This window comes from Streptomyces olivaceus (assembly GCF_000721235.1).
In the GTDB taxonomy this organism is placed as follows: domain Bacteria; phylum Actinomycetota; class Actinomycetes; order Streptomycetales; family Streptomycetaceae; genus Streptomyces; species Streptomyces olivaceus.
Genome location: NZ_JOFH01000019.1, coordinates 171,445 through 228,385, shown reverse-complemented (window position 1 = coordinate 228,385; position 56,941 = coordinate 171,445). Strand labels below are relative to the sequence as shown.

48 protein-coding genes and 1 pseudogene (2 of these 49 running past the window's edge) are annotated in these 56,941 nt (G+C 72.2%); 29 read left to right on the top strand and 20 right to left on the bottom strand.

Annotated elements, in window-relative coordinates; all coding sequences use genetic code 11:
* The 4 genes from IG94_RS0122230 to IG94_RS0122215 form a co-directional block, all read left to right on the top strand.
* Positions 1 to 1,094, top strand: the 3' portion of a protein-coding gene (locus tag IG94_RS0122230; protein ID WP_031039791.1) for an extracellular solute-binding protein. Its footprint begins 181 nt before the window's first position; the window shows 1,094 of its 1,275 coding nt (coding positions 182-1,275); its start codon lies off the left edge, out of view; it ends in the stop codon at positions 1,092 to 1,094.
* Between the two features lie 98 nt (positions 1,095 to 1,192).
* A complete protein-coding gene (locus IG94_RS0122225; protein ID WP_031039789.1) occupies positions 1,193 to 2,179 on the top strand; it encodes a carbohydrate ABC transporter permease in 987 nt (328 codons plus the stop codon).
* Positions 2,176 to 3,006 (top strand): carbohydrate ABC transporter permease, encoded by an 831-nt coding sequence (locus IG94_RS0122220; RefSeq protein WP_031039788.1) that lies wholly within the window; start codon positions 2,176 to 2,178, stop codon positions 3,004 to 3,006. The genes IG94_RS0122225 and IG94_RS0122220 overlap by 4 nt, the downstream gene beginning before the upstream one ends.
* Before the next feature lie 7 nt (positions 3,007 to 3,013).
* Complete coding sequence (locus tag IG94_RS0122215) at positions 3,014 to 4,510, top strand: glycoside hydrolase family 3 protein (protein WP_031039786.1); 1,497 nt, start codon at positions 3,014 to 3,016, stop codon at positions 4,508 to 4,510.
* 157 nt (positions 4,511 to 4,667) lie between these two features.
* Here IG94_RS0122215 and nagB read toward each other — a convergent pair whose 3' ends face one another.
* Positions 4,668 to 5,453, bottom strand: a complete 786-nt coding sequence (gene nagB / locus IG94_RS0122210; protein WP_031039784.1) for a glucosamine-6-phosphate deaminase — start codon at positions 5,451 to 5,453, stop codon at positions 4,668 to 4,670.
* Between the two features lie 644 nt (positions 5,454 to 6,097).
* Between nagB and IG94_RS0122205 the strand changes: the two genes are divergently transcribed.
* Positions 6,098 to 7,564, top strand: coding sequence for a sensor histidine kinase (locus IG94_RS0122205; protein ID WP_194963140.1), 1,467 nt, complete (start codon positions 6,098 to 6,100; stop codon positions 7,562 to 7,564).
* 180 nt (positions 7,565 to 7,744) lie between these two features.
* On the opposite strand, the gene IG94_RS0122200 is transcribed toward IG94_RS0122205, so the two are convergent.
* Entirely contained in the window at positions 7,745 to 8,002 is a 258-nt protein-coding gene (locus IG94_RS0122200) for a WhiB family transcriptional regulator (RefSeq protein ID WP_003973730.1), read from the bottom strand.
* Between the two features lie 319 nt (positions 8,003 to 8,321).
* Positions 8,322 to 9,290, bottom strand: a complete 969-nt coding sequence (locus IG94_RS0122195) for a diacylglycerol/lipid kinase family protein (RefSeq protein WP_031039780.1) — start codon at positions 9,288 to 9,290, stop codon at positions 8,322 to 8,324.
* A 127-nt stretch (positions 9,291 to 9,417) separates the two neighbouring features.
* Here IG94_RS0122195 and IG94_RS0122190 point away from each other — a divergent pair, with 127 nt between their 5' ends.
* Positions 9,418 to 9,885, top strand: coding sequence for a hypothetical protein (locus tag IG94_RS0122190; RefSeq protein WP_031039778.1), 468 nt, complete (start codon positions 9,418 to 9,420; stop codon positions 9,883 to 9,885).
* 56 nt (positions 9,886 to 9,941) lie between these two features.
* Here the strand turns inward: IG94_RS0122190 and IG94_RS0122185 are convergent, their stop codons facing one another.
* The 3 genes from IG94_RS0122185 to IG94_RS0122175 all read right to left on the bottom strand — a co-directional run bounded on the left by IG94_RS0122185 (position 9,942) and on the right by IG94_RS0122175 (position 11,960).
* A complete protein-coding gene (locus tag IG94_RS0122185) occupies positions 9,942 to 11,027 on the bottom strand; it encodes an RNA polymerase sigma factor SigF (RefSeq protein ID WP_063763399.1) in 1,086 nt (361 codons plus the stop codon).
* Positions 11,024 to 11,437: an ATP-binding protein gene (locus IG94_RS0122180; protein ID WP_031039773.1), complete on the bottom strand. Its 414-nt coding sequence runs from the start codon at positions 11,435 to 11,437 to the stop codon at positions 11,024 to 11,026. Before IG94_RS0122180 ends, IG94_RS0122185 begins: the two co-directional genes overlap by 4 nt.
* A 262-nt stretch (positions 11,438 to 11,699) precedes the next feature.
* Positions 11,700 to 11,960 (bottom strand): UBP-type zinc finger domain-containing protein, encoded by a 261-nt coding sequence (locus IG94_RS0122175; protein ID WP_031039770.1) that lies wholly within the window; start codon positions 11,958 to 11,960, stop codon positions 11,700 to 11,702.
* A gap of 61 nt (positions 11,961 to 12,021) precedes the next feature.
* Between IG94_RS0122175 and IG94_RS0122170 the strand changes: the two genes are divergently transcribed.
* Positions 12,022 to 13,614: a Na+/H+ antiporter gene (locus IG94_RS0122170; RefSeq protein WP_031039767.1), complete on the top strand. Its 1,593-nt coding sequence runs from the start codon at positions 12,022 to 12,024 to the stop codon at positions 13,612 to 13,614.
* Between the two features lie 67 nt (positions 13,615 to 13,681).
* On the opposite strand, the gene IG94_RS0122165 is transcribed toward IG94_RS0122170, so the two are convergent.
* Positions 13,682 to 14,602, bottom strand: coding sequence for a 1-aminocyclopropane-1-carboxylate deaminase/D-cysteine desulfhydrase (locus IG94_RS0122165; protein WP_031039764.1), 921 nt, complete (start codon positions 14,600 to 14,602; stop codon positions 13,682 to 13,684).
* Between the two features lie 171 nt (positions 14,603 to 14,773).
* Complete coding sequence (locus IG94_RS0122160) at positions 14,774 to 15,364, bottom strand: N-acetylmuramoyl-L-alanine amidase (protein WP_031039760.1); 591 nt, start codon at positions 15,362 to 15,364, stop codon at positions 14,774 to 14,776.
* A gap of 320 nt (positions 15,365 to 15,684) precedes the next feature.
* Between IG94_RS0122160 and IG94_RS0122155 the strand changes: the two genes are divergently transcribed.
* From IG94_RS0122155 to IG94_RS44100, 6 genes are all read left to right on the top strand, one after another.
* Positions 15,685 to 17,091 (top strand): family 2B encapsulin nanocompartment shell protein, encoded by a 1,407-nt coding sequence (locus IG94_RS0122155; protein ID WP_031039758.1) that lies wholly within the window; start codon positions 15,685 to 15,687, stop codon positions 17,089 to 17,091.
* 85 nt (positions 17,092 to 17,176) lie between these two features.
* Positions 17,177 to 18,313 (top strand): family 2 encapsulin nanocompartment cargo protein polyprenyl transferase, encoded by a 1,137-nt coding sequence (locus IG94_RS0122150; RefSeq protein WP_031039755.1) that lies wholly within the window; start codon positions 17,177 to 17,179, stop codon positions 18,311 to 18,313.
* A gap of 274 nt (positions 18,314 to 18,587) precedes the next feature.
* A complete protein-coding gene (locus IG94_RS0122145; RefSeq protein WP_031039751.1) occupies positions 18,588 to 19,199 on the top strand; it encodes a GNAT family N-acetyltransferase in 612 nt (203 codons plus the stop codon).
* 109 nt (positions 19,200 to 19,308) lie between these two features.
* Positions 19,309 to 19,893 (top strand): dihydrofolate reductase family protein, encoded by a 585-nt coding sequence (locus IG94_RS0122140; protein ID WP_031039748.1) that lies wholly within the window; start codon positions 19,309 to 19,311, stop codon positions 19,891 to 19,893.
* 5 nt (positions 19,894 to 19,898) lie between these two features.
* Positions 19,899 to 20,525 (top strand): ABC transporter ATP-binding protein, encoded by a 627-nt coding sequence (locus tag IG94_RS0122135; RefSeq protein ID WP_051159382.1) that lies wholly within the window; start codon positions 19,899 to 19,901, stop codon positions 20,523 to 20,525.
* Between the two features lie 14 nt (positions 20,526 to 20,539).
* Complete coding sequence (locus IG94_RS44100) at positions 20,540 to 22,033, top strand: hypothetical protein (RefSeq protein ID WP_031039743.1); 1,494 nt, start codon at positions 20,540 to 20,542, stop codon at positions 22,031 to 22,033.
* A 166-nt stretch (positions 22,034 to 22,199) separates the two neighbouring features.
* Here IG94_RS44100 and sodN read toward each other — a convergent pair whose 3' ends face one another.
* Complete coding sequence (gene sodN, locus IG94_RS0122125) at positions 22,200 to 22,595, bottom strand: superoxide dismutase, Ni (protein ID WP_031039738.1); 396 nt, start codon at positions 22,593 to 22,595, stop codon at positions 22,200 to 22,202.
* 145 nt (positions 22,596 to 22,740) lie between these two features.
* On the opposite strand from sodN, the gene sodX reads away from it, so the two are divergent.
* Positions 22,741 to 23,175 (top strand): nickel-type superoxide dismutase maturation protease, encoded by a 435-nt coding sequence (gene sodX, locus IG94_RS0122120; RefSeq protein WP_031039736.1) that lies wholly within the window; start codon positions 22,741 to 22,743, stop codon positions 23,173 to 23,175.
* On the opposite strand, the gene IG94_RS0122115 is transcribed toward sodX, so the two are convergent.
* Positions 23,079 to 23,708, bottom strand: coding sequence for a CGNR zinc finger domain-containing protein (locus IG94_RS0122115; protein ID WP_031039734.1), 630 nt, complete (start codon positions 23,706 to 23,708; stop codon positions 23,079 to 23,081). The genes sodX and IG94_RS0122115 overlap by 97 nt on opposite strands.
* Positions 23,709 to 23,806: 98 nt before the next feature.
* Here IG94_RS0122115 and IG94_RS0122110 point away from each other — a divergent pair, with 98 nt between their 5' ends.
* Positions 23,807 to 24,586, top strand: coding sequence for a class I SAM-dependent methyltransferase (locus tag IG94_RS0122110; RefSeq protein ID WP_031039730.1), 780 nt, complete (start codon positions 23,807 to 23,809; stop codon positions 24,584 to 24,586).
* Positions 24,587 to 24,692: 106 nt separating this feature from the next.
* On the opposite strand, the gene IG94_RS0122105 is transcribed toward IG94_RS0122110, so the two are convergent.
* Genes IG94_RS0122105 through IG94_RS0122095 form a run of 3 tightly spaced genes read right to left on the bottom strand, consistent with a single transcriptional unit; the run spans position 24,693 to position 27,433 of the window.
* A complete protein-coding gene (locus IG94_RS0122105; RefSeq protein WP_031039728.1) occupies positions 24,693 to 25,445 on the bottom strand; it encodes an amino acid ABC transporter ATP-binding protein in 753 nt (250 codons plus the stop codon).
* Positions 25,446 to 25,498: 53 nt separating this feature from the next.
* Complete coding sequence (locus tag IG94_RS0122100) at positions 25,499 to 26,446, bottom strand: amino acid ABC transporter permease (RefSeq protein ID WP_031039725.1); 948 nt, start codon at positions 26,444 to 26,446, stop codon at positions 25,499 to 25,501.
* Positions 26,447 to 26,476: 30 nt separating this feature from the next.
* Positions 26,477 to 27,433 carry an ABC transporter substrate-binding protein gene (locus IG94_RS0122095; protein WP_031039723.1) on the bottom strand — a complete coding sequence of 319 codons (957 nt, stop codon included), beginning with the start codon at positions 27,431 to 27,433 and terminating at the stop codon, positions 26,477 to 26,479.
* A gap of 621 nt (positions 27,434 to 28,054) precedes the next feature.
* Between IG94_RS0122095 and IG94_RS0122090 the strand changes: the two genes are divergently transcribed.
* The 4 genes from IG94_RS0122090 (at position 28,055) to IG94_RS0122075 (ending at position 31,394) form a co-directional block, all read left to right on the top strand.
* A complete protein-coding gene (locus IG94_RS0122090) occupies positions 28,055 to 29,284 on the top strand; it encodes an NAD(P)-dependent malic enzyme (protein ID WP_031039720.1) in 1,230 nt (409 codons plus the stop codon).
* Positions 29,285 to 29,520: 236 nt separating this feature from the next.
* Positions 29,521 to 30,486, top strand: coding sequence for a zinc-binding dehydrogenase (locus IG94_RS0122085; RefSeq protein ID WP_031039717.1), 966 nt, complete (start codon positions 29,521 to 29,523; stop codon positions 30,484 to 30,486).
* A 132-nt stretch (positions 30,487 to 30,618) separates the two neighbouring features.
* On the top strand, positions 30,619 to 30,828 hold the full coding sequence (locus IG94_RS0122080; protein ID WP_031039713.1) for a helix-turn-helix domain-containing protein: 210 nt from the start codon (positions 30,619 to 30,621) through the stop codon (positions 30,826 to 30,828).
* Positions 30,828 to 31,394: a Clp protease N-terminal domain-containing protein gene (locus tag IG94_RS0122075; protein ID WP_031039709.1), complete on the top strand. Its 567-nt coding sequence runs from the start codon at positions 30,828 to 30,830 to the stop codon at positions 31,392 to 31,394. Before IG94_RS0122080 ends, IG94_RS0122075 begins: the two co-directional genes overlap by 1 nt.
* A gap of 70 nt (positions 31,395 to 31,464) precedes the next feature.
* On the opposite strand, the gene IG94_RS0122070 is transcribed toward IG94_RS0122075, so the two are convergent.
* On the bottom strand, positions 31,465 to 32,592 hold the full coding sequence (locus IG94_RS0122070; protein ID WP_031039705.1) for a helix-turn-helix transcriptional regulator: 1,128 nt from the start codon (positions 32,590 to 32,592) through the stop codon (positions 31,465 to 31,467).
* A 1-nt stretch (position 32,593) separates the two neighbouring features.
* Complete coding sequence (locus IG94_RS0122065) at positions 32,594 to 33,544, bottom strand: DUF4097 family beta strand repeat-containing protein (protein WP_157852295.1); 951 nt, start codon at positions 33,542 to 33,544, stop codon at positions 32,594 to 32,596.
* A 137-nt stretch (positions 33,545 to 33,681) separates the two neighbouring features.
* Between IG94_RS0122065 and IG94_RS0122060 the strand changes: the two genes are divergently transcribed.
* The gene (locus IG94_RS0122060; protein WP_031039698.1) at positions 33,682 to 34,503 is read left to right on the top strand and encodes a hypothetical protein; all 822 of its coding nucleotides are present in this window, start codon (positions 33,682 to 33,684) and stop codon (positions 34,501 to 34,503) included.
* Positions 34,504 to 34,562: 59 nt separating this feature from the next.
* Here the strand turns inward: IG94_RS0122060 and IG94_RS0122055 are convergent, their stop codons facing one another.
* Positions 34,563 to 34,745, bottom strand: coding sequence for a DUF6104 family protein (locus IG94_RS0122055; protein ID WP_003961784.1), 183 nt, complete (start codon positions 34,743 to 34,745; stop codon positions 34,563 to 34,565).
* Positions 34,746 to 34,925: 180 nt separating this feature from the next.
* Between IG94_RS0122055 and IG94_RS0122050 the strand changes: the two are divergent.
* The 8 genes and pseudogenes from IG94_RS0122050 to fxsT form a co-directional block, all read left to right on the top strand.
* Positions 34,926 to 35,453, top strand: a pseudogene (locus IG94_RS0122050) (CU044_2847 family protein); the annotation flags it as partial.
* 95 nt (positions 35,454 to 35,548) lie between these two features.
* A complete protein-coding gene (locus tag IG94_RS0122045) occupies positions 35,549 to 37,804 on the top strand; it encodes a VMAP-C domain-containing protein (protein ID WP_031039686.1) in 2,256 nt (751 codons plus the stop codon).
* 316 nt (positions 37,805 to 38,120) lie between these two features.
* Complete coding sequence (locus IG94_RS0122040) at positions 38,121 to 39,143, top strand: AAA family ATPase (protein ID WP_031039677.1); 1,023 nt, start codon at positions 38,121 to 38,123, stop codon at positions 39,141 to 39,143.
* Between the two features lie 7 nt (positions 39,144 to 39,150).
* Positions 39,151 to 42,735 carry an SAV_2336 N-terminal domain-related protein gene (locus IG94_RS0122035; protein ID WP_031039674.1) on the top strand — a complete coding sequence of 1,195 codons (3,585 nt, stop codon included), beginning with the start codon at positions 39,151 to 39,153 and terminating at the stop codon, positions 42,733 to 42,735.
* 62 nt (positions 42,736 to 42,797) lie between these two features.
* Positions 42,798 to 42,992 (top strand): FxSxx-COOH cyclophane-containing RiPP peptide, encoded by a 195-nt coding sequence (gene fxsA, locus IG94_RS0122030; RefSeq protein ID WP_031039672.1) that lies wholly within the window; start codon positions 42,798 to 42,800, stop codon positions 42,990 to 42,992.
* A 254-nt stretch (positions 42,993 to 43,246) separates the two neighbouring features.
* Positions 43,247 to 44,443: an FxsB family cyclophane-forming radical SAM/SPASM peptide maturase gene (locus tag IG94_RS0122025; protein WP_031039668.1), complete on the top strand. Its 1,197-nt coding sequence runs from the start codon at positions 43,247 to 43,249 to the stop codon at positions 44,441 to 44,443.
* Complete coding sequence (locus IG94_RS0122020; protein ID WP_031039666.1) at positions 44,443 to 46,026, top strand: aKG-HExxH-type peptide beta-hydroxylase; 1,584 nt, start codon at positions 44,443 to 44,445, stop codon at positions 46,024 to 46,026. The genes IG94_RS0122025 and IG94_RS0122020 overlap by 1 nt, the downstream gene beginning before the upstream one ends.
* Positions 46,027 to 46,156: 130 nt before the next feature.
* On the top strand, positions 46,157 to 49,180 hold the full coding sequence (fxsT, locus tag IG94_RS0122015) for an FxSxx-COOH system tetratricopeptide repeat protein (RefSeq protein WP_031039664.1): 3,024 nt from the start codon (positions 46,157 to 46,159) through the stop codon (positions 49,178 to 49,180).
* 90 nt (positions 49,181 to 49,270) lie between these two features.
* Here fxsT and IG94_RS0122010 read toward each other — a convergent pair whose 3' ends face one another.
* The 4 genes from IG94_RS0122010 to IG94_RS0121995 all read right to left on the bottom strand — a co-directional run bounded on the left by IG94_RS0122010 (position 49,271) and on the right by IG94_RS0121995 (position 56,058).
* Positions 49,271 to 53,086: a multifunctional oxoglutarate decarboxylase/oxoglutarate dehydrogenase thiamine pyrophosphate-binding subunit/dihydrolipoyllysine-residue succinyltransferase subunit gene (locus IG94_RS0122010; RefSeq protein WP_031039660.1), complete on the bottom strand. Its 3,816-nt coding sequence runs from the start codon at positions 53,084 to 53,086 to the stop codon at positions 49,271 to 49,273.
* 280 nt (positions 53,087 to 53,366) lie between these two features.
* A complete protein-coding gene (locus IG94_RS0122005; protein WP_031039656.1) occupies positions 53,367 to 54,491 on the bottom strand; it encodes a sensor histidine kinase in 1,125 nt (374 codons plus the stop codon).
* On the bottom strand, positions 54,488 to 55,228 hold the full coding sequence (locus IG94_RS0122000; RefSeq protein ID WP_031039652.1) for a response regulator transcription factor: 741 nt from the start codon (positions 55,226 to 55,228) through the stop codon (positions 54,488 to 54,490). The genes IG94_RS0122005 and IG94_RS0122000 overlap by 4 nt, the downstream gene beginning before the upstream one ends.
* Before the next feature lie 113 nt (positions 55,229 to 55,341).
* A complete protein-coding gene (locus IG94_RS0121995; protein WP_031039649.1) occupies positions 55,342 to 56,058 on the bottom strand; it encodes a spermidine synthase family protein in 717 nt (238 codons plus the stop codon).
* Between the two features lie 217 nt (positions 56,059 to 56,275).
* Between IG94_RS0121995 and lon the strand changes: the two genes are divergently transcribed.
* A protein-coding gene (gene lon / locus IG94_RS0121990) for an endopeptidase La (RefSeq protein WP_031039647.1) crosses the window boundary here: on the top strand, positions 56,276 to 56,941 show its 5' portion. Its footprint extends 1,758 nt past the window's final position; the window shows 666 of its 2,424 coding nt (coding positions 1-666); it begins with the start codon at positions 56,276 to 56,278; its stop codon lies beyond the right edge, outside the window.

Genomic DNA, 56,941 nt, shown 5'->3' with positions numbered 1-56,941 from the left:
AGTTCGAGACCAAGACCAAGGCCAAGGTCAAGTTCGAGGTCCAGCAGTGGAACGGCATCCAGCAGAAGCTGACCACCGCCCTGTCCGAGGAGAACCCGCCGGACGTCTTCGAGATCGGCAACACCCAGACGCCGGCCTACGCCAAGACCGGCGGCCTCGCCGAACTGGCCGATCTGAAGAGCTCGGTCGGCGCGGACTGGACCGAGTCCATCAACGAGTCCTCCGTGTTCGACGGCAAGCAGTACGCGGCCCCGTGGTTCGTCGCCAACCGTGTGGTCGTCTACAACAAGAAGATCTGGGCCGACGCGGGCATCAAGGAACTCCCCAAGACCCGCGACGAGTTCTACGACGCCCTCAAGACCGTCGGTGAGAAGACCGACGCCGAGCCGATCTACCTGCCGGGGCAGAACTGGTACCACTTCGTCGGCCTGGCCATCGGCGAGGGCGCCGAACTGGTCAAGAAGGACGGCGACAAGTACGTCTCCAACCTCGGCGACCCGAAGATCGCCGCCGCGACGGAGACCTACAAGAAGTTCCAGGCCCTCTCCCAGGCGCCCAAGGACAAGGACGAGGCCACCCCGCAGCAGGGTGAGGTCTTCGCCAAGGGCAAGACCGGCGCGTTCATCGGCATGGGCTGGGAGACCGGCATCGCGATCGAGGCCAACCCGGCCATCGAGAAGGACATCGGCTACTTCACCATCCCGGGTCCGAGCGCCGACAAGCCCGAGGGCGTCTTCCTCGGCGGCTCCAACCTCGCCGTCGCCGCGGGCAGCAAGAACCAGGACCTCGCCAAGGAGTTCCTGAAGATCGCGCTGTCCGACCAGAACGAGGGTGCGCTGGCCAAGGCCAACGGCGTCATCCCCAACAAGGACGCGCTGCAGACCAACCTCAAGGGCAACGCCGCCGCCGAGGCCGCCGCGCCGGCCGTCGCGGGCGGTGGCACCACGCCGCTGATCCCGGAGTGGGCCGCGGTCGAGAACGCGCCCAACCCGATCAAGACCTACCTGACCGCCGTGCTCAAGGGGAAGTCCCCGGCCGACGCGGCCAAGCAGGTCGAGGGCGAGTTCAACAAGCGCCTGGCGCAGGAGCAGTAGGACCGGATCGGCCGGGGCGGGAGCCGGATCACCACGGCTCCCGCCCCGGCCACCGCACGCGGGTCGACGTACACAGGTCGAGAAGAGAGAACGCGAGCATGACCGTGCAGACCGAACGGCCGCCCTCCGGCCCGGCCGACGTCCGCAAGGCGGACGGCGGCGGTACCGGCAGGCCGAGAACGAGAGCCGCGGCACGTGCCGGCGCGCTCGCCCCGTACCTGCTGCTGCTGCCCGCCTGCGCCGCCACCGTGCTGCTGCTCGGCTGGCCGCTGCTGAAGGACATCCTGCTGTCCTTCCAGAACCTCAACATGGGGCAGCTGATCCAGCATGTGACCGAGTGGAACGGGGTCGACAACTACAAGGAGACCCTCGGCAGCGAGGACTTCTGGCGGGTCACCCTCCGCTCGATCCTGTTCACGGCGGTCAACGTCGTCCTGATCATGCTCCTGGGCACCCTGGTCGGCCTGCTGCTGGCCCGCCTCGGCAAGCGGATGCGCTTCACCCTGCTGTTCGGCCTGGTGCTGGCCTGGGCCATGCCGATCGTGGCCGCCACCACCGTCTACAAGTGGCTGTTCGCCCAGCGCTTCGGCGTCGTCAACTGGGTCCTGGACAAGCTCGGCTGGCACTCCATGGCCGACTACAGCTGGACCAGCAGCCAGATGTCGACGTTCTTCGTCGTCACCCTGCTGATCGTGTGGATGTCCATCCCGTTCGTCGCCATCAACCTCTACGCGGCGACCACCACCATCTCCAAGGAGCTCTACGAGGCCGCGTCGCTCGACGGTGCCGGCGCCTGGCGGAGCTTCACCACGGTCACCATGCCGTTCCTGCGGCCCTTCCTCTACGCCACGACGTTCCTGGAGATCATCTGGGTCTTCAAGGCCTTCGTGCAGGTCTACCTCATCAACGAGGGCGGCCCGGACCGGCTCACCGAGATCCTGCCCGTCTACGCCTACGTCGAGGGCGTCGGGAACCAGCACTACGGCATGGGCGCGGCCATCGCCGCCCTGACCATCCTGCTCCTGATCGGCCTGACCGCGTACTACCTCAGGATCGTGCTCAAGCAAGAGGAGGACGAGCTGTGAAGCGCTCGCTCTTCGGCCGCCTGTGGCCCAACGCCACGGCCGTCGTCCTGTTCATCGGCTTCGTCTTCCCCGTGTACTGGATGTTCGCCACGGCCCTCAAGCCGACCGGCGACATCCTCTCGGAGGACCCGGTCTGGATCCCGACCAACATCACCTTCGAGCACTTCAGGACCGCGACCGACGTCGACCACTTCTGGACCTACGTCACCAACTCGCTGACCGTCACCATCCTCGCCGTGGTGTTCTCCCTGGTCATCGCGCTGGCCGGGTCCTTCGCCCTGGCGCGGATGCGGTTCAAGGGGCGGCGCGGCTTCATCATCGGCTTCATGCTGGCCCAGATGGCGCCCTGGGAAGTCATGATCATCGCGATGTACATGATCGTGCGGGACGCGTCGATGCTGAACAGCCTGGTGCCGCTGACGCTCTTCTACATGATGATGATCCTCCCCTTCACCATCCTGACGCTGCGCGGCTTCGTCGCCGCCGTGCCGAAGGAGCTGGAGGAGTCGGCGATGGTCGACGGCTGCACCCGCGCCGAGGCGTTCCGCCGCGTCATCCTGCCGCTGCTCGCGCCGGGCCTGATGTCCACCTCGCTGTTCGGCTTCATCACCGCCTGGAACGAGTTCGCCCTGGTCCTGGTGCTCAACAAGGACGCCGAGGCCCAGACGCTGCCGCTGTGGCTGTCCAGCTTCCAGACCCAGTTCGGCGACGACTGGGGCGCCACCATGGCCGCCTCGTCCCTCTTCGCCATCCCGATCCTCGTTCTCTTCGTCTTCCTGCAGCGCAAGGCCGTCAGCGGCCTGACCGCCGGCGCAGTGAAGGGATGACGCACCGATGACGACCCTCGCCAGGGCCACCGACGCCCTCACCCGCGACGCCCTCACCGTCCTGCAGCCCGGCTTCGCCGGCACCACCGCCCCCGACTGGCTGTTGCGCCGCCTCGGCGAGGGCCTGGCGTCCGTCGCCCTGTTCGGACGCAACGTCACCTCGCCCGAGCAGGTCGCGGCCCTCACCGCACAGCTGCGCGCCGAACGCGAGGACGTGCTGGTCGCCATCGACGAGGAGGGCGGCGACGTCACCCGCCTCGAAGTGCGCACCGGCTCCTCCTTCCCCGGCAACCACGCCCTCGGCGCCGTGGACGACGTGGGCCTCACCCGGGAGGTCGCCGCCGCGCTGGGCCGCCGGCTCGCGGACAGCGGCGTCAACTTCAACTGGGCCCCGTCCGCCGACGTGAACTCCAACCCGGACAACCCGGTCATCGGCGTACGCGCCTTCGGCGCCGACACCGACCTGGTCGCCCGGCACACCGCCGCCTACGTCACCGGCATGCAGTCCGCCGGCGTGGCCACCTGCACCAAGCACTTCCCGGGCCACGGCGACACCGGCATCGACTCCCACCACGCCGTGCCGCTCATCGACGTGGACGCCGACGTCCTCGCGGCACGCGACCTGGTCCCGTTCCGCGCGGCCGTCGCCGCCGGCAGCCGCGCGGTGATGAGCGCCCACATCCTGGTCCCCGCCCTGGACCCGGACCGCCCGGCGACGCTGTCCCGCCGCATCCTCACCGAGCTGCTCCGCGGCGAACTGGGCTACGACGGCCTCATCGTCACCGACGGCATCGAGATGCGGGCCATCGCGGGCACCTACGGCATCGAACGCGGCACCGCGCTGGCCATTGCGGCCGGCGCCGACGCGATCTGCGTGGGCGGCGGCCTGTCCGACGAGGACACCGTGCGGCGGCTGAGCGACGCCCTGGTGGAGGCCGTCCGCTCGGGCGAGCTGCCCGAGGAGCGGCTGGCCGACGCGGCGGAACGCGTCCGGTCCCTGTCCCGCTGGACGACGGCGAACCGGCCGGGCGCCCGGCCCGAGGACACCGCCGACGGCGACGTGGGCCTGCGGGCCGCCCGCCGCGCCCTGCGCGTCACCGCCGCCGCGGACTTCACCCCGCTCACCGGGGCGCCCTACGTCGCCGCCTTCACCCCCGTCGCCAACATCGCGGTCGGCGACGAGACGCCCTGGGGTGTCGCCGCCGAACTCCGCCGCCTGCTGCCGGGCACGGAGACGGACAGCTTCAACGGTCCCGACGCCGGGGCCGAGGCGCTGGCCGCGGCGGACGGGCGCCGCGTCGTCGCCGTGGTCCGCGACGAGCACCGTCACCCCTGGATGGCGGCGGCCCTCGACACGCTGCTCGCGGCCCGCCCCGACACGGTCGTCGTCGAGATGGGCGTGCCGCGCGCCGAACCCCGCGGCGCCCTGCACCTCGCCACGCACGGCGCGGCCCGCGTCTGCGGCCTCGCGGCGGCGGAGGCGGTCGTGGGCACGGGCCGCTGAGGGACCCGTCACCCGTCCCCGTCACCCGTCCTCGTGCCTGATGCCTGATGCCTGATGCCTGGCGCCTGGCGCCTGGTGTCTGGTGTCTGGCCCCGGAACGGCGCAGGCGCCGGTCCCCGTCACGGGGGCCGGCGCCTGCGCGTGCGTGCGGGACGGGTCAGATGCCCTGCCAGTCCGGCTTCTGGGCGTAGGTGTGCCGGAAGTAGTCGGCGAGCTTCAGCTTGGCGGCCGCGGCGTCGTCGACGACGACCGTGGCGTGCGGGTGCAGTTGCAGCGCGGAGGCCGGGCACACGGCCGCGACGGGGCCCTCGACGCTCGCGGCGACCGCGTCCGCCTTGCCCTCCCCGGTGGCGAGCAGCACCACGTGCCGGGCCTCCAGGATGGTGCCGATGCCCTGCGTGATCACGTGGTGCGGCACCTGCTCGATGTCACCGTCGAAGAAGCGCGCGTTGTCCACGCGGGTCTGCTCCGTGAGCGTCTTGATCCGGGTCCGCGAGGCGAGCGAGGAGCAGGGCTCGTTGAAGCCGATGTGCCCGTCGGTGCCGATGCCGAGGAGCTGGAGGTCCACCCCGCCGGTCCCGCCCAGCGCCTCGTCGTAGGCCTGGCACGCCGCCTGGATGTCCTCCGCCGTGCCGTCCGGGCCCATGAACGCGTCCATGCCGATGCCCAGCGGTTCGAGCACCTCGCGCCGCAGCACCGAGCGGTAGGACTCCGGGTGCTCCGCGGGAAGCCCCACGTACTCGTCGAGCTGGGCGATCCGCGCCCGCGCGGTGTCCACGGCGCCCGAGCGCACCTTGGCCGCCAGCGCCTCGTACACCGGCAGCGGCGTCGAGCCGGTGGCCACCCCGAGCAGGGCGCCGGGCTTGCGCCGGAGCAACTGCGCCATGGCCTCGGCTATGAGTTCGCCGCCCGCCCTGGCATCGGGAACGATGACAACTTCCACGCTGGCCTGCCGTTTCGAAGAGAGGACCCGTCCGGGGTCCGGGACTGACTGTGTGGCGGTTATGTGGTTTAGACCAATCTAACAGAGCGGGGTCCCGCGGTCGCGGGGAAAGGCCGGGCGCGCGCGGGCGGCCGGCGGCCGGCGGACGGGCTCACGGCACTGGCGAACGCCGTCACCGGGACCGGTGACGGCTCGCCGTCCGGCCCCGCGGGCGGGGCCGGACGGGCTAGGCTCAACAAACACGGTCCACCGCATGGACACGCTTAGTGGTCTAGTCCAGAATGGGCGCCAGGGCACTCGGCGGGTCGCTCGCGCGAGGTGGCCGCCGGACTTCCGCCTTCCCCGCACAGGAGGGCGGACCGAGGAACCGGAGCTCTCTGCCCTGACTGCCCCGGCTCCTCACCCTTCGGCCGAACGGGACCGCACACCCCACGGCCGATGTTGCTCCGGGCTGCGGTGCCGGGAGGGCTGAGGGTCCCTCCCAGGCGCCGCGGCCCGCGGGTGCCTCCGGTGGTCCTTGGCGTGTCGCAGCGCGTCGGGGCGTGTTGAGGTGTGTCGGGGCGTCTCCGGGCGGGGGAGCAGTGGCACGTGGCTGGTTTCGATCGTCGTCCGTACCGCCAGGTACGCTCAGCCCCGTGCCGTCCATGAACGAACTCGTACGCCAGCACACAGCGCTCGACGACTCCGCTCTCGAGTGGCTCCACCTGCTGGTCTCGGAGTGGCAGCTCCTCTCCGACCTCTCCTTCGCCGACCTGGTCCTGTGGGTCCCCACCCGGGACGGCACGCGGTACGTCTCCGTCGCCCAGATGCGGCCGAACACCGGCCCCACCTCGTACCAGGACGACATGGTCGGCCACCTGGTCCCGCGCGGCCGGCGCCCCATGCTGGACGCCGCGCTGGACGAGGGCCGCATCGTGCGCGAGGGCGACCCCGAGTGGCGCGAAGAGGTCCCGGTCCGCGTGGAGTCCATTCCCGTACGCCGCCAGGGACGCGTCCTGGGCGTCATCGCCCGCAACACCAACCTGCTCACCGTGCGGACACCGAGCCGCCTGGAGCTGACGTACCTCCAGAGCGCCTCCGACCTCGCACAGATGATCGCGGCCGGCGCCTTCCCGTTCGAGAACCAGCAGCTCGACATGGACGCCTCGCCCCGCGTCGGCGACGGCCTGATCCGGGTCGACGGGGACGGCATCGTGCAGTACGCCTCCCCGAACGCCCTGTCGGCCTACCACCGCATGGGCCTGGCCGCCGACCTGGTCGGCCACCACCTCGGCCGCACCACCGCCGAACTCGCCCCGTCCCGCGGCCCGGTGGACGAGGCGCTCGCCAAGGTGGCCAGCGGCTGGGCGCCGCGCGAGTTCGAGATCGAGGCGCACGACGGGGTGATCCAGTTCCGCGCCATTCCCCTCAAGCCCAAGGGCACGCGCATCGGTTCGCTGGTGCTCCTGCGGGACGTCACGGAACTGCGACGCCGCGAGCGCGAGTTGATCACCAAGGACGCCACCATCCGGGAGATCCACCACCGGGTGAAGAACAACCTGCAGACCGTGGCGGCCCTGCTGCGCCTCCAGGCCCGGCGCATCGAGTCCGACCGGGGCCGCGAGGCGCTGGAGGAGGCCGTGCGCAGGGTCGGTTCGATCGCGATCGTGCACGAGACGCTCTCCCAGAACCTGGACGAGCGCGTGGAGTTCGACGAGATCGCCGACCGCGTGCTGGCGATGGTGGCGGAGATCTCGCCGGGCCGGGTCACGGGCCGGCGCACCGGCCGCTTCGGCATCCTCGACGCCGAGGTCGCCACCCCGCTGTCCATGGTGCTGACCGAGGTCCTGCAGAACGCGCTGGAACACGGTTTCCGCGACAGCGACACCGGCACGGTGGAGGTCTCCGCGGTCCGCGGCGGCACGACGAAGGAGGCCCGGCTGCTGGTCACCGTCCAGGACGACGGCGTCGGCCTGCCCCAGGACTTCGACCCGCACCGCTCGGGGAACCTCGGGCTGCAGATCGTACGCACCCTGGTGGAGGGCGAGTTGGGCGGCACCTTCGACATGGTCCCGGCCCCCGACCGCGGCACGCGCGTGATCCTGGACATTCCGGTGCCCACGGAGAAGTAGTCGCGAAGCACCGGTCCGGGGCAGCAAAAAGCCCCGGACCGGTGAAGGTCCGAGGCCAGTGCTCGTGCGATGCATCGTCCCGATGCTCATCGGGGGGTACTGCGCGCTGCGGCTCGGGGGCGGGGGATGTGTACGCGCTGTACACGCCGCCAAGCTGAGGCTGTCAGTAGGGGCGGCTGGTCAGGCGGATGCCTGACGAGCCCGGTTGCGGGCGGCACGGCGCTTCATCGCGCGACGCTCGTCCTCGCTGAGACCACCCCAGACGCCGGAGTCCTGACCGGACTCGAGCGCCCACTGCAGGCACTGCTCCATGACAGGGCAGCGACGGCAGACGGCCTTGGCTTCCTCGATCTGCAGCAGCGCGGGACCGGTGTTGCCGATGGGGAAGAAGAGCTCGGGGTCTTCCTCGCGGCAAACGGCGCGGTGACGCCAGTCCATGGCTGCTACCTCTCCTTGGTATTACGTGCGGATTGCTTGTGAATGTGAACGCTTTCACGAATCCCTCAACAAGGGAAGGGCCTACAGCCAGGTTCCCTGGCGTGGTCCTGTGGTTTGAAGAGGGGTTCCGGTGATCTGTGGAGGCTGGTTCTGCGGGCCGTCCCGATCGCCAAGAAGAGACTCGCAAACCTCGGCGGCGGATACAACCCCTTCCGGAAAGTTTTTTTTGATTCTTCGGTGTCGACTAGGTCACAGCCGTACTTCCATGGGGTGGACCCTGGCCTAAACGTTCGAGTGAAAGGACTTTCGCCGCTTCTGCTCACACAATCACACGCAGTGCACGGCGTACGCCTGTGAACGTCACGCTGGTCCGCAGCCCGAGGTGGTCACCGTCCATCTGAAGGGGGAGAGGCACCTTCGAATGCAAGGTGAAGCCCGTCAGATCGTGCAGGGAGACGGCATGCCGTCCGCGCGGTCCGCGCTCGGGGGACGAAGTGAGCAACTGCGTGCCATACCGGGCGACCGCGCCCGCCGAGAGCCGGCTGAGACCGAACACGTCCAGGGCGGTGTCGAACGACGCCTCGGGGGACGCGTAGATCGGACGGTTGCCGAGGAACGTCCAGGGGCACGTGTTCGAGACTATGGACAGCACCAGGTCGGTGACCGGGTCCGCGCCCTCCCGCTCCAGGGTGATCGTCCCGTGGCGGCGGTGCGGCTCCCCGACCAGCGCGCGCATCACCTGGCGGACGTAGAGGGCGTGGGTCGACTTCTTGCCCCGCTCGCGGTGCTGCTCGACGCGGCCGACGACGCCGGCGTCGAAGCCCAGCCCGGCGTTGAAGGTGAACCAGCGCTCCGGGACCGCCTCGTCCTCCGTGCCCGGCGTGCCCGAGGCGAGCCCCAGGCCGACCGTCCGCTCGCGCCCCTCGCGCAGCGCGTCCAGCAGGGCGCCGGTGGCCTCCACCGCGTGGTTGGGCAAACCGAGGGCGCGGGCGAACACGTTGGTGGATCCACCGGGGACCACCGCGAGGCCGGGCAGGTGGTCCGGGTCGGGGCCGCCGTGCAGCAGGCCGTTGACGACCTCGTTCACCGTGCCGTCGCCGCCGAGGGCCACCACCAGCTCGATGTCGTCGCTCTGCGCGGCCTGTCTGCCGAGGTCCCGGGCGTGGCCGCGGTACTCGGTGGTGACCGCCTCCAGCTTCATCTCGCTGGCGAGAGCATGGATCAGCACGTCGCGCGTGCGCGCGCTCGTGGTGGTTGCCGCCGGATTGACCACGAGAAGTGCACGCATGGTCTGCAGGGTACCTACTGGGTGGTACTCGGCCCAGACCGAGGTGAAGAACCCCACGCACCCCCGGCGCGCGTGATAGGTCCGACACCGCCGCGGCCGCCCGTGCCCCGAGGGCTACCCTGCAGGGGTGAGTAGTGAGCAGACCCCAGCCCCCGAAGCCGCCGACGACGCGGAGCCCCGTCCCGGCCGGCTGACCGCCGCGGCCGCGCTGGCCGCGTTCGAGGGGGCGGCGCTCGTCGTGGGCGGCGCCTGGATGCTCGTGGGGGGTCTCACCGGCCACCCCGACGACCGGACCTCGGCGCTCACCGGCGGCGTGACCCTGATCGTCCTCGCGCTGCTGCCGCTGCTCGCCGCTCGCGGACTGCTGGCCATGAAGGGCTGGAGCCGGGGGCCGGCCGTCATCACGCAGCTCATGGCGCTGCCCGTGGCCTACAACATGCTGCGGGCCGACGGCCTGGCCGTCCCGGCGGGCGTCGTGCTCGGTGCGGCGGCCGTCACCGGTCTTGTGCTGCTCGTCAATCCCACGACCACCCTCGCCCTCGGCATCCGGGGGCCGGGCAACTCCGGCCGGCCGTCGGGGGACGCCGGGAAGTAACCGGGCCGACCGCTGCCCCGGTGGTCTGCGGCGCGACCACGAGCGGCGTCCGGCGGCTACTCCTCGACCAGCAGCTTCTCCCGCAGCTGCGCCAGCGTGCGGGCGAGCAGCCGTGACACGTGCATCTGCGAGATCCCGACCTCCTGCGCGATCTGGGACTGGGTCATGTTCCCGAAGAAGCGCAGCAGCAGGATCCGCTTCTCCCGCGGCGGCAGGTCCTCCAGGAGCGGCTTGAGGGACTCGCGGTACTCGACCCCCTCCAGCGCCTCGTCCTCGGCGCCGAGCGTGTCCGCCACCGCCGGGGACTCGTCGTCGGTGTCCGGGACGTCCAGGGACAGGGTGGAGTAGGCGTTGGCCGACTCCAGGCCCTCCAGGACCTCCTCCTCGGAGATCGACAGCTTCTGGGCGAGCTCGTGGACGGTGGGGGAGCGCCCGTGCAGCTGCGAGAGCTCCGCCGTCGCGGTCGTCAGGGCCAGCCGCAGCTCCTGCAGCCTGCGCGGGACCCGCACCGCCCAGCCCTTGTCCCGGAAGTGCCGCTTGATCTCGCCGACGACCGTGGGAGTCGCGTACGTCGAGAACTCCACCCCGCGGTCCGGGTCGAAGCGGTCGACCGACTTGATGAGTCCGATGGTGGCGACCTGGGTGAGGTCGTCCAGGGGCTCGCCGCGGTTGCGGAAACGGCGCGCGAGGTGCTCCACGAGGGGCAGGTGCATGCGGACCAGCCGGTTGCGCAGCTCCGCGTACTCGGGGCTGTCCTTCGCCAGGGTGCGCAACTCGGTGAACAGCAGACGCGCTCCGCTGCGGTCCTGCGGGTCGTGCCGCGTGCCCTGCGCGCCCCGTGCACCGGGCACGCCGTCTTCGGAGTGTCGCTCGTGCTCGCTCATCGTCCCGCCCGTCGCCCTTTCCCGAGCTCCCGCCTCCGCCGGGCCGGGGCGGGCCGGGGTGTCCCCGGCCCGCTGCCCTTCGCCCGGCGGAACGGCCTCGGGCGAGGTCTCGTCCACCGGATGCGGTCGGGCCTGCTCGGGGATGCCGTCGATGCCGTCCGCCGTACGCCGGGCCTCGCCCTCAGAACGTGCGCCCCCGGCCGACAGCTCCCGTGTGCCGCGCTCTTCGTCCCGCACCGGCCCGTCCCCGTTCGTCACGCCGGCCCGGGTCCCGCGCCGCGCTGTTTGTAGAGGCTGATCGAAACGGTCTTGTCCTCGTCCACGGCGGAGGAGACCTTGCCCGCGAGGGCGGACAGCACCGTCCACGCGAAGGTGTCCCGCGAGGGGGCGTGGCCGTCCGTGGTCGGCGCCGAGACGGTGACCTCGAGCGAGTCGTCGACAAGGCGGAAGACGCAGCTGAGCACCGAGCCCGGCACGGCCTGCTGAAGCAGGATCGCGCAGGCCTCGTCGACTGCGATACGCAGATCCTCGATCTCGTCGAGGGTGAAGTCCAAGCGGGCTGCGAGGCCGGCCGTCGCCGTACGCAGCACCGACAGGTAGGCACCCGCGGCCGGCAGCCGGACTTCCACGAAGTCCTGGGTCCCGGGCTCGCCTGCGATCTGGGACACCCTCACCTCCAAGGTGGTACAAGCGTCAAAGGGCCGAGGGTCGCCCCTCGGGGGTAACGCGATACGTGGTTCAGCGGTGACGTTATCGCGCTCCGAACTTTCCTGTCCCGCAACCCCAACCCCTTGCTGTCACTCATGGTAAACACACGAACACGCACAGTGGCTAGGGGTTGGGCGGGCCCAAATCGGAAGAGCGCGCGCCGGGTTGACGTACCCAGACGTCAGACGGTCGAACCGTCCCGGGACGAGGTCCCGCGGGGACTCACACGAGGACATGGTCGACGAAGCACCAGCGCCAGCTTTCCCCGGGTTCGAAGGTGCGCATCACCGGATGGCCCGTCTCCTTGTGGTGCGCCGTCGCATGCTGCCCGGGGGAGGAGTCGCAGCAGCCGACGTGACCGCAGTCGAGGCACAGTCTCAGCTGCACCGGGTCCGTGCCCTCGGCCAGACACTCCGGGCAGGTCTCGCCGCGCGGTTCCGGTTCCGGGTGCGGCAGCGCGTCGGCGTGCGTGCACTGTTTCATGATTGCCAGGTTACGACGGGCGTGCGGACCACCGCGCGGAAAAAGAGGGCGGGCGAGGACGATGCACGTGATGCCGCTGCTGTTGCTGGTGGCGGGCAGCGCCGCGGTCGCCGCGGCGGGGCGGCGGGTACCGGTACCGGGGCCGCTGCTGCTCGTCGCGGTGGGGCTGGCGGTGAGCTACGTCCCCGGTGTGCCCGACTACACCCTCGACCCGCACATCGTTCTGCCCCTCCTGCTGCCCCCGTTGCTCTACACGGCGGCCTCCGACAGCTCCTACCTGGACCTGCGGGCCCAGGTGCGGCCCGTGGCGCTGCTGTCCGTGGGCTACGTCCTCTTCGCCACGTTCGTCGTGGGCTGCGCCGCGTACCTGATCGTGCCGGGCCTGCCGCTGACCGCGGCCCTGGTGCTCGGCGCGGTCGTGGCGCCCCCGGACGCCGTCGCGGCCACCGCGGTCGCCCGCCGCGTGGGGCTGCCCTCCCGGATCACCACGATCCTCCAGGGCGAGTCCCTGGTGAACGACGCCACCGCCATCACCGCCTTCAAGGTGGCGCTGGCCGCGGCGGTCGGCGAGGGCGCGACCTGGGCCGGCGGGATCGGCGAGTTCCTGATCGCGGCGGTGGGCGGCGTCGGTGTCGGCCTGGTCCTGATGGTGCCGCTGCACTGGCTGCGCACCCACCTGACGGAGGCGCTGCTGCAGAACACGCTCTCCCTGCTGATCCCGTTCGCCGCGTACGCCGTCGCCGAGCAGGTGCACGCCTCCGGGGTCCTCGCGGTGGTCGTCGTGGCGCTCCATCTGGGCCACCGCGCGTGGGAGGTCGATTTCGCCACCCGGCTCCAGGAGGAGGCGGTGTGGAAGATGGTCGCCTTCGTCCTGGAGTCGGCCGTCTTCGCCCTCATCGGGCTGCAGTTGCCCGTCGTCCTCAAGGGGCTCGGGGACTACGCGGTCGCCGACGCCGCCCGGTACGCCCTCGCCGTCTTCCTCGTGGTCGCGGTGGCGAGGTTCGCGTGGGTGTACCCGGCGACCTTCCTGCCCCGGCTGTCGGCACGCGTCCGCGCGCGCGAGGGCGACCTCTCCTGGAAGGGGCCGTTCGTGATCGGCTGGGCCGGGATGCGCGGCGTGGTCTCGCTGGCCATCGCCTTCTCCATTCCGCTCACCGTGCACGGCGGCGAGCCCTTCCCCGAGCGCAACCTCGTCCTCTTCCTCACGTTCACCACCGTCATCGGCACGCTGGTCGTCCAGGGCGTCAGCCTGCCGCCGCTGATCCGCCTGCTGAAGTTCCCCGGGCACGACGTGCAGGCCGAGACACTGGCGGAGGCCAACGCCCAGGCACAGGCCTCCCGGGCCGCCGAGCAGCGCCTGGACGACCTGCTCGCCGACGAGCGCAACACCCTGCCGGGCCCGCTCGCCGACCGCCTCCGCACGGTCCTGGAGCGCCGCCGCAACGCGGTGTGGGAACGGCTCGGCCAGGTCAACTCCGCCACCGGGGAGACCGTCGACGACACCTACCGGCGGCTGTCCAGGGAGATGATCGGCGCCGAGCGCGAGGTGTTCGTGCGGCTGCGGGACGGCCGCTACATCGACGACGAGATGCTGCGGACCCTGCTGCGGCGGCTGGACCTGGAGGAGGCGGCGGCGTACCGGGAAACGACGTGAGCGCGGCAGGGCGGGCGTGGTGGGCACGGCGGGCGTGGTGGGGGCGGGTCCGGCGGCACGGTCCCGCTCAGGGCGGCGCCCCGGGGAAGGGGCGGCCGGTGACGACCGCCGCCAGGGTGGTCCCGCGCGGGAAGGCGCCCTCCCGGGCGAGGGCGCTGAGGGCGTACAGCATCTTGGCGACGTAGACGCGTTCCACGGGAAGGCCGTGCCGTGCCTCGAAGTCCGCGGCGAAGGAGTCCAGCTCCGGCGTCGTACGGGCGTAGCCGCCGTGGTGGAAGCGGTCGTCGAGGCTCCACGCGCCGCGCGGCCCGCCGAACGCGCGGTCCTGGAGCCGCCGTATGTCGCCGTCCAGGAATCCGCCCCTGAGTACGGGAACGCCCAGTGCGCGCCGCCCTCGGGGCAGCCCGGCCGCCAGCCCGGCGAGCGTGCCGCCGGTGCCGCAGGCGACGGCGACCACGTCCGCCTCTCCGGCCAGTTCCTCGCCCAGGGCCCGGCACCCGCGGACGGCCGCCGCGTTGCTGCCGCCCTCCGGGACGACGAACGCGCCCTCGGCGTCCACCGCGCGCAGGAGCGCCGCCAGCGTCTCGGCTTCGGTCTTGCGCCGGTAGACCGCGCGGTCGACGAAGTGGAGCCGCATGCCGTCGGCGGCGCACCGGGCCAGGGAGGGGTTGAGCGGCAGGCCGGCCAGCTCCTGGCCGCGCACGACACCCACCGTGGACAGTCCGAGCAGCCGGCCGGCGGCGGCCGTGGCGCGCAGGTGGTTGGAGTAGGCGCCGCCGAAGGTGACGACGGCCCGCCCGTCCGCCGCGGCGAGGTTCGGCGCGAGCTTGCGCCACTTGTTGCCGACGAGTTCCGGGTGGATCAGGTCGTCGCGCTTCAGCAGCAGTCGGACACCGTGCCGCTCGAACCGGTCGTCGACGACCTCCTGCGAGGGCGACGGCAGGCGCGGCGCCAGGGCGGCGGGGTCGGAGGTGTCGGTGCCGGTCACCCCGCCATTGTCGCGCGAACCGCCGGACAGCGCGGGCCGCCCGGGCGGCGCCGCCCGTCGGGTGGTGCGGCCCCCGCGCGGGTGGCGCGGCCCCCCCCCCGCGAGGGTGGTGCGGCCCGGCGGGTGGTGCGGGCCGCCCGGCGGTGCGGGCCGGTCACCCGGGGCGGCACGTCACTTCAACCGGTCGCGGACCCGCTCCCGCATCGAGTCCATCGTGAACCCCCGCGGGTCCACCTTGCCCGGCTGCCATTCGAGGTGGCCGACGACGGACCGCTCGTTCCAGCCGTGGTGGCGGCAGACGGCCGCGGCGGCCCGCTCGATCGCCTCCAGTTGCTCGTCCGGCCAGGGATCGTCGCCGTCGCCCAGGTTCTCGCACTCGAAGCCGTAGAAGTGCCGGTTGCCGTCGGTGTTCGTCTCGTTGTCCCCGGGCAGCCCCTTCTCCGCGATCACCGCGCGCAGGACGTCGTCGTCACCGAGGCCGGCGTGGTTGGCCCTGCCGTACCCGACCAGGTGGACCTTGCCGTCCTTGGTGATCACCCCGTGGCACAGCGGACCCGGCAGGTTCGCGTGGCCCTTGCGGCAGATGTCCACCGTCCGCTCGCTGCCGCTGGTGACCGTGTGGTGGATCATCACGCCGTGCACGGGACCCCAGTCGCCCTTGTCGTTGCGGTTGTGGTCCTGCCAGTCGCCGACTTCGACGACGGTGAGGCCCTCCTTCTTCAGGGCTTCGAGAAAACTGCTCGCGGACATGGGTGGGGCCATGGCCGGCTCCTTCGTAACTCAGTGCGACAGCCGCCCGGTGCGACCGCCTCGTACGGTGCTTGTACCGGAGCGGAGCCGTTTCTATTACTTGTTCGGCCCGTGTGCGAGCCGATTCGGACAACTTCGTTCCGGCCAACGGCGTTGACCAGCCCCGGACAAGACCGCCGAGGCCGCGAACAAGCCCTCATACCTGCCCCGGTCGTCCGAGATCCATTCCCCCTCGTTCGTGTAATAGCACCGGCACGCTCCGTGAGGAAGGCTGGTCCCTGCACATCGATGCCGGGCGCGTTCGCCCGGCATGACTGGGAGGGCAATTCCTTATGTCGGTAGGCGAAGAGGTCCGCATCGAGCAGACCAGGCCGCAGCAGAGCCTCGGCACGGCGGCCGCGCGGAACCTGGCCACCACCACCAAGTCCGTTCCTCAGATGCAGGAGATCAGCTCGCGCTGGCTGCTGCGCTCGCTCCCCTGGGTGGACATTCAAGGCGGCACGTACCGGGTGAACCGGCGTCTGACCTTCGCCGTCGGGGACGGCCGCGTGACCTTTGTGAAGACCGGCGACCGCGTCGAGGTAGTCCCCGCGGAGCTGGGCGAGCTGCCGGCCCTGCGTTCGTACGAGGACGACGAGGTCCTCTCGGAGCTCGCGCAGCGCTGCGAGCAGCGGGAGTTCGGCCCCGGCGAGGTGATCGCCTCGTTCGGCGGCCGCGCCGACGAGGTCTACCTGCTGGCCCACGGCAAGGTCGAGAAGATCGGTACCGGCCCCTACGGCGACGACGCGGTGCTCGGTGTCCTCGCCGACGGCGCCTATTTCGGTGACCAGGCACTGCTGGACGAGGACCCCATCTGGGAGTACACCGCCCGTACGGTCACCGCCTGCACGGTGCTCGTACTGCCGCGCACCGAGGTGGAGCAGGTCGCGGAGCGGTCGGACTCCCTGCGCGCGCAGTTGGACGAGCGGCGCTCGCAGCCGGAGCAGAACACCAACAAGCAGGGCGAGAAGGCGATCGACCTCTCCGCCGGTCACACCGGCGAGCCGGACATCGCGCACACCTTCGTCGACTACGAGGCACGGCCCCGTGAGTACGAACTGAGCGTCGCCCAGACCGTGCTGCGTATCCACTCGCGCGTGGCCGACCTCTACAACAAGCCGATGAACCAGACGGAGCAGCAGATCCGGCTGACCGTGGAGGCGCTGAAGGAGCGCCAGGAGCACGAGCTCATCAACAACCGCGAGTTCGGCCTGCTCCACAACTGCGAGTACGACCAGCGGATCCAGCCGCACGCCGGTGCGCCCGGCCCGGACGACCTGGACGAGCTGCTGAGCCGCCGACGGGGCACCAAGCTGCTCCTCGCCCACCCGCGGGCCATCGCGGCGATCGGCCGTGAGCTGAACCGGCGCGGGCTCGTACCGGAGACGATCGACGTCGCGGGCAACCGCATCCCCACCTGGCGGGGGGTGCCCATCTACCCGTGCAACAAGATTCCGGTCACCGAGGCGCGGACGTCCTCGATCATCGCGATGCGTACCGGTGAGCAGGACCAGGGCGTGATCGGTCTGCGGGCCACCGGCGTCCCGGACGAGATCGAGCCGAGCCTGTCGGTGCGCTTCATGGGCATCAACGAGCAGGCCGTCATCAAGTACCTGGTCACGGCCTACTACTCGGCAGCCGTCCTCGTACCGGACGCGCTCGGAGTCCTGGAGAACGTCGAGATCGGCCGCTGGCAGTGACATCGGTTTCCCCCACGCCGTGTCCCCGCCCGGCAGGGCGGGTACACCCCGGGGGTACGGACGGGCCGAGGGGGAGGGTGAGTCCATGACGGAGGCTCGGCGCGGCGCCACCGCGACGTGTCGTCCCACGGGAACGCCGGACAGGCAGTGGCCCATCGGCGCACGGCGGGACGGAGAGCCGGTGGCGGTCGAGGGCGGCTACGAGGCGGAGGCGCTCCTGCGGGAGTCGCGGGCGTCCGTGGATCCCGAACTGCGTTCCGCCATCGCGTCGTTGCCCGCCGGGATGCGCCGGGTCGCGCTCTACCACTTCGGCTGGCAGCACGCGGACGGCACACCCGCCGCCGGCAACGCGGGCAAGGCGATCCGCCCCGCGCTCGTCCTCACCGCGGCGGCCGCGCTCGGTGGTCCCGCGGCCCGGGCGGCGGCCGGCCGGGCCGCGGCGGCGGTGGAGCTGGTCCACAACTTCACGCTGCTGCACGACGACGTGATGGACCGGGACACCACCCGCCGTCACCGGCCGACCGCCTGGACCGTGTTCGGTGACGCCGACGCGATCCTCGTCGGGGACGCCCTGCAGGCACTGGCCCTGCGGCTGCTCGCCGCCGACCCGCACCCGGCGTCCGCGGCGGCGGCGGTCCGGCTCGCCGACTGCGTCATGGAGCTGTGCGAGGGCCAGCACACGGACACCTCGATGGAACGGCGCGCTCCGGGCGAGGTCACGCTCGACGAGACCCTCGTCATGGCCGAGGCCAAGACGGGAGCCCTGCTGGGCTGCGCCTGCGCCCTCGGCGGGCTGTACGCCGGCGCGGATGCGGCGCACGTGGACGCCCTGGACGCCTTCGGCCGCGAGGCCGGGCTCGCCTTCCAGCTCATCGACGACGTGATCGGCATATGGGGCGACCCCCGGCAGACCGGGAAGCCGGCCGGTGCGGACCTGGCCGCCCGCAAGAAGTCCCTGCCGGTGGTCGCCGCCCTCAACTCCGGCACCCCGGCCGCCGCGGAGCTGGCCGAGTTGTACGCGGCGCCGTACGAGGAGGGCAAGGAGGACCTGGACCGCACCGCCCTCGTGGTGGAGCGGGCCGGAGGCCGTGACTGGGCGCAGGCCCGGGCCGCCGACCGGATGGCGGGGGCGATGCAGGAACTGGCCCGCGCCGTGCCCGATCCGGAGGCGGCGGGCGGCCTGCTCGCGCTGGCCGAGTTCGTGACCCGTCGCAGCACCTGACGGCCGTCCCGTCCGCTCCGCCGGACCGGGACGACCTCGATCGCCCGGTCCGGGCCGCAGGACACCGGAGTCCGTAGAGGGCCGTACGGCACCTGACCGACGTACGGCCGCACCGCCGACGGCTCCGGCCGGCGGGCCCCGCACCACCTCACGGTGTGCGGGGCCCGCCCTCTGCTCTCCTGTCTCCCTGCGCGGACCCCGCCGGTGAGGACGCCACCGGTTAGGCTCAACCGCCTTACGTACGGGCGACGTTGGGCGAAGGGGCGGGCGGGGCATGAGTGTGGTGATCCGGACGGCGGGGGAGGACGACCGGGAGCGGGTCGTCCGGCTCCTTGACGAGGCGTTCCAGGACGATCCGGTGAGCAGCTGGGTCTTCCCCGGCGTGGAGTACCGCCGCCGCACCCACCACCTGCTGATGGCCGCCTTCGCCGACGCGGTGTTCGCCGACGGGCGCATCGATCTCACCGAGGACGCCTCGGCCTGCGCGCTGTGGCTGCCCTTCCCCGCGGAGGGGGACGTGGACGCCGGGGACCCGGGCGCCGGGGACGTCCCCGCCCGGGTCCGCGAGGCCGTCGACCCGGAGAACGAACGCGTCGAACTGATAGCCCGGCTGACGGAGGACATCCATCCCGCCGGGCGGGCCCACGCGTACCTGTGGATGATCGGCGTGGCCCCGGGCCGGCAGGGAGAGGGGCTCGGCACCGCGTTGATCGGGACGGTCCTCGACCGCTGCGACCGCGAGGGTCTGCCCGCCTACCTGGAGGCGAGCAGCGCCCGTAGCAAGGTGCTGTACGAACGCCTCGGCTTCGAGTTCACCGGCCGGGCCCTCGACCTCCCCGACGGCCCCCGGATGTGGCCGATGTGGCGAGAGCCCCGGACCCGGTAATCGACTGTCCGTATCCCTACGCGTTCCGTACTGTGCGCGTAGTGGTCAGATGGGTCGGGCCAGGTCGGGTGAGGTCCTGGCCGGCCGACCGGGGGAAGGGTTGCTGGTTTTGCGCAGACTCACATATTTCGTCGCCTGCTCGATCGACGGCTTCATCGGCGGTCCGGACGGCGACGCGTCGTTCATGACCCGCTTCGTCGACGAGGAGTACTTCGGGTTCCTGAAGTCGGAGTACCCGGAGACCCTGCCGACTCACGGCCGCCGCCACCTGGGGATCGACGACCTGCCCAACAAGCGGTTCGACACGATCGTCCAGGGCCGGGGCAGCTACGACCTGGCACTCAAGGAGGGCATCACCAGCCCCTACGCCCATCTGCGCGAATACGTCGCCTCGCGCACGCTCGCCGAGTCGCCCGACCCGAACGTCGAGATCGTCTCGACCGACCTGGCCGGCCGGGTCCGGGCGCTGAAGGCGGAGGAGGGCGCGTACGACGTCTACCTGTGCGGCGGTTCGGCCGTCGCCGGTGAACTGGTCGACGAGATCGACGAGTTGGTCATCAAGACCTACCCGATCGTGCTGGGCACCGGGATGCCGATGTTCGGCTCCGCGTTCGCCGTCTCCGAGTTCGTCACGCGGGACGTGCGGACCTTCGGCAACGGCGTCGTGGTGCGGACCTACGACAGGAAGCGCTGACGCGCGTGGTGCCTGTACTCGCGGCCGACGGCGCGGCGGTCGAGCTGGCCGACACGACGCTGCTGGCCCCCACGACGTTCGAGGTCGGGCCGGGCGAGCGCTGGTGCGTCACGGGCGGCAACGGCACGGGCAAGACCACCCTCCTGCGTGCCTTCGCGGGCACCCGCAGCCTGACGGCCGGCTCGGTCTCCGTGCGGGGCGAACCGGTGGCCATGACCGACCCCCGCCACCGGCGGCTGATGGCCTCGCTGGTCGAACCGGTGCCCGTCGCCCGCGACATGACGCTGCGCGAACAGGTGGCCCTCGTCGCCGCCTCCTGGTACGGCAACTCCACGGCCGCCGCCGAAGGCACCGGACGGGTCGTCGAGCGGCTGGGTCTGTCCGCACTGGGCGAGCGGTTCCCCCACCAGGTCTCGTCCGGGCAGTCCCAGCTCTTCAGCCTCGCGCTGACCCTGGTCCGGCCCGCCGACGTGGTACTGCTCGACGAGCCCGAGCGGCACCTCGACCGGCACCGCGTCGATCTGGTGGCCGGCCTCCTCGCCGAGCGGGCGGAGGCGGGTACCGCGTTCCTGGTCGCCACCCACGACCCGGCTCTCGTGGCCGCGTGCGACGGCCGCGTGGAGCTCGGGTGACGGGACAGGCCGCCGTGACAGCCGCCGAAGCCTACGCCGGGGACCGCGTCCGCGCGGTGTGGCACCGGTACAGCCGGCGCGGCGACCGCACCTCGGCGGGCAGCCGCGCGTACACGGCCTACCTCGTGGTCCTGTTCGGCGCCTTCTTCCTGGCGCCCGCCCTGCACGCGGCGGGCACGAGCCCCGCGCTCTTCTCCCTGTCCGCGCCGGGCGCCGCGACGTCCGTGTCCTGCGCCTTCACGGTGACGCTGTGCTGGAGCGCGCAGCTCGCGGGCCGGTTCTGGGGCCCGCTGGTGCTCCAGCCCTTCGTGCTGCACGTGTTCACGTCCACTGACCTGCCCCCGACGGCCTACCTCGGCGGGGCCGCCCGCCGCCGGCTGAGGTACGCGGGCACCGCGCTGCTGCTCGCCTCCTGTGCGGCGGCGTACCTCACGACCGACCTGTTCGACGACCTCGGCACCGTGCCACAGGCGGTCGCCGTCGCGGCCGGTGCCGGCGCCCTCGGCGCGGTGGCGTGGCTGTGGGGCCAGGTGCGGACGCCTCGGGACAATCTCGTTCTCGCTTCGGCCGCGGGCGCCACGGCCCTCCTCGTGACGCTGACGGGCCACCGGATCCCGGACGCCGGCACGGGTGGCCTCTGGCTGGTCGCGGTCGCCGCGGCGACCACTGCGGTGATCCTGGCCCGGGTAGCCTTCCGCTCCCTCCGCACGGTGGACCTGGCCCGCCTCGCCCGCGAGTCGTCACGAGCTTCCCAGGCTCAGACGTACGTACTCACGGGCACCCTCCACCACGCGCTCGACCTGTACCGGCCGGAGCCGCGCGGTTTCACCTCGGCCCTGTTCCGCCCCGACGGCCGCCTGCGCGGCCACCTCGCCCAGGGCGCCGTGCGGGCCCTGCGCACTCCCGGCCGCACCAGTGCGGCCGCGCTGCTCCTGCTGGCCGGCGGCGCCCTGCTGGCGGCCGGGACGGCCGGCGGCCCCGCCCTGCCGCTGTGGGCGGCCGGAGCGTGCTGCGTCTACCTGGGCTCGGGACGAGTGGGCGAGACCTGGCGCGGGCTGCGCGACGAGCTGACACTCCCCCCGCTGTTCGGCGGGCGGTGGCGCGGGACGCTCGCCCGGGGGCTTGCCTGGCCCGCCGCCGCCGTGACGGCCGGCACCCTGCTGGGCGGCGGAGCCGCTGCGGCGACCCGGTGGCCCCAGTACGACGCCCACCCGGCGGACACGGCACTGCTCGCCGCCGCCACGATCGTGCTGGTCCTCGGCGCCAGGTTCCTCCGCGAGATGAAGTCGAACCTCCCGCTCTCCCTCCTGCTCCCGGTCATGACCCCGTTCGGCGACCTCTCCGGGCTCCTGGTCGTGGCGTGGCAGTTCGACGGACTGGTGACAGTCGTGCTCGGCACCGCGCTGCTGCACGCGGCCCCGTCCGCCCCCGTGGCAGCGGCCCTCGCGGCCGCCATCGCCACCTGCTGCGCCTGGACCGGCCTGCGCAGAACGAGGTCGGTGTGGTGAAGGGCGTGCGGATCGTGGCCGGGGTCGGAGGGGCGGGTGCACGTGAGGCGGGTAAAAGACCGCACCCGGACCGCTGTGGACGCCGTGTTCGGCGGCCTGCGGGCCGGGTGCGGGACAGTCGACCGGACGACCGGAAAAGGACCGGACCGAGCGGCATGACCGAAGATCAGGCCTTCTTGGTCTCCCAGAAGATCTCGTCGATCCGGGCGATGTAGTCCAGGGCCTTCTGGCCGGTCGCCGGGTCCTTCGAGCCCTTGGCGGCCGACAGGGCCTTCAGGGTGTCGTTGACCAGCTGGTGCAGCTCCGGGTACTTCTCGAAGTGCGGGGGCTTGAAGTAGTCGCTCCACAGCACGGAGACGTGGTGCTTCGCGAGCTCGGCGCGCTGCTCCTTGATGACCGTGGCGCGCGTCTGGAAGTGCGGGTCGTCGTTGCCGGCCATCTTTTCCTGGACGGCCTTCACCGACTCCGCCTCGATGCGGGCCTGGGCCGGGTCGTACACGCCGCAGGGCAGGTCGCAGTGGGCGCTGACCGTGACCTTGGGGGCAAACAGGCGGGAAAGCATGAAGCGTTCCTTCCTCGTGATCGTCTTCTCAGGGGGGACATTACTCCCTGGGAGGCGCGATTTCGCGGGTGCCCCCGTGGGCTTAGGACAAAAGTCCGGGGTGAGACTGAGACTGGTGGAGGAAAGACCGGGGAGGTGCCGGGTGATGCCGGAGCAGCTGTCGCAGGAGACCGAGCGCGCGAGAGGGGCGCTGCCCTTCGGACCGGCCGAGGTGACCGGTCCGTCGATGGTGCCCACGCTGCACCACGGGGACGTACTGCTGGTGCACTGGGGGGCGCGGGTCAGGCCGGGAGACGTGGTCGTGCTGCGGCACCCCTTCCAGCAGGACCTGCTCGTGGTCAAGCGGGCCGCCGAGCGGCGCCGGGGCGGCTGGTGGGTGCTCGGGGACAACGCCTTCGCGGGGGGCGACAGCACCGACTACGGGGTCGTTCCCGAGGAGCTCGTGCTCGGGAAGGTGCGGTTGCGGTACCGGCCGCGAGCCGGTCAGCGCTCGCCGTTCACCGTGGTCCGCTGGGCGCTGTCGGCACTCCGGCCGGTACTGGCGGACCGGTCCGCCTCCAGGCGCTTGCGGGCGCGGTAGGCCGCCACGTTGGCGCGGGTGGCGCAGCGGTCGGAGCAGTAGCGCCGGGAACGGTTGGTCGAGGTGTCCAGGTAGGCGTTGCGGCAGGGGGGCGCCTCGCACAGTCCCAGCCGGTTCACGCCGTACTCCGTCAGGTGGAAGGCCAGGCCCATCGCCGCGATCGCCGCGAAACCGGCGGTCGCGTTGGAGGGGTGGTCGGCCAGGTGCATGTGCCACAGCGGGCTGCCGTCGTCGTCGCGGTGGTCGTGGCCGGAGATCTGCGGGCTCACCGGGAACTCCAGGAGCAGGGAGTTCAGCAGGTCCACGGCGAGGGTCTCGTCGCCCCCGTCGGCCGCCTCGAAGACCGCGCGCAGCCGGCCCCGCACCGAGCGGAACCGGGTCACGTCCGAGTCGGTGGCGCGGCGGGCCGCCGACTGGTTGGCGCCGAACAGCTCGCGGACGGCCTCCACCGAGGTCAGGGAGTCCTGTCCCCGCGACGGTTCCTCGGTGTTGACGAGACGCACGGCGTAATCCGAGTAATAGGCCAGTTCCACTTGTAGTCCTTACGGAGGGGCTTTAGGGTCGTGCCTGCGGTCAGGTAAGAGCTGATCGTGCTTCCAGGGTATTACGTCATGCAGTACGGAGGGGCTTGATGACGGACGCGGAGATCACCACCAACGCCACGGACGGCACCGACTGGCAGGCCTGGCAGCGGAGCTGGGACCGGCAGCAGGAGTGGTACATGCCGGACCGCGAGGAACGGTTCCGGATCATGCTCGACATGGTCGGCGCACTGGTCGGCCCCGCGCCCCGCGTGCTCGACCTGGCCTGTGGCACCGGCACCATCACGGCCCGGCTGCTCGACCGGTTCCCGGACGCCACCAGCACCGGCGTGGACCTCGACCCGGCGCTCCTCGCGATCGCCGAGGGCACCTTCGCGGGCGACGAGCGGGTCGGCCTCGTCACCGCCGACCTCAAGGACCCCGACTGGCCGGCCAGGCTGCCGTACGACGCCTACGACGCCGTCCTGACCGCCACGGCCCTGCACTGGCTGCACGCCGAACCCCTCGCGGATCTCTACGGCCGGGTCGCGGGACTCGTCCGCGACGGCGGTGTCTTCATGAACGCGGACCACATGATCGACGACACGACGCCCCGGATCAACGCGGCCGAACGCGCGCAGCGGCACGCGCAGATGGACGCGGCCAAGGACGGGGGCGCGCTCGACTGGTCCGAGTGGTGGCAGCTGGCCGCCAAGGACCCGGTGCTCGCCGGGCCCACCGCCCGTCGCTTCGAGATCTACGGCGAGCACGCGGACGGCGACATGCCCTCGGCGGCGTGGCACGCGCGGGTACTGCGCGAGAAGGGCTTCGGCGAGGCGCGGCCGGTCTGGTGCTCGCCCTCGGACACGCTGCTGCTCGCCGTGAAGTGAGCCCCCGGCGCGGGGGACGGGACGGTGAGGATCCGGCGGTGAGGGGGCGGCGGAACAGCGGGCAGGGGCGGTACGGGAAGTCCGTACCGCCCCTGCGGATGCCGTCTCAGAGGACCTTGGACAGGAACGCCTTGGTCCGTTCGTGCTGCGGGTCGGTCAGGACGTCGCGCGGGTTGCCCGACTCGACCACCACGCCGTCGTCCATGAAGACCAGGCTGTCGCCGACCTCGCGGGCGAAGCCCATCTCGTGGGTGACGACGACCATGGTCATGCCGGACTCGGCGAGGTCGCGCATGACGTCGAGTACGTCGCCGACCAGCTCCGGGTCCAGGGCCGAGGTCGGCTCGTCGAACAGCATCAGCTTCGGCTCCATGGCCAGGGCCCGCGCGATGGCGACGCGCTGCTGCTGGCCGCCGGAGAGCTGCGAGGGGTAGTTGCCCGCCTTGTCGCCGAGGCCGACCCGCTCCAGGAGACCGCGGGCACGCTCCCTGGCCTGCGCCTTGCTCACGCCCTTGACCTGGACCGGCGCCTCCATGACGTTCTCCAGCGCCGTCATGTGCGGGAACAGGTTGAAGCGTTGGAAGACCATGCCGATGTCACGGCGCTTGAGGGCGACCTCGCTGTCCTTCAGCTCGTAGAGCTTGTCACCCTTCTGGCGGTAGCCGACCAGCTCGCCGTCGACGTACAGACGCCCGGCGTTGATCTTTTCGAGGTGGTTGATACATCTGAGGAAGGTGGACTTGCCGGAGCCGGAGGGGCCGATGAGGCAGAAGACCTCGCCCTGGCGCACCTCCAGGTCGATGCCCTTGAGGACCTCCACCGGGCCGAAGGACTTGTGGACGCCCTCCGCCTTGACCATGGGGACGGCCGAGTCCCGCACGGGGGCGGTCTCCGTCCTGCTGAGCTTCCCGGTCATGCCGTGCCTCCCTTCGGGCGGCCGAGGGCGAACATGTTCGTCTTCACCTTCTGCCACGGCGTCGGCGGCAGCTGTCGGCTGGAGCCGCGGGCGTAGTGCCGCTCCAGGTAGTACTGGCCGATGCTGAAGACCGAGGTCAGCAGCAGGTACCAGGCGGCCGCGAGGAACAGCATCTCGGCCGGGGCGCCCGAGGTCTGGCCGATGTCCTGGGCGACCCGGAACAACTCGGCGTACTGGACGACCGACACCAGAGAGGTCGTCTTCAGCATGTTGATGACCTCGTTGCCCGTCGGCGGCACGATCACGCGCATCGCCTGCGGGACCACGATCCGGCGCAGCGTCTTCGCCTGGCTCATGCCGAGCGCGTGCGCCGCCTCGGTCTGCCCCTCGTCCACCGCGAGCAGGCCTGCACGGCAGATCTCGGCCATGTACGCGGCCTCGTTCAGGCCGAGGCCGAGCAGCGCCGTCAGGAACGGCGTCATGAAGTCCGACCACTCGTCGCGGTAGAACGGCCCGAGGTTGATGTACTCGAAGACCAGGCCGAGGTTGAACCAGACGACCAGCTGCACCAGGACCGGTGTGCCGCGGAAGAACCAGATGTAGAACCACGAGATGGACGAGGTCACCGGGTTCTTCGACAGCCGCATCACGGCGAGCACGATGCCGCCGACGACGCCGATCAGCATGGCCAGCACCGTGATCAGGAGGGTCTTGCCCATGCCGGTCAGGACGCGGTCGTCGAAGAAGTAGTCCGGGATCGCGCCCCAGTTGATCTTGCCCTGGGAGAACGCGAACACGACCGCCGCCAGCAGCGCGATCGCGACGGCCGCGGAGACGTAGCGCCCGTAGTGCCGGACCGGGATGGCCTTGATGGCCTCCGCCCCGGGTCCGGGCGGCGGGGTGCCGGCCGGGCCGCCCGCCGTCTTGTCGATGTCAACAGTCACGGATGTTGCCTTTCAGCGCCCGCCGCACGGTCACTTGCCGCCGTTGACGGCTGCCTTGGTGACGGCGCCTTCCGCCACGCCCCACTTGTCCATGATCTTCTTGTACTCGCCGTTCGCGATCACCGCGTCCAGCGCCGCCTGCAGGGCGTCCCGCAGCTGCGTGTTGTCCTTGGCGACCGCGATGCCGTACGGCGCGGCCTCGACCTGCTCGCCGACGAGCTCGAAGTCCTTGCCGCCGCCGGAGGTCTTCACCGCGTACGCCGCGACCGGGAAGTCGGAGGAGCCGGCGTTGGCGCCGCCCGCGCGCAGCCGGGTCTGGGCCTGCTGGTCGTTGTCGAAGGCCTCCATGGAGATCTTCTTGCCGGCCGGACACTTCTCGTTCTCGGCCTTGGCGAGGTCCTCGGAGACCGTGCCGCGCTGCAGCACGAGCTTCTTGCCGCACAGGTCGGACCAGGTCTTGATGCCCTGGTCGTCGCCCTTCTTGGTGTAGATCGAGACACCGGCGGTGAAGTAGTCGACGAAGTCGACGCCCTGGCCGACCTTCTTGCCGGTGTCGGCGTCGATGCCCTCCTGGCGGTTCTTGGTGTCGGTCATCGCGGACATGGCGATGTCGTACCGCTTGGAGCGCAGGCCGGTGATCAGCGTGTCGAAGGTGCCGTTCTCGAACTCGAACTTCACCCCGAGCTGCTTGCCCAGGGCATCCGCGAGGTCCGGGTCGATGCCGACCGTCCTGCCCGAGTCGTCCTTGAACTCGACCGGGGCGTACGCGATGTCGGAGCCGACCTTGACCGTGCCCTTGTCGCGCAGCGACTTGGGCAGCTTGTCGGCCAGTGGCGCGCCGCTCGAGGACTGGCTGTCGCCGGAGTCGCTCTTCTCGGTCTGGTCGCCGCATCCGGTGAGCAGCAGAGCGCCTGCGACCGCGATCGCACCGACCGCTGCTGTCCTGGAGTGCGCGGCGGTCGTACGACGGGTGGAGCGTGCGGTCATGGTGGTTCCTCCGGCGGATGAATGGAGTTGCCGATGGGACGGGACGCCGGCCGGGGGTCCGGCCGGTGCCGTGGGTCGACGAGAGCACACGTCTTCGAGTGCCGCGACCTCGTGCGATTACGGCATCTTGCCATTCGGACTCGGCCACTCAGGGGGGCCGTCATGTCAAAATCGGATAACGGGTCACCTCCCGAACCGCATCAGGTCGGTACATCACGACCGAACCTTTACGGGAATCTGCCCCTCCAGCCGAAAGATCTGCGGAATTTCTCGTTATCCAAACATGGATCACGGGTGGGGGCGGCCCTCCGCGACGCCTGTTCCGGCCCTGTCAAGGGATGCCGAGAAGTTGTCCGGATCCCCGGCTATGAGTCATGTCACCGACATGCGGAGCCGAGGGTCCGCCATGTGAGCTTGCGACGGTACGACTCGTCGGCGGGGGCGTCGGTCGGGTAAGAAGGTTCTTTACACCCCTCATCAGGGGCTCAGGGCGCGTGTGCGGCGCGCCCGTCGCGCGGGGGCCTCGTGGCCCAGACGGCCATCTTCCCGCGCGGTGCCCGCCCATTCCTCACCAGGAGTGGACAAACCCTCAATCCATGAACTCTTAAGGGGTAAGACAAAGTGGCAGCGGAGATCGTCAATCCTCGCAGCGACAACGACGCCGGTGCGGAGCAGGAGTCGGGCACGGAGCCGCTCGACTCCTTCGACCCCGCGTTCGCGCTGCACCGCGGCGGCAAGATGGCCGTGCAGGCCACCGTGCCGGTCCGCGACAAGGAAGACCTGTCCCTGGCGTACACGCCCGGCGTCGCGAAAGTGTGCAGCGCGATCGCCGAGCAGCCCGACCTCGTCCACGACTACACCTGGAAGTCCTCGGTCGTCGCGGTCGTGACGGACGGCACGGCCGTGCTGGGCCTCGGGGACATCGGCCCCGAGGCCTCCCTCCCGGTGATGGAGGGGAAGGCGATCCTCTTCAAGCAGTTCGGCGGTGTGGACGCCGTCCCGATCGCCCTGGACTGCACGGACGCCGACGAGATCGTCGAGACCGTGGTCCGCCTCGCCCCGTCCTTCGGCGGCGTCAACCTGGAGGACATCTCGGCGCCGCGGTGCTTCGAGATCGAGCGCAAGCTCCAGGAGCGACTGGACATCCCGGTCTTCCACGACGACCAGCACGGCACGGCGGTCGTGACGCTGGCGGCGCTGCGGAACGCGGCGCGGCTGAGCGGGCGGACGCTCGGTGAGCTGCGCGCGGTGATCTCGGGCGCGGGCGCGGCCGGGGTCGCCATCGCGAGGATGCTGGTCGAGGCCGGTATCGGGGACGTCGCGGTCGCCGACCGCAAGGGTGTCGTCTCGGCCGACCGGGACGACCTCACCCCCGTGAAGCAGGAAGTGGCCGGCTTCACCAACAAGGCCGGGCTGTCCGGCCCGCTGGAGGCGGCGCTCTCGGGTGCCGACGTCTTCATCGGCGTCTCCGGCGGTACGGTGCCGGAGCCGGCGGTCGCCTCGATGGCGGAGGGCGCGTTCGTCTTCGCGATGGCCAACCCGAATCCCGAGGTGCACCCGGAGGTCGCCCACAAGTACGCGGCGGTCGTCGCGACGGGGCGTTCGGACTTCCCGAACCAGATCAACAACGTGCTGGCGTTCCCGGGGATCTTCGCGGGGGCGCTGCAGGTGCGGGCGTCCCGGATCACCGAGGGCATGAAGCTGGCGGCGGCCGAGGCGCTGGCCTCCGTGGTGGGGGACGATCTCGCCGCGGACTACGTCATCCCGTCGCCGTTCGACGAGCGGGTGGCGCCGGCGGTCACGGCCGCGGTGGCGGCGGCGGCCCGGGCGGAAGGTGTCGCGCGCCGGTGACGGTGTGATGTGCGGTGTGGTGAGCGGCCTCGTCCCTGGTGTGGGGCGGGGTCGTTTGCCGTTGGGGGGCGAGCGGGGTCGGGGGTGGGTGCGCGGCCCGGCGCTTGCGGGGTGCCCACCGCCCATCCGTGCCGCCCCAGCGGCCCGACTGCCCGCAGCGGGGGGTGCTGGCAAGAGGGGGTGTGTCACAGGGGTGAGTGGTTTCGGTTGGGGGACGGGGGATCTATGGTCGGGGCATGTTCGCTGTGTACGCCGCCCGTATCGACCGCGATCAGCCGCTGACCGGCCTGGAGTTGGGGGAGCGTCCGGCTCCCGAGGCACGGTCCGGCTGGAGTGTGGTGGATGTCAGGGCCGCCTCCCTCAACCACCACGACCTGTGGTCCCTGCGCGGCGTCGGCCTGCCGGAGGACCGGCTGCCGATGATCCTCGGCTGCGACGCGGCCGGCGTCGACGCGGACGGCAACGAGGTCGTCCTGCACTCCGTGATCGGCCAGACCGGCCACGGGGTCGGCCCCCGGGAGCCCCGCTCCATCCTCACCGAGCGCTACCAGGGGACGTTCGCCGAGCAGGTCGCCGTGCCGACCTGGAACATCCTGCCCAAGCCGCAGGGGCTCTCCTTCGAGGAGGCCGCGTGTCTGCCGACGGCCTGGCTGACGGCGTACCGGATGCTCTTCACCAACGCCGGGGTGCGTCCCGGTGACTCGGTGCTGGTGCAGGGCGCTGGCGGCGGGGTTGCCACGGCCGCGATCGTGCTCGGCAAGGCGGCCGGGCTGCGGGTCTTCGCCACCAGCCGGGACGAGGCCAAGCGCAGGAGGGCCCTGGAGCTCGGCGCCGTGGAGGCGGTCGAGACGGGCGCCCGGCTGCCGCAGCGGGTCGACGCGGTGATCGAGACGGTGGGCGCGGCCACCTGGTCGCACTCCATCAAGTCGCTGCGGCCGGGCGGCACCCTGGTCATCTCCGGCGCCACCAGCGGCGACCGGCCCTCGCACGCCGAGCTGACCCGGATCTTCTTCCTGGAGCTCAAGGTCGTCGGCTCCACCATGGGCACCAAGGACGAACTGGAGGACCTGCTGTCCTTCTGTGCCGCCACCGGGGTGCGTCCCGTCGTCGACGAGGTGCTCCCGATGGACCGGGCCCGCGAGGGCTTCGAGCTGATGGCGTCCGGGGGGCAGTTCGGCAAGATCGTGCTCACCAACTCCTGAACCTCTGACACATCGTCCTGCATGTCCTCTCGCGAACGGCGGGTCCGGTCGGCCGGGCCCGCCGTTCGTTGTGCCGCGGGCCTGGCGTCAATTGAGGTTGACAGTTGGGGGCTGTCAACCTAAGTTGACGGTATGAGCGAAGCAACGGATCTCGCCACGCGTGCGGGTGACCGTGATCCCCGGGTCGGGCTGCGGGCCGTCGCCGCACTGCGCAGGCTGCTGGAGCAGTTGGAGGCGGTGCAGGTGCGCAGTGCGCGCCATCAGGGGTGGTCGTGGCAGGAGATCGCCACGGAACTGGGAGTCAGCAGGCAGGCCGTGCACAAGAAATACGGGAGGCGTTGATGTTCGAGCGATTCACGAAGGACGCCCGAGCGGTGGTGCTGGGAGCTGTCGAGCACGCCGAGGAGGCGCAGGCGCATCTGGTCGACGCCGAGCATCTGCTGCTCGCCCTGCTGGACGGGGAGGGCACCCGGGGCTCCTTTGCGCTGGCCGCGCTGGGGCTCGGCGGACGCCGGGACGCGGTGCGACGGGACCTGGCGGACGCGCGGCGCCGTGCCGGTCTGTCGCGGGCCGAGACCGACGCCCTCGCCGGCCTGGGCATCGACGTCCTGGACGTCGTCGCCCGGGTGGAGGAGGCGCACGGCGTCGGAGCCATGTCCGGCGACCGCCGGGGTGGGCGCCGGTGGTCGGGGCGGCGCGGCTTCAGCCGGGGCGCCAAGGGGGTCCTGGAGAAGGCGCTGCGGATCGCCGTCGCCCGGTGTGACCGGCGCATCGGGGACGAGCACCTCCTCCTTGCCCTGACCCTCGACCCGGGCGGGCCGGCCGAGGTGCTGGCCGACCACGGCGTGACGCACGAGTCGCTGACCCGTGTGCTGGGCGAGGGCACGGGCGAGGCGGCGTGCGCCTGACCTCCGGTGCACCCGGTGCCGTGCGGCACCCCGCCCGGTGACCCGGAGCGCCGTACGTGAGGTGCCGGGGTCAGGGCTTGGGCGCCCGCAGTGCCGCGCCGATGTGCGCGGCGGCCGCGGACAGGTGGCGGCGGGCGTCGCGGAGCTGATCGGACGTGACGCCGTGGTCCCGGGCGGCGTCGCGGATGTCGTCCCGGAAGCGGTCGAGCAGCCGGTCCAGGTCGCGCGCCGGGTCACCGGTGGACTCCGACGCGTCCTCATGCGCCCAGTCCGGGGCGTACCGAGCGGGGAAGTCCTCCGGTGTGACGGAGTACTCCGGCGCGGGGGAGTGCTCGGAACGGGAGTGCTCGGAGCGGGGCGAGTGCTCGGGGCGCGCGGTGGTCCCACCGTTGCCGGTGCGGCCGAAGCCCCAGTCCTTGCCGAGGTCCTTCCCGAAGTCCTTGCCGAAGTCCCCGACCTCCCTCGCCAGTTCGCTCAGGCCCTCGCGCAGTCCCGTCGGCCAGTCACCGCGCGAGAAGTGGTCCTGCACCTGGTCCTGGACCCGCTGGGCGATGCGCTGCACCTCCTCCTGGGCCTGTGCCCGGGCCCGCTCCTGGGCCTCCTTGGCCTGGCGCCGGGCGCGCTGGGCCTCCTCGCGGGCGCGGCGGCTCTCGTCCTTGGCCCGGCGGGCCTGCTCCTTCCACTCCTGCTTGACCCGGCGCATCTCCTCCTTCGCGACCCGCCAGGCCTCCTTGTCGTCGCTCTCGTGGGCACCGGCGAATCCGCCGCCCTCCTCGTGCGCACCGGAACCGGAACCGCTGCCGGTGTCGAGGCGGGCGGCGCTGGCGGCGGCCCGCATCTCGCGCCGCAGGTCCCCGGCCGCGCCCCGCACGTCGGCCCGGATCTCGGCGGCCAGCTCGGCGACCGACTCCCGGATCTCCAGCTCCAGGTCGGCCAGCTCGCCGCTGCGGTCGGACAGCTCAGCGCGGCCGGCGTCCGTGATGGCGTACACCTTGCGGCCGCCCTCGCTCGTGTGGGTGACCAGGCCCTCGGCCTCCAGCTTGGCCAGGCGCGGATAGACCGTGCCCGCCGAGGGCGCGTACAGCCCCTGGAAGCGTTCTTCGAGGAGGCGGATCACCTCGTAGCCGTGGCGGGGGGCCTCGTCCAGGAGCTTGAGGAGGTAGAGGCGGAGGCGGCCGTGGGCGAAGACGGGGGGCATGTCAGAGCACCTTCTTGTCGGTCGTGCCGTCGGAAGCGGCGGCGGCGGCGCCGTCCTCCGGGACGGAAGCGGAATTGTCCCCCGAGTCCTCGTGCCCGTCGTCCCCCGGGCCGGTGTTCCGTGACTCCCGCTCCCACGGTGAGTCCTCGGCCGCCGGACGGCGCAGCAGGGCGATGGAGCCGGAGACCGTCGTGGCCTTCAGCCGGCCGTTGCCCGCGCCGAGCCGCCCGGTGATCCGTTTGGTGCCCCACTGGCCGCCCACCCGCAGGTCCTCGAAGGCGCTGGAGACCGAGCCGCTGGCCGTGTTGGCCTCCACCCGGGCGTCGGCCGGCTGGGGAAGCCGGATGGCGATCTCGCCCGAGACGCTGGTCAGGCTGATGTCCGTCGGTCCACCCGCCGGGTCCAGGTCGACGATCATCGATCCGCTCACCGAGTCGGCCCGCACCGAGGAGCCCGCCTCCACCACCGTCAGGTCGCCGGAGACGGAGTTGAAGCGCAGGTCGCCGGTGAGGGCCTGGGCCTCCAGGTTCCCGGAGACGGTGTCGGCGCGGACCGGTCCCGCGAGGCTCACGAGTGTGGTGTCCCCAGAGACGCCCTTCACCTCGGTGCGCCCCTCAAGACCGGAGACCACGGCCGCCGCGCCGACCACGCCCACCTCCACACGGGTGCCGGTCGGCACGGCCAGCGTGACCACCGCGCTGCGGCGCCAGCCCTTGCGGTCGAGCCACTTGAGGAAGCCCTTCCAGGGAAGGTCCTCGTAGGCCACGGTGAGCGCGCCGTCCCGGTGGGTCACGACCAGGGGTGGCCCCTCGATCTCGGACACCTCCAGGCGGGCGGGACCCTCGTCCGTGCCCACGACGTTCACCGTTCCGTTGACTATGCGTACGTGGAGCTCGCTCACGGACTCGTCGAAGGTGAGTTTCTCGGGCTCAGCGACGGACCACTCGGACATGGTGCAGACCTCCTCGACCGAACGCGCCATATCGCGTCCTCCGTAATTCACGATATATCGCGCGCACGGAAAGTCAAGACACCCGTTCTGCTGATCAACGATCGGCCGGGAGGGCGGAATCGCTCTACTTTGTGGATATGTCGACCCGTGCCCCCGTCCCCGCCGCTGCTTCCGGTGCCGCTTCCGGCGCCCTGCTGCTGTGCCGCGCCGAACCGGACTCCGTCGCCGCCGTCGCACCGCTGCTCGGTGAGCGCATGGCCCTGGTCGCGGCCGGTGGCGAGTGGAGCGTCCTGGTCCCGGAGGGCGGGCCCTGGCGGTACGGCGGCGAACCGGTCGACCGCGTGGTCACCGGTTGGGCCGCGGCGCTCGCCGTCGGAGCCCCGTGGCCCGTGCTCGCCCTGTGGTGGGACGCCGACCGGTCCGGGTACACCCTCGCGTCCGGTTTCCGCCGCCCGGTCGGCTATGTGTGGCTCGCCGACGGTACCCCGGCCGGTGAGGACGAGGCGACGCGCACCTTCGCCGCCCGGCTCGGTCTGGACCCGGTCCTGGACGTTCAGGCGCTGGACCGCCTGACGCGCCCCGATCCGGGGGCCGACGCCCGCGCCAGGCTGCGCGGGCTGCTCGCCGTACTCACGCGCGCGGGTGTCACCCTTCCGGACGGGCTCGACCCGGGCGCGTCGGCCGACCGGCTGGGGGAGGCCGCCGGTGCCGTGCCGGGTGCCGCGCGGACCGCTGCCGCGGGCCGTCGCCCGACCGCCGGTGACGGCCGCCTCGCCGCCTGGATGCCCTGGGTGGGCGGCCCGGGTGCCCGCGCCCTGGCCCTGGCGCAGGTGGCGGCGGGCCTGCCGCTCACCGCGTGGGGGCTGCGGCGGCGCGGCGGGGGCTGGGCCGCGGCGGGGGCGCTGCTGGTGGCGCACGGTGCGGTGGGACTGGCGTACGGGCTGACACGGCGTCCGTGACCGGCCCCGGCGGCGGCGCGCCGGGACAGCCGACGGCGTACCTCGGTGCGACCGGCGGACTACTCGTCCTCGTCCTCGTCGTCCAGCCGCGCCAGCCACGTCGCCAGGCGCTCCACCGGTACCTCGAAGTCCGGGTTCAGGTCGACGAACGTGCGCAGCTGCTCGGCGAGCCACTCGAAGGTGACTTCCTCCTCGCCGCGCCGCTTCTCCAGCTCCTCGATGCCGCGGTCGGTGAAGTACATGGATCGTGCTCCGTCGGGTCTTTGCAGGGTTGGGAGCCCCCCGTGCGGGAAGAACCCTGTGCCTGCGGGATGGAGAGTTGAGGTCTTTCCGTCAGGTGGGGAGAAGACAGGACAAGGATAGGCGTGCAGCCGAGTGCGTCTCCTGGGGTCGTCGAGGGGGCGCGGGGACGGGGGAATCCCATGGGACAGGAAGTGACGCGCGTCGCGCGCGTCGTGCTGCCGGACGGGACGCCGGTGTGGGCCCGGATCTCCGGCGCGGCGGAGCTGCCGGCGCCGCGCGGGCAGCTGTCGTTCAGCGACACCGGTTTCGCCGAGCGGGTCGAGGCGGGCGTGGAGAGTCTGCACTCGCTCGTGACCGGTGTCGCGCGGTCGCTCGCCGAGCCGTTGCGCGCGGTGCGGCCGGACGAGGTCAGCGTCCAGTTCGGCATCGAGCTGACCGCGAAGGCGGGCAAGGTCGTCGGCCTCCTCGCCGACGGCGAGACCAAGGCCGGCATCACCGTCACCCTCACCTGGAACGGCGGCCCACCGGACCCGAACGCGCCGGATCCGAACGCGCCGGATCCGAACGCGCCGGATCCGAACGCGCCGGACCCCAGCCCATCGGATCCGAACGTGCCGGACGCGGATGAGTCTTCAGGTCCGAACACGCCTGCCCCCGGCGGGCCGGAGCCGGGCGGGGCCGGCCCCGACGCCGCCGGTCCGGGCGCCGCGGGCGGTGGAGGGCCTTCCGAGCCCCGCGCGGGTGCGTCCGCCCGCGCTCCGGGGCACGGCGGGACAGGCGGTGCCGGTTCCGGAGGCGCGGTATGACGGACGGGCGCGCCCCCGGCGCATCGGGCGCCCACGACGCGGCTCGCCGTGCGCTGCGTGGACTCGTCATGGCGGCGACCGTGCGCATTCATCGGCCGGACGCCGGGTATGCCCTGGACGAGCCAGGGACGTTCCTCGGCAGCGGCTACTTCGTGGCCCCGAGCTGGGTTCTGACCTGCGCACACGTGGCATGCGGAGGGGAGGGGGACGAGGTCGTGGTGATGTACGAGTCCGCGCCGGGAAGCGGCATGTCCGCGGTCCCCGGCCACGTGGCGGCTGCGCTCCCCGAGGGTGTCGGCTCCGTGCCCGGCGCCTGGCCGGCCCCCGACCTCGCGCTGGTGCGGCTGAGCGAACCGGTCGACCACGAGTGCGTGTACCTCTCGGAGCGCCCGGCGGCCTACTACGGCGAGGGCAAGGTCCTCTACGCGGGCTGGACGGTGGTCGACGGGCACCTGCGGATGCTGGACGGCACCCTCACGGTGGAGGGCACCATCGGCGGCTGGACCACGGACGTCCAGATGCGGTTGGGGGACAACGACCTGCCGGACGGCGTCTCCGGCGGCCCCGTGATCGATCCGGAGCGCGGTGAGGTGATCGGCGTACTGAAGGCGCGCTCCGACCACGCGCGCGGCGGCACCTCCACCGGACTCGAGCAGCTGCGGACGCTGCCCGTGCCCTCCGGGGAGCTGACGACCGAGCACGACGACCTGTACCAGACGGTCGTCCACGCCCACGACCGCTACCACCGGGACCGGCAGCGCCATCCCAGCGCGCGCAGGAACACCTGGGCCGACGTGCAGAGCCAACTCGGGGCCCGGCCCGGACGCACCCTGAGCCCGGACGAACGCGTCCAGCTGCTCGGCCGCCTCGCGGACCTGCCACCGCCGGCCAGCACAAGTTCCCTGCTGGACCTCCTCGGTTCCCTGCCGGACTTCGAGACCCCGCTGCCGCTGCCCGCTCCGCGCGGGTGGCGCGACGGGCTCGGCGCCCTGTACGAGTGCGCGCGCGACGACGGCGCCCTCTACCTGGTGCTCGACTACGCGGTGCACGTCATGACCGCCGAGCGCCCGTTCATCGCGGCCAGTACGCCGGCCGCCGAGGGTGCCCTGTGGGCAGGGGTGTGGCAGGCCGCCCAGCGGCTCGGTCCCGGCCGCCGGAGCGCCCTCGTCGAGCGGCGGATCAACAGGATGGAGGCTCGCCGCCCGGTGCCGGCCGGCCCCCCGCAGCCGACGACGAGGGCGGCGCAGTCCTCCGTCCTGGTCGAGATCGTGCGGCGGGGCTGGGAGCCGGACCGCTGCGACTGGTCGGTCTTCGTCGTGCGGGACGGCGGCGGCACCGAACGCCTCAGGGAGGTCCGGCGCGCGCCGCTGGCCGAACTCGCCACGGTCATGGCGGCACCGCTCAAAGAGGCGTTCCGCCAGTGCGACACACCGGGACGGCCGGCGGTCCTGCAAGTCGCGACGGAGCACTCGCTGCTGGCGCTCGAAGTGGACGACTGGCGGCTCGGCCCGGAGGACGAGCCGCTCGGCACCCAGCGCCCGGTCGTCCTGCGCTGCTCCGACCGCGACCAGTTGACCGACGACGACGGGGACGACGGCTACGGCTACGGCGGCTACGTCGGCGACGGCAGAAACGACGGGCACGACGGGCACGGCAGGGCCGACGGCAGCGACGCGCACGACGGCGAGAACAATGACAGCAGCGTGAACGGCTCGTCCGGCGCGGGCACCGCGGTCGGCGCGGGCGGCGGGCATCCCGGGGCGGCACCCGACGGTGACTACCGGATGGACCTCGACGAGGAGCGCAGGGCCCGTTGGCGCTGGCTGCACGCGCATCCGGTGACGGCCACCGTCCTCGACTGCGACGACGGGCTGCGCAAACCGGTGCCGCCCGTGGAGGAACTGCGCGGTCTGGCGCACGGCACGGTCCCGGTGCTGTGCCGTTTCGACAGCCACCGACGCGGCGACGACGCGGCGGCGTTCGCGAGTCTCGTACGCGGCGGCTTCGGCGTGGCCCTGTGGCGCCGGCGGCGCGGACTGCCGGACGCGGTCTGCGGCGAGTTCCACCGCGGCACGCTCGACGAGATAGGGGGACCGGCGAACGCGCACCGTCTGCCGGAGGCCGTGCGTGATCTGCGCGCCCGGCTCCGCTCGGGACGGCCGGAGACCTTCTGGGCCGACGGAATAGCCCTAATGTATGACAATCCACACCAACCTCTGCCCGGTACGGGCGACCCGGTGGAGGCCCCTTGACTGCGGTCCGCCCGCGTCTTCGCCGGCTCCCCACCGGACCCGCAGGGACGCGCCCGTCGCTCTGGCCGTCGCCCCGCCCGGCACCCCGCCTCTCACCCTGCTCGTCGCCGTGCCGCACGAGAATCGGCCCTGCGGCAGGGGCCGTTGCCGATAAGTCTCTTACCAGGCCCGTTGAGGATCGATACCGTGAGGGACGCTCGCACAGCCGCCCGAGGGCGTCGCCGTCACCTGCGCCCGCGCGCCGCCCCTCGGGGCGGACGCCGGGTCGCGTGGCGACGGCAGGGCCCCGCAGACGAGTGACGACGAGGACCGGATCATGACCGAATCCAGCGAGTGGCTCATCTACCGGGGCGCGGGTGAACCCCACGACGGCATCGACCGGCTGCCCGGCCCGCCCCCCTGGCGGGACTTCACCAGCCGGGACGAGGCGGGCGCAGGCGACGGTTCCGAGGACCGCAGGCTCGGTTCCCACCGACACCTGGCCGAACTGCACCGGCCGGGCGCCGAGGAACTCGAGATGATCAACGCCGCCCTGTACCTGCGCCGGCCGCTCCTCGTCACCGGCAGCCCCGGTGCGGGCAAGAGCACCCTGGCCCACTCGGTGGCGTACGAACTGGGCCTGGGCAACGTACTGCGCTGGTCCATCGTCAGCCGCTCCGCGCTCCAGGACGGCCTCTACCACTACGACGCCATCGCCCGGCTGCAGGACGTGCAGATCGCCGCGCAGGGCGGATTCGGGGCGTCGGCCGGGACTCCGGGCGCGGTCGAGGGCATCGGCAGCTACATCAGGCTCGGCCCGCTCGGCACCGCCCTGCTGCCCTCCGACACGCCGCGGGTGCTGCTCATCGACGAGCTGGACAAAAGCGACATCGACCTGCCCAACGACCTGCTGAACGTGCTGGAGGAAGGCGAGTTCGCCATCCCCGAACTGGAGCGCGTCGCCGACCGGCTGCCCGACGGGGAGGCCGAGGTGCTCACCGCGGACGGCGTGAAGGTGCCGGTGCGCGACGGCCGCGTGCGCTGCCGGGCCTTCCCCTTCGTGGTCCTCACCAGCAACGGCGAACGCGACTTCCCGGCTCCGCTGATGCGGCGCTGCATCCACCTGGAGCTCGGCCGCCCCGATCACAACCGGCTCGCCACCTTCGTACGGGCCCACCTGGGCGACGAGGCGGCCCGGGCCGGCGACGACCTCGTCACCCGGTTCCTGGAGCGGTCCCGCAGCGAACTGCTGGCGGCGGACCAGCTGCTCAACGCGATCTACCTCACCGACGCGGCCGCCACGCCCGGCCGCGACCGCCTGGCCGACCTGCTCATCCAGCGGCTCGACCGCCCGAGGTGACGCGCTGATGCCCGACGCGACGGCGCGGCACGGTCCTTCGGCCGCCGGTGACGACGGGGGCGGGGCCGGGCACACCGCCCTGCCCGGCGGCGACCCGCTCGCCGAACTCGTCCTCCGGCTGCGCGGAGCCGGCCTGGACCCGGACGCCGAGCAGCTGTGCGACGCCCTGTGGCTGGCCCGGTGGACCCGGCCCGCCGACGCCGCGGACGGCGGCCCGCCCGTGACGGCCGGTCCCGCCGCTCGGCCGGGGTCCCGGCCGTCCGGCCTGCCCCTGGTGCCGCCGCCGGAGGAGACCGGGCGATCCGTGCACGAGCCGGAGCCGTCCGGCGATCCGGCCGCCCGGCGCGTCGCCCTCTATCCGATGCCGCCCGGCGCCCGACGGGACGGGCGGGACGACCGGGACGGGCAGGAGGAGCAGGAGGGCCGGCACGGGCGAGGGGGGCGCGGAGTGCGCGGGGCGGGCCGGGCCCGTGCGCTGCCGGTGGGGGTGCCCGCCGCCCCCGTGCTGCCCGCGCCACTTGAACTCCAGCGCGCATTACGTCCGTTGCAGGGCTACCGCAGCCCCGCACCGCCCCTGCGGGCCGAGCTCGACGAGGTCGCGACCGCCGAGGTGAGCGCCCGGGCCGGCGGACTGATCCTGCCCGTCCACCGGAGCGTGACCCGCCGCGACGCCCGGCTGCAACTGGTGCTGGACACGTCCTCCTCGATGCACGTGTGGGGTCGCCTGTTCGACGAACTGGCCCAGATCTTCGGCCAGCTGGGTGCCTTCTCGGACATCCAGGTCAGTCACCTGCACCAGGGGCCGGACGGCGGCCCCGCCGTCAGCCGCAGCCCCGACGCGCGCGGCGCGCCGCTGCACTCCGCCGACCGGCTCAGCGATCCGACCGGACGCCGCATCGTCGTCCTGGTCAGCGACTGCGCCGGCCCACTGTGGCACAGCGGCCACGCCCACCGGCTGCTCCACCACCTGACCCGGCAGGGACCCGTCGCCGTGCTCCAGCCGCTGCCGCAGCGCATGTGGAACCGCACCCGGTTCCCCGTCACCTTCGGCGGCCTGTCGCGCGGCGACACCCTGGGCGGCGGCGCCGTGCTGCGGCTCCGTACCACCTCAGGCACGCCCGCCGAGGCTCGCAGGGGCGCGCTGGCCGTCCCCGTGCTGCCGCCCGAGGCCGTGGCCCTCGGATCCTGGGCGCGGCTGCTGTCCGGTGCCGGTCCGGTCCCGGGCGCCGTGGGCTGGGTGCGCGCCGACCAGCCGGCCGGCCCGACGGCCCGCCCGGACCGCCGCCGGACGCCGTTGGAGCGGGTCAGCCGGTTCAGCGCCGCAGCCTCCCCGGCCGCCGCGCGCCTCGCCGTCTACCTCGCGGCGACGCCGCTCTGCCTGCCGGTGATGCAGCTGGTGCAGCGGACCATGCTGCCCGGCTCCGGCCCGTCCGAACTCGCCGAGGTGCTGGTCGGCGGCCTGGTTTCCCGGGCCCGGGGGGACCACGGCGGCGACGGCGCCCAGTGGTACGACATCGAACCGGACGTGCGCGAGGCACTGCTGTCCCGGCTCGGGCGGGACGAGGCCATGCTGGTCCTCAAACACTGCTCGGAGTACATCGAGCAGCACTTCGGCAAGGGCGGGCCCAACTTCCCCGCCCTCGCCCTGGCCCAGCTCGGCGACGGAGGCCCCGGGCCCGCCCGCCCGCACGGCACGGGCACCGGCGCGGACCGCCCCGGCGACAACGGCAGCGACGGCGGTGACGGCAGCGACGGCGGTGACGGCAGCGACGGCGGTGACGGCAGCGACGGCGACGGCGATGCCGACAACGGGGGCCGTGCCGCCAAGGGCGACAACGGCAGCCGTAACGGAAATGGCGGCAACGGCGGCAACGGCGGAGCCGACCCCGTGCCGCAGCCCTTCGCCGAGATCGCGGCCCGGATCCTGGAACGGTTCATGCCGCTGCCCGAGCAGTTCGCGACGTACGACAGCCGGACCGACCCGAGGCCGGCCGCGGACCGCCCGACGCACCAGGCGGTGGTCCGGGCCCGCACGCTGCTCGCCCGGTTCGACACCGAGGGCATGGTCCAGGACGTCATCGACGCCGTGCAGTTGCTGCGCGGAGCCACCGAGCACGAACGGCCGGCCGGCGCCGACCCCGAGCTGTGGGGCGAGTACGCGCGCTGCACCCTGCGGCTGTGGGAGGTGCAGGGCGGCGCCGCGCTGCTGCACGAGGCCGAGCGGGCCGCCGAACGGGCCGCGGCCCACCCGCACGGCCTGAGGGAACGCGCGGTCCTCGCACGCGTCCTGCACGCCGCCGCCACCGATGCCCGGCGGCGCGGAGACCGCTCCGGTGCCTTGGAACTCCTGCGCCGCGCCGACCGCGAGTACGCGGTGGCCTGCGCGGCGCCCGGCCTGGACGAGGAGGAGGCGCTGCGCCTCACGCTGGACCGGGTCGGCTCCCTGGAGACCCAGTGGCGCCTGGGCGGCGACAGCGCCCTGCTGCAGGGCGCCGTCGGCATGCTGGAGGCGTTCGCCGACACCTGGCCCGACCGTCCCGAGCGCCCCTCCGAACTCCTGCTGGCCCACGGCCGTACGCTCCTGCGGCTGTCGGAGGTCACGGCGGATCCGGACCAGGTCCGGCTGTACGCGGAGCAGTCGGCGCAGTCGTTGCGCCGTGCGCTGGAGTCCGGTCGCCCTCCGGACACCGCGGGGTCCGTCCGCGTCCGGGTCCGGATCCTGACGGACCTGGTCGACGCGCTGTTGCGGGCGGGCGGCCCGCTCGACGAGGCCCAGGTGCGGACCGACGAGGCGCTCGGACGGGTGCGGGAGCAGACACAGCGCGCGGCGCTGCTGGTGCGCGCCGGGCGCGTGGCCGTCGCCCGCTACGCCGAGTCGGGGGAACCGCCCGAACTCCACGGGGCCGCCGACCGTTTCGCCCAGGCGGCGCGCTGGATGCCGAGGGACGCGCCCGCGCACGCCGACGTACTCGCGGAGTGGGGAACGGTGCTGCTCCGGCTCGCGGCGCTGGAGGACGGCCGGGGGCGCCAGGAGCTGCTGTCCCGGGCGATCCGGGTGCTGCGGGACTGCCGGATGGAGACCCCGGCGGGGAGCCGGCAGGTCTCCCACCGGCTGCTGCTTCTCGGACGGGGGCTCATGCTCCGGTACCAGGCGCGCGGCGACCGGATCGACCTCAGGGAGGCCGCTCACCTCTTCGGGCTGGCGGCGGCGGACGCGAGGGACCCGCTGCTCGCGGCGCACTGCCGGCTGGAGCTCGGGCAGGCCCAGTTCGAGGCGTTCCAGAGCCTGAGCCGCGCGACCCGCCTGGACGTGGCGGTCGACGCCTTCCGGGCGGCCGCCGAGTCGGCGCGCCGGGCGGAGGAGGAGGCCGAAACACAGCGCAGGCGCCACGACGCGGTCCAACTCGCCGCGCAGGCACACCACTGGCGGGGTATGACCTTCGAGGCGGCGGCCCGTCCCCGTGCGGCCCACGACGCCTACCGGGCGGCACGGGCGGAGTGGGCACGGCTGCCGGACGACCGCCTGGTCACGGGCGAGCCCACCGCACAGCAGACGGCCCAGCGGCTCGCCGACCTGGAAGGGGACCGGTAGGGGCGCAGACGTGAGACCGGCGCCCCGCCCACGGGGCGGAGCGGCACGGGAGAGGAACGGGGATGGGCATACGGAACGGGACCGGCGCGGCACCGGCACCGCCGGGCGACGAACAACCGCTGCCGGACCTGCTGGAGCTGGACCTGGCGGAGCTGGGGACCATCGAGCATCCGGTGCTGCGGGAGGTGCTGGGGGAGCTGCGGGCGCGGGCCGCGGAGCCGAGCGAGACACTGTGGGACTTCGACAACTCCTTCTAACACCTTCCGCGTTGACCGCCTTTCGGGACGGAAGCGAGGTCGTGTCGTAGGGATCGCGCCATTCTTCCGAGCGCAGGAGGGTGCTTACGGTCATCCTGACGCGCCGAGATGCGTGAATAGGACAACTGTTGTAGAGCCAAGTTTCGGACCGGCGCCTCGCCGGGCATGCCGCTCGGTGTGGCAGGGGGCCGGGGTACGGGCCCGTGACGGCGCGGCACGGCCGTACGGCATGGGGGGCTGGAGTGTCGGGACAGATCACCACCGATCCGGCTGCCGCAGTCCCGGAGCGAGCGGCCGATTCCGGACGTCCCACGCCCTTCAAGCAGTTCATCGTGAAGGTGCACAGCCGCTGCAACCTCGCCTGCACCTACTGCTACCTGTACGAGGGCCCCGACAGCGGCTGGCGCGACCGCCCCGCCGCCACTCCGGCCGCCGTCCTCGACGCCACCGCCGTCCGCATCGCCGAGCACGCCACCCGGCACGCCCTGCGCGACCTGGCCCTCGTGCTGCACGGCGGCGAACCCCTGCTCGCGGGCGCCAGCACGCTCGCCGCGTTCGTCGCCCGGGTCCGTGAGCGCGTCCCGGCAGGCTCTCAGGTCCACGCCACCGTGCAGACCAACGCCACCCTGCTCACCCCGGAACGCCTCGCCGTACTGGCCGACGGCGGCATCCGGGTCGGCATCAGCCTCGACGGCGGCACCGCCGCCCACAACCGGCGTCGCGTGGACCACGCGGGCCGCCCGTCCTGGCCCGCGGCGGCACGCGGGGCCCGCCTGGTCGCCGATCGCTTCCCGGCGTCGTACGCGGGCGTCCTCGCCGTCGTCGACCCGGCGCTGGACCCGGTCGAGACGTACGAGTCGCTCCTCGCCCTGCGCCCGCCCGTACTGGACCTGCTGCTGCCACACGGAAACTGGTCCGTGCGCCCACCCGGACTGAGCGGCGTCCGCTACGGCGACTGGCTGTGCGCGGTCTTCGACCGCTGGTGGGCGGCCGGACAGCGCGAAACCCGGGTACGGCTCTTCGAAGAGTGCCTGGCCCTCCTGCTGGGCCTGCCCGCCGCCACCGAGGCGCTGGGGCTCGCTCCCTTCGGCGCGGTCGTCGTGGAGACCGACGGGTCGATCGAGCAGGTCGACTCCCTCAAGTCGGCGTACCCCGGCGCCGCCCGGACCGGCCTCGACGTGTTCGGCAACACCTTCGACGAGGCACTGCGGCACCCGGGCGTCGCCGCCCGGCAGGCCGGAGCGGAGTCGCTCGCGGAGCAGTGCCGCGCCTGCCCGCTGCTGCGGGTCTGCGGCGGCGGGCACTACGCGCACCGCTACCGCGCCGGGCACGGTTTCCAGAACCCTTCCGTGTACTGCGCCGACCTCCAGCGCTTCATCCGGCACGTGGCCGCACGGCTGGCAGCGGCCGCCGTACCTGGACCGTCCTCGCCCCGAGGGGGTGCCGCGTGATGTTTCCGGTGGTCTCGGACAGGGCCCTGCTCGAACTCGCCCGGACCGAGGGCGGCCCCGACACCCTGGCGCTCCTCACGAGGGACCAGGACACGCGGCGACTGCTCCTGCTGCGGGCCGTGCTCGATGCGGCCGAGGCAGCCGACCCGTCCGTCTGCACCCCGGGGCAGAAGGCGCGGCTGCGCGCCGACTGGGCGCTGCTGACCGAGGCGGACCGGGCTGCGGCGGTGGGCGCGCGGACGGCGGAACGCCGGCCGGGCGACCTCGACCGTGCGGGGAGCCGGGTCGTCGCACCGTCCGGTGCGCAGATCCGCCACGTAGACCGGTACGGAGCCCCCCGCCCCCCTGCCGTCGCCGTCCCGACCACCGACCCTGCCGCCGCGGCGATGCCGGGCAACCCCGTCCGTGCCCGACTCTTCCACCCGCTGACCGGCCCCTGGGCACGCTCCTGCCTGCGGGGCCTCGACGCCCGGCCGGGGCAGGCGAGTGGGGAACGGGCCCGCAGGTTGCGGCGCGACCTCGCCCACTTCGGTGCCGTAGCCGCGGTCGGCGCCGCCGCTTCGGGCGTCCCGTTCATCACCCGGCTGACGGCCCGCGCCGGGATTCTCGTCCTCCCCTCCCTCGGCGCCCTGCACACGGTGCGGCCCGGGGACGTGCCCGTCGACGTCACGTGCACCGCGGGGCGGCTGGTGCTGCGCCAGACGGACGCTCCCGATGTGACAGTCCACCTGGAGAGCGGATTCGGCGCCTGGTCCGGGGCCCTGGCCTGGACCCCCGCACACGCGCTCCCCCCACTCGTGCCGGGCGCACCGCACCTGCCGTTCGACGACCTAGACCCGTACCGCGAGCCGCCCGGCGACTCACGCCACGGCAACTTGCGCACACCACTGGCCCTGGACGACGCGGAGTACAAGCGGTGGTTGCAGGTCTGGTCCGGAATGGCCGGGGCCCTGCGTTCGGGAGGTGCGCAGCGCCTCGCCGAAGCGGCCACGCTCCTGCGCTGCCTGATCCCCCTGCGAACACCGTCGAGCGCCGGTGCCGGACGGGGCAGTGGCAGTGCCACCCGCCGCGAGGCGTTCGGCGCCCTCCTCAGCAGCACGCCGCCCGACGCCCCGGCCCTGGCCGCGACCCTCGTCCACGAGCTGCAGCACGCCAAACTCACGGCCCTGAGCGACCTGGTGACGCTGCACCGGGCCGGACCCGAGGCACGGTACTTCGCGCCCTGGCGCCCCGACCCCAGGCCCTACGACGGCCTGCTCCAGGGCACGTACGCCCATCTCGCGCTGGCCGCCTACTTCCAGCGCAGGGCGCTGCGCACCGCGTCCTGCGACCGAGACCGGGCGTGGGCCCAGCACGCGCGCTACCGCGCTCAGGTCCAGGCAGCCCTGCCCGCCCTCGTCGGCTCGCCCGACCTCACCGTGCGAGGCCGCCGCTTCGTCGACGAGATGACCGCCTGCCACGAACGGATGGCCGAGCCCTCCGCGCCCAGGGGCCACACCGCACGCGCGCAGGCGTACGTGCAATCCGCGCGCGCACTGTGGACCCGCAGGCACGCCTCCGCGCTCCCGCCGCCGAATGAGTGAGGATGCCCGCACGCGGCGGCCGGGTACGGAAAGATCGCCGGGACAGGGTGTGTTGCCGTCGGTCGGCGGACTTACGCGTGACGCTCCAAGGTCCTAGGATTTTGTGGTACTACGCGCTGGAGGCCACTGCATGTCTGGAGCTCGTAAGCCGGTCGAGGCGACCGGGAGGGGGACCGCCAGGCAGACGGTCACGATCCACTTCGCGGGGTTCAACCGGGCCTGGTCCGCCTGGATCGCCGACCGGCTGGAGCGGCGCGGCGTGCGGGTGGTGCCGCTGCGCTGGGACTCCCCGGCGGACGTGCCGCTGGTGGACCTGCTGCGCGACCTGACGCTTGCCGAGGGCCGGGTCCTCATCGTGGTCAGTGAGTGGTATTTCCAGCTCGGCCCCCGCACCCACGAGGAGTGGAACGCGGCCCTGCGCGAGATCGTCGCCCCCGACCCGTCCCGGTTCGCCGCCGTCTCCGTCACCACGGCCACGGTTCCGTCGGCGGCGGCCGTGCTGGCGCCGGTCGCCCTGACCAACATGGGCGCCGAGGAGGCCGAGCGGCGCCTGCTCGACCGGCTCGACCTGCCGACCGAGCCGCTGCCCCAGACGACGGCGGAGTCGCGCCGCGGGCCCCGGTTCCCGGCGGCGATGCCGGACGTGTGGGGTGTGGTGCCGCGCCGCAACACGCGCTTCACCGGCCGGGAGCCGCTGTTCAACGAGGCCTACCAACTGCTCCAGGGTGCCGAGCCCGGCGCCGGTGTGGTGACACTGCACGGCATGTCCGGAGTGGGGAAGACCCAGTTCGCTGCCGAGTACGCGCACCGGTTCGGCTCGGAGTACGACGTGGTCTGGTGGGTCAACGCGGAGAACCGCGTCACCTACCGTCGCCAACTGGCCGAGCTGGCGCCCAAACTGGAGCTGCGCACCGGCCAGGAGTACGGCGAGCGGCTGCGCGCGGTGCGTGACGCGCTGCGCCGCGGGGAGCCGTATTCGAGGTGGCTGCTGATCCTGGACGGGGCGGACGAGCCGGACCAGATCTGGGACCTGCTGCCGACCGGCCCCGGACACGTCCTCGTCACGTCGCGGAACCCGGAGTGGAGCGAGCACAACAGCAAGCTGCTCGAAGTCCACATCTACCCGCGCGACGAGTCGGTGGCGTTCATCCGCCGCCGCGCGCCCCGGCTGACGGAGGCGGACGCCGACCAGCTGGCGGAGGCGCTGGGCGACCTGCCGCTGCTGCTCGACCAGACGGCGGGCTGGCTGAACGACTCCGACCTGTCGGTGGAGCAGTACATCGCTCTGTTGGAGGGCGGCATCGACAGCGACGTGGTGAAGGTGTCGGCGGACTTCCCGCTGGCCTTCCAGACCGCCTGGTCGATACTGCTGAACAAACTCCGCGAGACCGTCCCGGAGTCCGTCGCCCTCCTGCGGCTGTGCACCTTCTTCGCACCGGGGTTCATCCCCGTACGCCTGCTCAAGGAGATGCCCGGCGACGAACTGCCCGAGCAGCTCGCCGGGCTGCTCAACGACCCGCTGCTGTGGAACAAGGCGGTCAACCAGCTGCGCGCCTACTCGGTGGTCCGCCTGGAGTCCCACGAGGCGTCCGTCGACGAGACCGTTTCCGCCGGGGAGTCGCTGTACCTGCACCGCATGGTCCACCAGATCGTCCACAAGGACATGCCGGACCCCGACCGCGGCGAGTTCATCGAGGTCGTACGGCGTGCCCTCGCGGCGGCGGACCCGCGCCGGCCGACCGACACCCAGCTGTGGCCGGGCTACGCCGAGATCGTGCCGCACCTGAAGTACGCGGACGTCCTCAACAGCACGGACGGGCAGGTCCAGCGCCTGGTCTTCAACTGCCTGCGCTACATGTACTTCTCCGGCGAGTACCGGGCAGGCATCAAGCTCGGCGGGCGCGCCCTCGACACCTGGCGCAGGATCCTCGGCCCGACCCACCCGCGGATCTGGGAACTCAACTACCACTACACCAATCTGCTGCGCGCCGTGGGCGACTACGCCAGGACCGAGGCCCTCAGCCGGGAGGCGGTCGACCACCTCCGGGAGGAACGCGGGCCACAGGACCTGGACCACCTCAGGGCGGCCGCGGGCCTGGGCGGCGACCTGCGGGGCCTCGCCCGCTACGACGAGGCCCTGGAACTCTCGCAGTGGGTCCTGGTGGCCTACCGCGACCTCCTCGGCCTCCAGGACTCCCGGACCCTCAACGCCCAGAACAATCTCGGCGTCTCCCTGCGCCTGCTCGGCCGCTACGAGGAGGCGCTGGAAACCGACCGGCGCACCATGGAGGAGCGCCGTCAGCTGCTGCGCGCCCGCCATCCGTGGGCACTCAGCTCCGAGATCACGTACGCCATCGATCTGCGTCTGCTGGGCCGCTACGCCGACGCCGAGTCCCTCCAGACGAAGAACGTCCGCGAGAACCGCATCGTGATGGGCGCGGACAATCCGCAGACCCTCAAGGCCGAGTACAACCTGGCCCTGTGCCGGTACCGCCTCGGCGAGCGCGCCCCTCGTGGTGAGGAGCCGGGGCCGATGCTGACCAGTGTCCTGGAGCGTGGTGAGCGGGTGCTGGGCGAGACGCACCCGCTCACCCTGATCTTCGCGACGGGCCAGAGCTGCTACGCCCGCGAGCACGGGGACATCGACCAGGCGCGCGAACTCAGCGAGGCCGTCGTCGCACGCTACGAGATGATGCTCGACGAGGGGCACCCGTTCATCGCCGGGGCCCGCGCCAACCAGGCCCTCATCCTGCGCAACGTCGGCGAACGCGAGCACGGCCACGTCCTCGTCGAACAGGCACTGGCCGGGATGAAGCGGGCCGTCGGCGAGAGCCATCCCTGGACGCTCGGCTGCGCCCTGAACGCTTCCGCGCTGCGGAACCTGGTGGGTGACACCGAGGGCGCCGCCGAACTCAGCCGGGAGACGGTGACGGCGGCCATCGAGACGCTCGGGCGCACGCATCCGCTCACGCTCTCCACCCGTATCGCGCACGCGGCGGACCTGCGCGGCCTGCGGGACCGCCGGCAGGCGGAGAAGGTCGAGCAGGAGGCGCTCTCCGACCTCGACGCGACGCTGGGCAGCAAGCACACCCATACCGTCTCGGCCCGCTCCCGCAACCGCCCGTACTGGGACTTCGAGCCGCAGACGGTCTGACGGCCGCTCCGCCCGCCTGCCACGCCGAGGGGCCCGGCACCGGAATCTCTCCGGTGCCGGGCCCCTCGGCGTCGCGGTGGTACGGGTCGGTCAGGCCTCGAAGACCTCGCGCACCAGCTGCTCCTGCTCGGCCTGGTGGCGCTTGGCGGAGCCGACCGCCGGGGACGAGCCGTGCGGGCGTGAGATGCGGCGCAGGCGCTCGCCGTGCGGGACGTCCGCGCCGACCGCCAGGTCCAGGTGGTCGATCAGGTTGAGCGCGATGAACGGCCAGGCACCCTGGTTCGCCGGCTCCTCCTGGGCCCACAGGTACTTCTCGGCGTTCGGGTACTTGGCGATCTCCGCCTGGAGCTCGGCACCCGGCAGCGGGTACAGGCGCTCGATGCGGATGATGGCCGTGTCCGTCAGACCGCGCTTCTTCCGCTCGGCGTCCAGGTCGTAGTAGACCTTGCCGGCGGTGAAGACGACCTTCTTGACGGCGGCCGGGTCGACCGAGTCGTCGCCGATGACCGGGCGGAACTGGCCCGTCGTGAACTCCTCCGCCTTCGAGGCCGCGGCCTTCAGGCGCAGCATCGACTTCGGGGTGAAGACGACCAGCGGCTTGTGGTGCGGGTTGTGCACCTGCCACCGCAGGAGGTGGAAGTAGTTCGACGGCAGGGTCGGCATCGCGACCGTCATGTTGTTCTGCGCGCACAGCTGCAGGAACCGCTCCGGGCGGGCCGAGGAGTGGTCCGGGCCCTGGCCCTCGTAGCCGTGCGGGAGCAGCAGCGTCACGCCGCTGGTCTGGTTCCACTTCTGCTCGGCCGACGAGATGAACTCGTCCACGACCGTCTGGGCGCCGTTGACGAAGTCGCCGAACTGCGCCTCCCACATCACCAGCGCGTCCGGGCGGGCCAGCGAGTAGCCGTACTCGAAGCCCATCACCGCGTACTCGGAGAGGAGGGAGTTGTAGACGTTGTAGCGGGACTGGTCCTCGGAGAGGTACAGCAGCGGCGTGAACTCGTCGCCCGTCTCACGGTCGATGACGACCGCGTGGCGCTGGCCGAAGGTGCCGCGCTGCGAGTCCTGGCCGGTGAGCCGGACCGGCACGCCGTCCAGGAGGAGGGAACCGACGGCGAGGGTCTCGCCCATGCCCCAGTCGATCGTGCCGTCCTCGACCATCGCCGCGCGGCGCTGCAGCTGCGGCAGCAGCCGCGGGTGCACGGTGATGTGGTCGGGGATGTTGACCTGGGACTCGGCGATCCGCTTGACGGTCTCGGCGGTGATCGCGGTGTTCACGGCCACCGGGAACTCGGCCTGCGGGTCCGAGGGCTCGGACGCGGCCGGCTGGGAGGCGGCCTCGCGGACCTCGGTGAAGACCTTCTCCAGCTGGCCCTGGTAGTCCTGCAGGGCCTGCTCGGCCTCTTCCAGGGTGATGTCGCCGCGACCGATCAGGGACTCGGTGTAGAGCTTGCGCACCGAGCGCTTCTTGTCGATCAGGTCGTACATCAGCGGCTGGGTGAAGGCCGGGTTGTCGGTCTCGTTGTGCCCGCGGCGGCGGTAGCACAGGAGGTCGATCACCACGTCCTTGTTGAACGCCTGGCGGAACTCGAAGGCGAGCCGCGCCACGCGGACGCAGGCCTCCGGGTCGTCGCCGTTCACGTGGAAGATCGGGGCCTCGATCATGCGGGCCACGTCGGTGGCGTACATGGAGGAGCGCGAGGACTCCGGGGCGGCGGTGAAGCCGACCTGGTTGTTGATGACGACGTGGACCGTGCCGCCGGTGCGGTAGCCGCGCAGCTGCGACATGTTCAGGGTCTCGGCCACCACGCCCTGGCCCGCGAAGGCCGCGTCGCCGTGGATCGCCACCGGCAGGACGGTGAAGTCCGTGCCGCCCTTGTTGATGATGTCCTGCTTGGCGCGCGAGACGCCCTCCAGGATCGGGTCGACCGCCTCCAGGTGCGAGGGGTTGGCGACCAGCGAGACGGCGATCTGCTCGCCGTCCAGGCCGGTGAAGGTGCCCTCGGCGCCCAGGTGGTACTTCACGTCGCCGGAGCCGTGCATCGACTTCGGGTCGAGGTTGCCCTCGAACTCGCGGAAGATCTGCGCGTACGACTTGCCGACCACGTTGGCCAGCACGTTCAGCCGGCCGCGGTGGGCCATGCCGACGACGACCTCGTCCAGGCGGGACTCGGCCGCCGAGTCGATGACCGCGTCGAGCAGCGGGATGACGGACTCGCCGCCCTCCAGGGAGAACCGCTTCTGCCCGACGTACTTGGTCTGCAGGAAGGTTTCGAAGGCCTCCGCCGCGTTCAGCCGGCGCAGGATGCGCAGCTGCTCCTCGCGCTCCGGCTTGGTGTGCGGGCGCTCGATGCGGTCCTGGATCCACTTGCGCTGCTTCGGGTCCTGGATGTGCATGAACTCGATGCCGGTGGTGCGGCAGTACGAGTCGCGCAGCACGCCGAGGATGTCGCGCAGCTTCATCAGGGACTTGCCGGCGAAGCCGCCGACCGCGAACTCGCGCTCCAGGTCCCACAGGGTGAGGCCGTGCTCGTTGACGTCGAGGTCGGGGTGCTTGCGCTGCTGGTACTCCAGCGGGTCGGTGTCGGCCATGACGTGGCCGCGGACCCGGTAGGAGTGGATCAGCTCGAAGACGCGGGCGGCCTTGGTGACGTCGTCGTCGTGCGAGGCGTCGATGTCCTTGAGCCAGCGGACCGGCTCGTAGGGGATGCGCAGCGCCTTGAAGATCTCGTCGTAGAACCCGCTCTCGCCGAGCAGCAGGTTGGCGACCTGGCGCAGGAACTCGCCGGAGGCGGCGCCCTGGATGACCCGGTGGTCGTAGGTCGACGTGAGCGTCATGACCTTCGAGATGCCGAGCTTGTTCAGGGTGTCCTGGCTGGTGCCCTGGAACTCCGCCGGGTAGTCCATGGAGCCGACGCCCATGATGACCGACTGGCCGGGCATCAGGCGCGGCACGGAGTGGACGGTGCCGAGGCCGCCGGGGTTGGTCAGCGAGACGGTGACGCCGGTGAAGTCGTCCATCGTCAGCTTGTTGTCGCGGGCGCGACGGACGATGTCCTCGTAGGCCTGCCAGAACTCGAAGAAGTTCAGCGTCTCGGCCTTCTTGATCGCCGCGACGACCAGCTGGCGGTCGCCGTTGGGCTTGACCAGGTCGATGGCGAGGCCGAGGTTGACGTGGGCCGGCTTGACCAGGGTCGGCTTGCCGTCCTTCTCGCCGAACGAGTGGTTCATCGACGGCATGGCCTTGATGGCCTGCACCATCGCGTAGCCGATCAGGTGCGTGAAGGAGATCTTCCCGCCCCGGGCGCGCTTGAGGTGGTTGTTGATGACGATGCGGTTGTCGAACAGCAGCTTCACCGGGACCGCGCGCACGGACGTGGCCGTGGGCAGCTCCAGCGAGGCGTTCATGTTCTTCACGACCGCGGCGGCCGGGCCGCGCAGGGTGACCGTCTCCGGGCCCTCGGGCGCGGCGGCGGCGTCCTTGGCGGGCGCCGCGGCCTTCGCCTGGGCGGCGGGCTTGGCCGGGGCCGGCGCGGCGGCGGGCTTCGCGGCCGGAGCCGCGGGGGCCTGGGCGGCCGGCTTCGCGGGGGCGGCGGGCTGCGCCGCGGCCGGGGCGGCGGCCTGCGCCTGCGGGGCGGGCGCGGCCGGCTGCGCGCTGCCGGAGTCCGTGGTCGCGGCACCGGGGGCGGCCGGGGCGGCGGTCTGGGCCGCGGGCGCTCCTGGCTTGTAGTCGGCGAAGAAGTCCCACCAGGCTCGGTCCACGGAGTTCGGGTCCTGGAGGTACTGCTGATAGATCTCGTCGACGAGCCACTCATTGGCACCGAAGGCGGCCGCGGGGTTCTTGCCCGCGGTGTTCGCTTGGTCGGTGTCGGTCGAGATGCTCGAGTTACTGGGGGACTGTGGCGACACGGCGAGAACCGCCCTCTTCCGCTTCACAAGATGGTGGACAGCGGGAATCAAGGCTACGCCTACCTGACCGGGAAGGTCAGGCCGGGCCCGTTCATCGTCGCGTAAGTCACATCACAGACCGCGTTTCGGCGCTGGAAATGGCGGGAAACAAGCGAGGTTCTGTTGCGTGCGGGATCGGGAGACCCGGACCCGGCGCCCCGGCGCCGCGGTCCTTTACCTGCTCACACGTGTCCGCCAGCGCGAACGCCGTGGATCTTTACCCTCCGCTGTGAACCCTACGTCAACCGGACGTCGACGGAAGCCCCGGAAGGGTGATGACGATCCGGCAGCCGCGCTCGGATTCGGCCACCCCGATCCGGCCGCCGTGCAGATCCACTGCCCAGCGCGCGATCGCCAGGCCGAGACCGGTGCCGCCGTCGCTGCCCGGACCGTGCGGCCGGGACACCGAACCCCGGTTGAACCGCTCGAACACCCGGCGCCACTCCGACCGCGGGATGCCGGGCCCCTCGTCGAGCACCTCCAGCTCAAGCGATTCCGGCAGTTCGCCGCGGCGCGCCCGGACCGTCACCCGGCCGTGCGGCGGGCTGTGCTTGACGGCGTTGTCGATGAGGTTGGAGACGACCTGGTGGATCCGCTCCGGGTCGGCGTGCGCCGTCAGCTCCGGCGGGAAGACGTCCAGCGCCAGGTGCACGTCGGTGCGGGTGTGGCTGCCCGAGCCCGAGGCGATGCCCGCGCGTGCGGAGGCCACCATGTTGGCCTCCTTCAGCACGCCCGACAGGTACGGCCACACCTCGAAGCGCCGTTTGCGCAGCGGTATGACGCCGTTGTCCAGGCGGGAGAGGTCGAGGAGCGTCTCCACCAGCCGGCCGAGCCGCTCGGTCTGCCCGAGCGCGGTGCGCATGGTCTCCGGGTCGGCCTCGGTGACGCCGTCGACGATGTTCTCCAGCACCGCCCGCAGGCCCGCGATCGGGGTGCGCAGCTCGTGCGAGACGTTCGCCACCAGCTCCTTGCGCTGCAGGTCCTGGGCCTCCAGGTCGTCGGCCATGCGGTTGATGGTGACGGCCAGGTCGCCCAGCTCGTCACGGCGGTTCTCGCGCACCCGGCGCGTGTAGTCGCCGTGCGAGATGGACCGGGCGACGGCGTTCATCTCGTCCAGCGGCGCGGTCAGCGAGTGCGCCACGAACTGCGTGATCAGCAGCGTGGCGATCATGGAGAACACCGTGATGAAGCGCAGCTCCGTCTTCGTGTTCACCGCGACCACCGACAGGCCGGTGGTGATCAGCACCGACGTGACGACCAGCGCGCCCAGCTTGGTCTTGATCGAGAACGGGCGTACGCCGCCCCAGGGATCCCCGGCGCTCCGTGGGGCGGGGTTCCTCCGGGCGGGCTCCCGTCCTGCGCTCACGGGTTCGGCGTCTCCAGCGCGTAGCCCACGCCGTGCACGGTACGGATGCGCTCGGCGCCGATCTTCCGCCGCAGCGCCTTGATGTGGCTGTCCACGGTCCGGGTGCCGGAGGCGTCCGCCCAGTCCCACACCTCGGCCAGCAGCTGCTCGCGGGAGAGCACCGCGCGCGGCGTGTTCGCGAGGCAGACCAGCAGGTCGAACTCGGTGGGGGTGAGGTGGACGTCCTCGCTGCGCACCCGCACCCGGCGCTGCGCGTGGTCGATCTCCAGCTCGCCGAGGCGCAGGATGCCGCTGCGCGGCGTCGAGGCGGCCACGACCGCCCGCTCCACCCGGCGCAGCAGCACGTGCACCCGTGCGGCCAGTTCACGCATCGAGAACGGCTTGGTCATGTAGTCGTCGGCGCCGACGCCCAGGCCGACCAGCATGTCGGTCTCGTCGTCGCGCGCGGTCAGCATCATCACCGGCACCGGCCGCTGGGCCTGCACGCGACGGCAGACCTCCAGGCCGTCGAAGCCGGGCAGCATGATGTCGAGGATCAGCAGGTCGGGCTGCCAGGCCTCGGCCGTGTCGACGGCGGCCGGACCGTCGCCCGCCGTCTGCACCAGGAACCCTTCGGCGCGCAGACGGGTCGCGATGGCGTCCACGATCGTCTGGTCGTCCTCGACCACCAGCACCCGGCGCTGCGCGCCCTGGGTGGCCGTCGCCGAGCCGTTGTGGGAGGTCTGTGTCTGCTCCATCGCCCGCCCCTGAGGTGTGCTTTCCGGAATCAGTGGGGTGATTCCATGACTGCGATTGACGCTTGAATGATCCGCGTCAGAGCAGCAGCGTACGGGCAGTCCCCACGCCATTGCTATCCAGGACCGACGCCGAGATGCACGACGTCCGGAACGCCCCGGGCAACGGGGATCTCTTCGGTACGCACGTGTTGGAAACCGGCATTACGCAAGGTTTCTTCGAAATCCGGAGAGGGCTGTGCCGACCATACGGCGAGCACCCCGCCGGGCCTCAACAGCCGCGCGCAGTCCGCCAGTCCGGACGGTGCGTAGAGCCCGCCGTTGCCCTCGGTGACGGTCCAGCCGGGGCCGTTGTCGATGTCCAGGCACAGGGCGTCGTACGTGTCGGAAGTCTCACGGACGTACTCGACCAGGTCCGCCCGGACGATCTCGGCGCGCGGATCGGCCAGCGCCTCGGCGGAGAGCGCGGCCAGCGGCCCGGCGAGGTGCCAGTCGATGATGGCGGGCTCGCGCTCGACGACCGCGATCCGGCCCCAGCGCGGGTCGGCGGCGGCGTGGACGAGGGAGAAACCGACGCCGAGTCCGCCGATGAGCAGATGCGGCGCGGTGCGCCCGCCGGGCCCGGTGTTCTTCCCGGCCGCCGTCAGCGCGCCGGCCGCCGCGTCGACCAGGCGCCGCTCGGAACGCCCGTCGGAGGTGTCCATCAGGAAGCACCCGTTCGCGATGATCTGCAGCAGCGTCCCGTGCCGGCGCAGGACGACCTCGCCGTACGGACCCTCGCGGCGGTCCAGCACCTCGGGGGCGTCGGGGGAGTCGTGGGTGGTGAGGGGCATCGGCCCATCCTGGCACCCGTCCTGGCTCACCCTGGCACCCGTCCGGGCTCATCCTGGCACCCGTCCTGGTGGCGGAATGCCGGCCGGTCCGGGGGTGCTGTCACCGGGGAGGCGGCGGCCGCGCTTGATCGCTCACAGCGAACACCCCGTGGGGAACAATCACGGACTCTCTTTCATTGAGTCGATGTAACTCAACTTGACTGCCGAAGGGGAGATCATGGCTGCTGAGTCCGCCGCCTTCACACCGCTCACCCTGCCCGTGCTGCCGCTCGACGACGAAGTGGTCCTGCCCGGCATGGTCGTCCCCCTGGACCTGAGCGACGCCGAGGTACGGGCCGCGGTGGAGGCCGCCCAGGCCGCTGCCCGGTCCGAACCCGGCAAGCCCCGCGTCCTCCTCGTCCCGCGCATCGACGGCAACCACGCCGCCACCGGCGTGCTCGGCACCGTCGAGCAGGTCGGCCGCCTGGCCGACGGCGACCCGGGCGCCCTGATCCGCGGCCGGGGCCGGGTGCGCATCGGCGCCGGCACCACCGGCCCCGGCGCCGCGCTCTGGGTCGAGGGCACCCGCGTCGACGAGACCCTGCCGGAGCCGCTGCCCGGCCAGGTCTCCGAGCTGGTGACCGAGTACAAGGCCCTGGCCACCGCGTGGCTGCGCAAGCGCGGTGCCTGGCAGGTCGTCGACCGGGTCCAGGCCATCGACGACGTGTCCGCGCTCGCCGACAACTCCGGCTACTCGCCCTTCCTCACCACCGAGCAGAAGGTCGAACTCCTGGAGACCACCGACCCGGTCGCCCGTCTGAAGCTCGCCACGCAGCAGCTGCGCGACCACCTCGCCGAGCAGGACGTCGCCGAGACCATCGCCAAGGACGTCCAGGAGGGCGTC

Excerpts from the sequence above, each read along its gene's own strand:
- IG94_RS0122175 (WP_031039770.1), bottom strand. The coding sequence starts at position 11,960 with ATGAAACAGTGCACGCACGCCGACGCGCTGCCGCACCCGGAACCGGAA.
- IG94_RS0122040 (WP_031039677.1), top strand. The coding sequence starts at position 38,121 with ATGACCGAATCCAGCGAGTGGCTCATCTACCGGGGCGCGGGTGAACCC.
- sodX (WP_031039736.1), top strand. The coding sequence starts at position 22,741 with ATGCCGGAGCAGCTGTCGCAGGAGACCGAGCGCGCGAGAGGGGCGCTG.
- IG94_RS0122000 (WP_031039652.1), bottom strand. The coding sequence starts at position 55,228 with ATGGAGCAGACACAGACCTCCCACAACGGCTCGGCGACGGCCACCCAG.
- IG94_RS0122065 (WP_157852295.1), bottom strand. The coding sequence starts at position 33,544 with ATGTCCGAGTGGTCCGTCGCTGAGCCCGAGAAACTCACCTTCGACGAG.
- IG94_RS0121995 (WP_031039649.1), bottom strand. The coding sequence starts at position 56,058 with ATGCCCCTCACCACCCACGACTCCCCCGACGCCCCCGAGGTGCTGGAC.
- IG94_RS0122160 (WP_031039760.1), bottom strand. The coding sequence starts at position 15,364 with ATGGCCCCACCCATGTCCGCGAGCAGTTTTCTCGAAGCCCTGAAGAAG.
- IG94_RS0122045 (WP_031039686.1), top strand. The coding sequence starts at position 35,549 with ATGACGGACGGGCGCGCCCCCGGCGCATCGGGCGCCCACGACGCGGCT.
- fxsT (WP_031039664.1), top strand. The coding sequence starts at position 46,157 with ATGTCTGGAGCTCGTAAGCCGGTCGAGGCGACCGGGAGGGGGACCGCC.
- IG94_RS0122085 (WP_031039717.1), top strand. The coding sequence starts at position 29,521 with ATGTTCGCTGTGTACGCCGCCCGTATCGACCGCGATCAGCCGCTGACC.
- IG94_RS0122060 (WP_031039698.1), top strand. The coding sequence starts at position 33,682 with ATGTCGACCCGTGCCCCCGTCCCCGCCGCTGCTTCCGGTGCCGCTTCC.
- IG94_RS0122225 (WP_031039789.1), top strand. The coding sequence starts at position 1,193 with ATGACCGTGCAGACCGAACGGCCGCCCTCCGGCCCGGCCGACGTCCGC.
- IG94_RS0122055 (WP_003961784.1), bottom strand. The coding sequence starts at position 34,745 with ATGTACTTCACCGACCGCGGCATCGAGGAGCTGGAGAAGCGGCGCGGC.
- IG94_RS0122110 (WP_031039730.1), top strand. The coding sequence starts at position 23,807 with ATGACGGACGCGGAGATCACCACCAACGCCACGGACGGCACCGACTGG.
- IG94_RS0122145 (WP_031039751.1), top strand. The coding sequence starts at position 18,588 with ATGAGTGTGGTGATCCGGACGGCGGGGGAGGACGACCGGGAGCGGGTC.
- IG94_RS0122195 (WP_031039780.1), bottom strand. The coding sequence starts at position 9,290 with ATGCGTGCACTTCTCGTGGTCAATCCGGCGGCAACCACCACGAGCGCG.
- IG94_RS0122215 (WP_031039786.1), top strand. The coding sequence starts at position 3,014 with ATGACGACCCTCGCCAGGGCCACCGACGCCCTCACCCGCGACGCCCTC.
- sodN (WP_031039738.1), bottom strand. The coding sequence starts at position 22,595 with ATGCTTTCCCGCCTGTTTGCCCCCAAGGTCACGGTCAGCGCCCACTGC.
- IG94_RS0122035 (WP_031039674.1), top strand. The coding sequence starts at position 39,151 with ATGCCCGACGCGACGGCGCGGCACGGTCCTTCGGCCGCCGGTGACGAC.
- IG94_RS0122020 (WP_031039666.1), top strand. The coding sequence starts at position 44,443 with ATGTTTCCGGTGGTCTCGGACAGGGCCCTGCTCGAACTCGCCCGGACC.
- IG94_RS0122080 (WP_031039713.1), top strand. The coding sequence starts at position 30,619 with ATGAGCGAAGCAACGGATCTCGCCACGCGTGCGGGTGACCGTGATCCC.
- IG94_RS0122105 (WP_031039728.1), bottom strand. The coding sequence starts at position 25,445 with ATGGTCAAGGCGGAGGGCGTCCACAAGTCCTTCGGCCCGGTGGAGGTC.
- fxsA (WP_031039672.1), top strand. The coding sequence starts at position 42,798 with ATGGGCATACGGAACGGGACCGGCGCGGCACCGGCACCGCCGGGCGAC.
- IG94_RS0122200 (WP_003973730.1), bottom strand. The coding sequence starts at position 8,002 with ATGGACTGGCGTCACCGCGCCGTTTGCCGCGAGGAAGACCCCGAGCTC.
- IG94_RS0122155 (WP_031039758.1), top strand. The coding sequence starts at position 15,685 with ATGTCGGTAGGCGAAGAGGTCCGCATCGAGCAGACCAGGCCGCAGCAG.
- IG94_RS0122095 (WP_031039723.1), bottom strand. The coding sequence starts at position 27,433 with ATGACCGCACGCTCCACCCGTCGTACGACCGCCGCGCACTCCAGGACA.
- IG94_RS0122150 (WP_031039755.1), top strand. The coding sequence starts at position 17,177 with ATGACGGAGGCTCGGCGCGGCGCCACCGCGACGTGTCGTCCCACGGGA.
- IG94_RS0122205 (WP_194963140.1), top strand. The coding sequence starts at position 6,098 with ATGAACGAACTCGTACGCCAGCACACAGCGCTCGACGACTCCGCTCTC.
- IG94_RS0122075 (WP_031039709.1), top strand. The coding sequence starts at position 30,828 with ATGTTCGAGCGATTCACGAAGGACGCCCGAGCGGTGGTGCTGGGAGCT.
- IG94_RS0122070 (WP_031039705.1), bottom strand. The coding sequence starts at position 32,592 with ATGCCCCCCGTCTTCGCCCACGGCCGCCTCCGCCTCTACCTCCTCAAG.
- IG94_RS0122170 (WP_031039767.1), top strand. The coding sequence starts at position 12,022 with ATGCACGTGATGCCGCTGCTGTTGCTGGTGGCGGGCAGCGCCGCGGTC.